This window comes from Prescottella equi (genome assembly GCF_020171745.1).
Taxonomy (GTDB): domain Bacteria; phylum Actinomycetota; class Actinomycetes; order Mycobacteriales; family Mycobacteriaceae; genus Prescottella; species Prescottella equi_A.
Map to the genome: position 1 here is coordinate 285,891 of NZ_JAIVAH010000018.1, position 55,691 is coordinate 341,581.

59 protein-coding genes and 1 tRNA gene (2 of these 60 cut by a window edge) are annotated in these 55,691 nt (G+C 67.9%); 19 read left to right on the forward strand and 41 right to left on the reverse strand.

The genetic code is table 11. The annotated features are described in order from the left end of the window. Window positions 1-203: the 5' portion of an MMPL family transporter gene (locus LCL87_RS16180; protein ID WP_225021363.1), read on the reverse strand. 2,146 nt of this gene lie to the left of the window's left edge; 203 of the gene's 2,349 nt are visible here — the first part of the coding sequence; its start codon is at window positions 201-203; its stop codon lies off the left edge, out of view. A 28-nt stretch (window positions 204-231) separates the two neighbouring features. Beyond that, the gene (locus LCL87_RS16185) at window positions 232-831 is read right to left on the reverse strand and encodes a TetR/AcrR family transcriptional regulator (protein WP_225021365.1); all 600 of its coding nucleotides are present in this window, start codon (window positions 829-831) and stop codon (window positions 232-234) included. A gap of 162 nt (window positions 832-993) precedes the next feature. On the opposite strand from LCL87_RS16185, the gene LCL87_RS16190 reads away from it, so the two are divergent. Beyond that, complete coding sequence (locus LCL87_RS16190; protein ID WP_225021367.1) at window positions 994-1,758, forward strand: class I SAM-dependent methyltransferase; 765 nt, start codon at window positions 994-996, stop codon at window positions 1,756-1,758. On the opposite strand, the gene LCL87_RS16195 is transcribed toward LCL87_RS16190, so the two are convergent. Continuing rightward, on the reverse strand, window positions 1,755-2,210 hold the full coding sequence (locus tag LCL87_RS16195; RefSeq protein ID WP_225021588.1) for an RrF2 family transcriptional regulator: 456 nt from the start codon (window positions 2,208-2,210) through the stop codon (window positions 1,755-1,757). The genes LCL87_RS16190 and LCL87_RS16195 overlap by 4 nt on opposite strands. Before the next feature lie 124 nt (window positions 2,211-2,334). On the opposite strand from LCL87_RS16195, the gene LCL87_RS16200 reads away from it, so the two are divergent. Further along, window positions 2,335-3,297, forward strand: coding sequence for a sterol desaturase family protein (locus LCL87_RS16200; RefSeq protein ID WP_225021369.1), 963 nt, complete (start codon window positions 2,335-2,337; stop codon window positions 3,295-3,297). On the opposite strand, the gene LCL87_RS16205 is transcribed toward LCL87_RS16200, so the two are convergent. Genes LCL87_RS16205 through LCL87_RS16225 form a run of 5 tightly spaced genes read right to left on the reverse strand, consistent with a single transcriptional unit; the run spans window position 3,229 to window position 7,346 of the window. After that, window positions 3,229-3,912 (reverse strand): YceI family protein, encoded by a 684-nt coding sequence (locus LCL87_RS16205; RefSeq protein ID WP_225021371.1) that lies wholly within the window; start codon window positions 3,910-3,912, stop codon window positions 3,229-3,231. The genes LCL87_RS16200 and LCL87_RS16205 overlap by 69 nt on opposite strands. A 38-nt stretch (window positions 3,913-3,950) precedes the next feature. Next, entirely contained in the window at window positions 3,951-4,442 is a 492-nt protein-coding gene (locus LCL87_RS16210; RefSeq protein ID WP_225021373.1) for a hypothetical protein, read from the reverse strand. A gap of 16 nt (window positions 4,443-4,458) precedes the next feature. Then, a complete protein-coding gene (locus tag LCL87_RS16215; RefSeq protein ID WP_225021376.1) occupies window positions 4,459-5,520 on the reverse strand; it encodes a DNA polymerase III subunit beta family protein in 1,062 nt (353 codons plus the stop codon). Window positions 5,521-5,553: 33 nt separating this feature from the next. Beyond that, entirely contained in the window at window positions 5,554-6,891 is a 1,338-nt protein-coding gene (locus LCL87_RS16220; protein ID WP_225021590.1) for an MFS transporter, read from the reverse strand. Continuing rightward, the gene (locus LCL87_RS16225; protein ID WP_225021378.1) at window positions 6,888-7,346 is read right to left on the reverse strand and encodes a MarR family transcriptional regulator; all 459 of its coding nucleotides are present in this window, start codon (window positions 7,344-7,346) and stop codon (window positions 6,888-6,890) included. Before LCL87_RS16225 ends, LCL87_RS16220 begins: the two co-directional genes overlap by 4 nt. A 219-nt stretch (window positions 7,347-7,565) precedes the next feature. On the opposite strand from LCL87_RS16225, the gene LCL87_RS16230 reads away from it, so the two are divergent. Beyond that, window positions 7,566-9,173: an ABC transporter substrate-binding protein gene (locus tag LCL87_RS16230; protein ID WP_225021381.1), complete on the forward strand. Its 1,608-nt coding sequence runs from the start codon at window positions 7,566-7,568 to the stop codon at window positions 9,171-9,173. Window positions 9,174-9,289: 116 nt separating this feature from the next. On the opposite strand, the gene LCL87_RS16235 is transcribed toward LCL87_RS16230, so the two are convergent. The 7 genes from LCL87_RS16235 to LCL87_RS16265 all read right to left on the reverse strand — a co-directional run bounded on the left by LCL87_RS16235 (window position 9,290) and on the right by LCL87_RS16265 (window position 15,787). Then, complete coding sequence (locus LCL87_RS16235) at window positions 9,290-10,135, reverse strand: mycofactocin-coupled SDR family oxidoreductase (RefSeq protein WP_225021383.1); 846 nt, start codon at window positions 10,133-10,135, stop codon at window positions 9,290-9,292. A gap of 59 nt (window positions 10,136-10,194) precedes the next feature. After that, complete coding sequence (locus LCL87_RS16240; protein WP_225021385.1) at window positions 10,195-11,019, reverse strand: IclR family transcriptional regulator domain-containing protein; 825 nt, start codon at window positions 11,017-11,019, stop codon at window positions 10,195-10,197. Window positions 11,020-11,131: 112 nt separating this feature from the next. Then, a complete protein-coding gene (locus LCL87_RS16245) occupies window positions 11,132-11,494 on the reverse strand; it encodes a nuclear transport factor 2 family protein (RefSeq protein WP_225021387.1) in 363 nt (120 codons plus the stop codon). 68 nt (window positions 11,495-11,562) lie between these two features. Beyond that, window positions 11,563-13,464 (reverse strand): sulfate adenylyltransferase subunit CysN, encoded by a 1,902-nt coding sequence (gene cysN, locus LCL87_RS16250; RefSeq protein ID WP_225021389.1) that lies wholly within the window; start codon window positions 13,462-13,464, stop codon window positions 11,563-11,565. Continuing rightward, window positions 13,464-14,384, reverse strand: a complete 921-nt coding sequence (gene cysD / locus LCL87_RS16255; protein ID WP_225021391.1) for a sulfate adenylyltransferase subunit CysD — start codon at window positions 14,382-14,384, stop codon at window positions 13,464-13,466. Before cysD ends, cysN begins: the two co-directional genes overlap by 1 nt. Continuing rightward, window positions 14,381-15,163 (reverse strand): 3'(2'),5'-bisphosphate nucleotidase CysQ, encoded by a 783-nt coding sequence (locus LCL87_RS16260; protein ID WP_225021393.1) that lies wholly within the window; start codon window positions 15,161-15,163, stop codon window positions 14,381-14,383. Before LCL87_RS16260 ends, cysD begins: the two co-directional genes overlap by 4 nt. A 12-nt stretch (window positions 15,164-15,175) precedes the next feature. Next, window positions 15,176-15,787: a TetR/AcrR family transcriptional regulator gene (locus LCL87_RS16265; protein WP_221283062.1), complete on the reverse strand. Its 612-nt coding sequence runs from the start codon at window positions 15,785-15,787 to the stop codon at window positions 15,176-15,178. A gap of 77 nt (window positions 15,788-15,864) precedes the next feature. Here LCL87_RS16265 and LCL87_RS16270 point away from each other — a divergent pair, with 77 nt between their 5' ends. Genes LCL87_RS16270 through LCL87_RS16285 form a run of 4 tightly spaced genes read left to right on the forward strand, consistent with a single transcriptional unit; the run spans window position 15,865 to window position 20,409 of the window. Continuing rightward, window positions 15,865-16,632: an SDR family NAD(P)-dependent oxidoreductase gene (locus tag LCL87_RS16270; protein ID WP_221283061.1), complete on the forward strand. Its 768-nt coding sequence runs from the start codon at window positions 15,865-15,867 to the stop codon at window positions 16,630-16,632. A 5-nt stretch (window positions 16,633-16,637) separates the two neighbouring features. After that, complete coding sequence (locus LCL87_RS16275) at window positions 16,638-17,906, forward strand: sulfotransferase family protein (protein WP_225021395.1); 1,269 nt, start codon at window positions 16,638-16,640, stop codon at window positions 17,904-17,906. Then, window positions 17,903-19,204 carry an alkyl sulfatase dimerization domain-containing protein gene (locus tag LCL87_RS16280; protein WP_225021396.1) on the forward strand — a complete coding sequence of 434 codons (1,302 nt, stop codon included), beginning with the start codon at window positions 17,903-17,905 and terminating at the stop codon, window positions 19,202-19,204. The genes LCL87_RS16275 and LCL87_RS16280 overlap by 4 nt, the downstream gene beginning before the upstream one ends. Window positions 19,205-19,224: 20 nt before the next feature. Then, on the forward strand, window positions 19,225-20,409 hold the full coding sequence (locus tag LCL87_RS16285) for an NADH:flavin oxidoreductase (protein WP_225021398.1): 1,185 nt from the start codon (window positions 19,225-19,227) through the stop codon (window positions 20,407-20,409). A 131-nt stretch (window positions 20,410-20,540) separates the two neighbouring features. On the opposite strand, the gene LCL87_RS16290 is transcribed toward LCL87_RS16285, so the two are convergent. From LCL87_RS16290 to LCL87_RS16305, 4 genes are all read right to left on the reverse strand, one after another. Continuing rightward, window positions 20,541-20,732 (reverse strand): hypothetical protein, encoded by a 192-nt coding sequence (locus LCL87_RS16290; protein WP_225021400.1) that lies wholly within the window; start codon window positions 20,730-20,732, stop codon window positions 20,541-20,543. A 391-nt stretch (window positions 20,733-21,123) separates the two neighbouring features. Then, window positions 21,124-21,954, reverse strand: a complete 831-nt coding sequence (locus LCL87_RS16295) for a hypothetical protein (RefSeq protein WP_225021401.1) — start codon at window positions 21,952-21,954, stop codon at window positions 21,124-21,126. A 3-nt stretch (window positions 21,955-21,957) separates the two neighbouring features. Beyond that, a complete protein-coding gene (locus LCL87_RS16300; RefSeq protein WP_225021403.1) occupies window positions 21,958-22,293 on the reverse strand; it encodes a histone-like nucleoid-structuring protein Lsr2 in 336 nt (111 codons plus the stop codon). A 75-nt stretch (window positions 22,294-22,368) separates the two neighbouring features. Further along, the gene (locus LCL87_RS16305) at window positions 22,369-23,139 is read right to left on the reverse strand and encodes a nuclease-related domain-containing protein (protein ID WP_225021405.1); all 771 of its coding nucleotides are present in this window, start codon (window positions 23,137-23,139) and stop codon (window positions 22,369-22,371) included. Window positions 23,140-23,486: 347 nt separating this feature from the next. Between LCL87_RS16305 and LCL87_RS16310 the strand changes: the two genes are divergently transcribed. Next, entirely contained in the window at window positions 23,487-24,023 is a 537-nt protein-coding gene (locus tag LCL87_RS16310) for a GtrA family protein (protein ID WP_225021407.1), read from the forward strand. 17 nt (window positions 24,024-24,040) lie between these two features. Here the strand turns inward: LCL87_RS16310 and LCL87_RS16315 are convergent, their stop codons facing one another. The 3 genes from LCL87_RS16315 to LCL87_RS16325 form a co-directional block, all read right to left on the reverse strand. Further along, a complete protein-coding gene (locus tag LCL87_RS16315; protein WP_225021409.1) occupies window positions 24,041-24,628 on the reverse strand; it encodes a hypothetical protein in 588 nt (195 codons plus the stop codon). Window positions 24,629-24,683: 55 nt separating this feature from the next. After that, entirely contained in the window at window positions 24,684-25,355 is a 672-nt protein-coding gene (locus LCL87_RS16320; RefSeq protein ID WP_225021411.1) for an HAD family hydrolase, read from the reverse strand. 105 nt (window positions 25,356-25,460) lie between these two features. Next, window positions 25,461-25,631 carry a hypothetical protein gene (locus LCL87_RS16325; protein ID WP_225021413.1) on the reverse strand — a complete coding sequence of 57 codons (171 nt, stop codon included), beginning with the start codon at window positions 25,629-25,631 and terminating at the stop codon, window positions 25,461-25,463. A 51-nt stretch (window positions 25,632-25,682) separates the two neighbouring features. Here LCL87_RS16325 and LCL87_RS16330 point away from each other — a divergent pair, with 51 nt between their 5' ends. Beyond that, the gene (locus LCL87_RS16330; RefSeq protein WP_225021415.1) at window positions 25,683-26,180 is read left to right on the forward strand and encodes a DinB family protein; all 498 of its coding nucleotides are present in this window, start codon (window positions 25,683-25,685) and stop codon (window positions 26,178-26,180) included. A 22-nt stretch (window positions 26,181-26,202) separates the two neighbouring features. Here the strand turns inward: LCL87_RS16330 and LCL87_RS16335 are convergent, their stop codons facing one another. The 8 genes from LCL87_RS16335 to LCL87_RS16370 form a co-directional block, all read right to left on the reverse strand. Then, window positions 26,203-26,619: a heme-binding protein gene (locus tag LCL87_RS16335; RefSeq protein WP_225021417.1), complete on the reverse strand. Its 417-nt coding sequence runs from the start codon at window positions 26,617-26,619 to the stop codon at window positions 26,203-26,205. A gap of 99 nt (window positions 26,620-26,718) precedes the next feature. Continuing rightward, a complete protein-coding gene (locus LCL87_RS16340; protein ID WP_225021419.1) occupies window positions 26,719-28,503 on the reverse strand; it encodes a flavin-containing monooxygenase in 1,785 nt (594 codons plus the stop codon). Between the two features lie 16 nt (window positions 28,504-28,519). Continuing rightward, window positions 28,520-29,362, reverse strand: coding sequence for a mycofactocin-coupled SDR family oxidoreductase (locus LCL87_RS16345; RefSeq protein ID WP_225021421.1), 843 nt, complete (start codon window positions 29,360-29,362; stop codon window positions 28,520-28,522). A 490-nt stretch (window positions 29,363-29,852) separates the two neighbouring features. Next, the gene (locus LCL87_RS16350) at window positions 29,853-30,164 is read right to left on the reverse strand and encodes a DNA gyrase subunit A family protein (RefSeq protein ID WP_225021423.1); all 312 of its coding nucleotides are present in this window, start codon (window positions 30,162-30,164) and stop codon (window positions 29,853-29,855) included. A gap of 85 nt (window positions 30,165-30,249) precedes the next feature. Further along, window positions 30,250-30,340, reverse strand: a tRNA-Ser gene (locus LCL87_RS16355). 51 nt (window positions 30,341-30,391) lie between these two features. Then, the gene (locus tag LCL87_RS16360) at window positions 30,392-30,589 is read right to left on the reverse strand and encodes a CsbD family protein (protein WP_225021425.1); all 198 of its coding nucleotides are present in this window, start codon (window positions 30,587-30,589) and stop codon (window positions 30,392-30,394) included. Between the two features lie 146 nt (window positions 30,590-30,735). After that, on the reverse strand, window positions 30,736-31,194 hold the full coding sequence (locus LCL87_RS16365) for a nucleoside deaminase (protein WP_225021426.1): 459 nt from the start codon (window positions 31,192-31,194) through the stop codon (window positions 30,736-30,738). A gap of 19 nt (window positions 31,195-31,213) precedes the next feature. Continuing rightward, window positions 31,214-31,753 carry a tRNA adenosine deaminase-associated protein gene (locus LCL87_RS16370; RefSeq protein ID WP_225021428.1) on the reverse strand — a complete coding sequence of 180 codons (540 nt, stop codon included), beginning with the start codon at window positions 31,751-31,753 and terminating at the stop codon, window positions 31,214-31,216. A gap of 49 nt (window positions 31,754-31,802) precedes the next feature. Between LCL87_RS16370 and LCL87_RS16375 the strand changes: the two genes are divergently transcribed. Both LCL87_RS16375 and LCL87_RS16380 read left to right on the forward strand, forming a co-directional pair. Beyond that, window positions 31,803-32,768, forward strand: a complete 966-nt coding sequence (locus tag LCL87_RS16375) for a prephenate dehydrogenase (RefSeq protein WP_225021430.1) — start codon at window positions 31,803-31,805, stop codon at window positions 32,766-32,768. Further along, window positions 32,765-34,111 carry an amidase gene (locus LCL87_RS16380; protein ID WP_225021438.1) on the forward strand — a complete coding sequence of 449 codons (1,347 nt, stop codon included), beginning with the start codon at window positions 32,765-32,767 and terminating at the stop codon, window positions 34,109-34,111. The genes LCL87_RS16375 and LCL87_RS16380 overlap by 4 nt, the downstream gene beginning before the upstream one ends. Before the next feature lie 159 nt (window positions 34,112-34,270). On the opposite strand, the gene LCL87_RS16385 is transcribed toward LCL87_RS16380, so the two are convergent. Together LCL87_RS16385 and LCL87_RS16390 are read right to left on the reverse strand one after the other, a co-directional pair. Continuing rightward, window positions 34,271-34,855 (reverse strand): putative glycolipid-binding domain-containing protein, encoded by a 585-nt coding sequence (locus LCL87_RS16385; protein ID WP_225021440.1) that lies wholly within the window; start codon window positions 34,853-34,855, stop codon window positions 34,271-34,273. A 68-nt stretch (window positions 34,856-34,923) separates the two neighbouring features. After that, window positions 34,924-35,979 (reverse strand): hypothetical protein, encoded by a 1,056-nt coding sequence (locus LCL87_RS16390; protein WP_225021442.1) that lies wholly within the window; start codon window positions 35,977-35,979, stop codon window positions 34,924-34,926. Window positions 35,980-36,144: 165 nt separating this feature from the next. Here LCL87_RS16390 and LCL87_RS16395 point away from each other — a divergent pair, with 165 nt between their 5' ends. Next, window positions 36,145-38,625 (forward strand): ATP-dependent Clp protease ATP-binding subunit, encoded by a 2,481-nt coding sequence (locus tag LCL87_RS16395; protein WP_225021443.1) that lies wholly within the window; start codon window positions 36,145-36,147, stop codon window positions 38,623-38,625. Between the two features lie 187 nt (window positions 38,626-38,812). Here the strand turns inward: LCL87_RS16395 and LCL87_RS16400 are convergent, their stop codons facing one another. The 3 genes from LCL87_RS16400 to LCL87_RS16410 all read right to left on the reverse strand — a co-directional run bounded on the left by LCL87_RS16400 (window position 38,813) and on the right by LCL87_RS16410 (window position 42,341). After that, entirely contained in the window at window positions 38,813-40,444 is a 1,632-nt protein-coding gene (locus LCL87_RS16400) for a long-chain-fatty-acid--CoA ligase (RefSeq protein ID WP_225021445.1), read from the reverse strand. 296 nt (window positions 40,445-40,740) lie between these two features. Beyond that, window positions 40,741-41,502 (reverse strand): crotonase/enoyl-CoA hydratase family protein, encoded by a 762-nt coding sequence (locus tag LCL87_RS16405; protein WP_225021447.1) that lies wholly within the window; start codon window positions 41,500-41,502, stop codon window positions 40,741-40,743. A 41-nt stretch (window positions 41,503-41,543) separates the two neighbouring features. Further along, complete coding sequence (locus LCL87_RS16410) at window positions 41,544-42,341, reverse strand: IclR family transcriptional regulator (RefSeq protein ID WP_225021449.1); 798 nt, start codon at window positions 42,339-42,341, stop codon at window positions 41,544-41,546. Window positions 42,342-42,874: 533 nt separating this feature from the next. Between LCL87_RS16410 and LCL87_RS16415 the strand changes: the two genes are divergently transcribed. Then, window positions 42,875-43,957, forward strand: a complete 1,083-nt coding sequence (locus LCL87_RS16415; protein ID WP_225021451.1) for an Lrp/AsnC family transcriptional regulator — start codon at window positions 42,875-42,877, stop codon at window positions 43,955-43,957. A gap of 148 nt (window positions 43,958-44,105) precedes the next feature. Here LCL87_RS16415 and LCL87_RS16420 read toward each other — a convergent pair whose 3' ends face one another. Then, window positions 44,106-45,716, reverse strand: a complete 1,611-nt coding sequence (locus LCL87_RS16420; RefSeq protein ID WP_225021453.1) for an ABC transporter substrate-binding protein — start codon at window positions 45,714-45,716, stop codon at window positions 44,106-44,108. A gap of 880 nt (window positions 45,717-46,596) precedes the next feature. On the opposite strand from LCL87_RS16420, the gene LCL87_RS16425 reads away from it, so the two are divergent. The 3 genes from LCL87_RS16425 to LCL87_RS16435 are packed head-to-tail and all read left to right on the forward strand — an operon-like array spanning window position 46,597 to window position 49,078. Then, window positions 46,597-47,760, forward strand: coding sequence for a DNA cytosine methyltransferase (locus LCL87_RS16425; RefSeq protein WP_225021455.1), 1,164 nt, complete (start codon window positions 46,597-46,599; stop codon window positions 47,758-47,760). A 22-nt stretch (window positions 47,761-47,782) separates the two neighbouring features. Next, window positions 47,783-48,187, forward strand: coding sequence for a very short patch repair endonuclease (locus LCL87_RS16430; RefSeq protein ID WP_225021457.1), 405 nt, complete (start codon window positions 47,783-47,785; stop codon window positions 48,185-48,187). 60 nt (window positions 48,188-48,247) lie between these two features. Continuing rightward, complete coding sequence (locus LCL87_RS16435) at window positions 48,248-49,078, forward strand: NAD-dependent epimerase/dehydratase family protein (RefSeq protein WP_225021459.1); 831 nt, start codon at window positions 48,248-48,250, stop codon at window positions 49,076-49,078. A gap of 24 nt (window positions 49,079-49,102) precedes the next feature. Here LCL87_RS16435 and LCL87_RS16440 read toward each other — a convergent pair whose 3' ends face one another. From LCL87_RS16440 to LCL87_RS16460, 5 genes are all read right to left on the reverse strand, one after another. Then, on the reverse strand, window positions 49,103-49,768 hold the full coding sequence (locus LCL87_RS16440) for a response regulator transcription factor (protein WP_225021460.1): 666 nt from the start codon (window positions 49,766-49,768) through the stop codon (window positions 49,103-49,105). Continuing rightward, a complete protein-coding gene (locus LCL87_RS16445) occupies window positions 49,765-50,970 on the reverse strand; it encodes a histidine kinase (protein WP_225021462.1) in 1,206 nt (401 codons plus the stop codon). Before LCL87_RS16445 ends, LCL87_RS16440 begins: the two co-directional genes overlap by 4 nt. After that, complete coding sequence (locus tag LCL87_RS16450; RefSeq protein ID WP_225021465.1) at window positions 50,967-51,842, reverse strand: type II CAAX endopeptidase family protein; 876 nt, start codon at window positions 51,840-51,842, stop codon at window positions 50,967-50,969. Before LCL87_RS16450 ends, LCL87_RS16445 begins: the two co-directional genes overlap by 4 nt. Before the next feature lie 69 nt (window positions 51,843-51,911). Next, window positions 51,912-52,736: an aldose epimerase family protein gene (locus tag LCL87_RS16455; RefSeq protein ID WP_225021466.1), complete on the reverse strand. Its 825-nt coding sequence runs from the start codon at window positions 52,734-52,736 to the stop codon at window positions 51,912-51,914. Between the two features lie 20 nt (window positions 52,737-52,756). Beyond that, window positions 52,757-53,212: an Rv1443c family protein gene (locus tag LCL87_RS16460; protein ID WP_225021469.1), complete on the reverse strand. Its 456-nt coding sequence runs from the start codon at window positions 53,210-53,212 to the stop codon at window positions 52,757-52,759. 116 nt (window positions 53,213-53,328) lie between these two features. Between LCL87_RS16460 and LCL87_RS16465 the strand changes: the two genes are divergently transcribed. The 3 genes in view from LCL87_RS16465 to LCL87_RS16475 are tightly spaced (at most 5 nt apart) and all read left to right on the forward strand, a layout consistent with a single transcriptional unit that may run on beyond the window. Beyond that, window positions 53,329-54,138: a methyltransferase domain-containing protein gene (locus LCL87_RS16465; protein ID WP_225021470.1), complete on the forward strand. Its 810-nt coding sequence runs from the start codon at window positions 53,329-53,331 to the stop codon at window positions 54,136-54,138. Further along, window positions 54,135-54,896 carry a class I SAM-dependent methyltransferase gene (locus LCL87_RS16470; protein ID WP_225021472.1) on the forward strand — a complete coding sequence of 254 codons (762 nt, stop codon included), beginning with the start codon at window positions 54,135-54,137 and terminating at the stop codon, window positions 54,894-54,896. The genes LCL87_RS16465 and LCL87_RS16470 overlap by 4 nt, the downstream gene beginning before the upstream one ends. Before the next feature lie 5 nt (window positions 54,897-54,901). Then, a protein-coding gene (locus LCL87_RS16475; protein ID WP_225021474.1) for a mycobacterial-type methylenetetrahydrofolate reductase crosses the window boundary here: on the forward strand, window positions 54,902-55,691 show its 5' portion. 104 nt of this gene lie beyond the right edge of the window; the window shows 790 of its 894 coding nt (coding positions 1-790); it begins with the start codon at window positions 54,902-54,904; its stop codon lies beyond the right edge, outside the window.

Here is a 55,691-nt window from a genome sequence, read left to right on the forward strand (position 1 = left end):
TTGGCCGACGCGGGGAACCGCTCGGCCATCAGATCCTGCGCCTTCTGCGCGGGCGTACCGGGAATCGAGAACGAGTCGTTCGTCGGACCGGACAGGGTGGCAGCGCCGACCCCCATCAGGACGAGGATGGCCAGCCAGATGGACAGGACCGTGCCTTTTCGCCGGTAGGCGAATCGGCCGATCCGATAGAGATAGGTGGCCATGACGGCTCCTTCGTGATCGGGTGCGGGTCTAGCTGGTGGGCACGGCGAGGCCGGACCGCAGGTGGTCGAACGCCTCGTGGACGAGTTGCTCGGGGGCGTCGGCCGACGAGCGACCGCTCATCCACAGGTCGAGAGATGCCTTGACCGCGGCGCCCACCACCATCTGCAGCAGGCTCGGGTACAGGCCGGAGGCGCCGGTGCGTTCGGCGATGACCTCGTCGAGCATCGGGGTCAGCCGCACGTGCATCTCCATCTTCTTGGCCAGAAGCGTGGGACTCGAGTCGACGAGATCGGCGAGGGCCTGCATCTTCTCGAGCTCGTGGTCGGATTCGAGGAGTGCCCTCCGCACGATGTGCTCGAGCGAATCGAGGATCGGCTCGTCGACGGGACGCTCACGCAACCAGCCCGCCCACTCGAGTACCTCGGCCTCGAGGTGATGGAGGACGGCCTCCTCCTTGCAGGAGAAGTAGTTGTGGAACGTGCGGACGGAGACGCCCGCCTCGGACGCGATCATGTCCGCGGTGACGAGTTCGATGCCCCGCTCCATCGCGAGGCGTGCGGCGGCCTCGCTGAGCGCGATGCGCGTCGCCGCCTTCTTCCGGTCCCGGAGGCCGAGTTCTTCTCCCACTCCATCGAAGGTACCGAAATTGCAGACCTCTGCAATGTTGCAGCCAAGTGCACCTTTGTGGGCTTCGGCACACTTTTCCAATGCGCGTGATCGGGGTCACTCGAGACCCGTTCGCGGCCTACGCTGATCGCACACCCGGCGGACCACCGAACGGCGGCGACCATGCCCGATTGGGACGGCGAACAGTACGCGCAGACCAGCGATCTCCAGCGTGCGATGGCGACGCGCGCGATCGCCGGACTCGACCTGAAACCCGACGACCGCCTGCTCGACGTCGGCTGCGGCGACGGCTTCGTCACCCGACTGCTCGCCGAACGACTCCCCGACGGCCGCGCGGTGGGCGTCGACGCGTCCCCGCGGATGATCGCGAAGGCCGGGACGGGTACGTCGAACGTGCAGTTCGTCCTCGCCGACGCCCGCGACCTGCCGTTCCGCGCCGAGTTCGACGTCGTGGTGTCGTTCAACGCGCTGCACTGGGTGGTCGAGCAGCAGCGCGCGCTCGGCTCGATCGCCGCCGCGGCCCGACCGGACGCCCGCGCCCTGATCCAGGTGGTGTGCGCCGGCGACCGCCCCAGCCTCGAGACCGTCGCGATGGAGGTCGCCGGTTCGCCCCGCTGGGTGGACCGGTTCGCCGGATTCGCGCCGCCGTTCGTCCACGTCGACCCCGACGGCTACCCCGACCTCGCGGCGGCCGCGGGACTGCGCGTCACCAACCTGTCGGTGCAGGACGTCACGTGGGACTTCGGCACGCACGACGCGTTCGCCGCGTGGTGCAGCAACGGCGCCGACGCGTGGACGTCGCGACTGGCCCCCGAGGACCGGCCACACTTTCTCGAGGACTGGGTGCGCGCGTACGAGGAGGTCTCCGGCCGGGCCGGGCTGTTCCTGTTCACCCAGATGCGCGCCGACCTGCGAGTACATCCCTAACGCCGGCGCCAGGCCTCCGGGTCGGCGGTGAGGTCGTCGACGAACGCCGGCAGCGCGCCGGCCGCGACGTCGGCGATCGTGACGCCCTCGAGCACCGCACGCAGGTTGACGCGGACCGCGATCCACACCTGCTGCAGCGACTCGGCGGCGCCGTCGTACGTGACGTCCTCGGGCCGCTCGCCGCGCACCGACGCGAGCGGGCCCTCGACGGTACGGATGACGTCGGCGATCGTGATGTCGGCGGCGGAACCGGTGAGCCGGTAGCCGCCGTCGGGGCCGCGCCGGCTGTCGACCAGGCCGCCGCGGCGCAGATCCGCGAGTACGGCCTCGAGGAATTTCGGGGCGATCGACTGCGACGCGGACAGCGCGTCGGCCTTCACCAGGGCCGGGGCCGCGGACGCGAGGTCGACGAGGGCACGCACCGCGCAGTCCACCCTCGCCGAGATGTGCACCCCGCCCCCGATCCGATTCGACGCCGACTCGCCCCAGACGTTACCCACCGCCGTCGAGCTAGTGACCCAGGTCACCCCGCGGAGTAGATTCCCGGTCAGGTGCGCGCGACAGCTCGGAGGCAACATGTGGGAGACCCTCACCACGGCGTGGGGATCGCTGCTCGAACCGCTCGGGGATCCGGTCACCCTCGCGATTCCGGCGTTCGTCGTGTTCCTCGGGCTCGAGTGGTTCGCGGCCCGCAAGCTCGAGGAGACCGAGATCCGCGACGGCCGGGCCCACCCGCCGACGGCCGGTTACGAGTTCCGGGACGCGCGGGCGTCGATCTCGATGGGCCTGGTGTCGATCGCGACCACCGCGTTCTGGAAATTCCTGGCGCTGATCGGTTACTCCGCGATCTGGGTGTACCTCGCGCCGTGGCACCTGCCGGCGAACGCCTGGTACACGTGGGTGCTCCTGCTTGTCGGCATCGACCTGCTCTACTACACGTATCACCGCATGGCGCACCGGATCCGGCTGATCTGGGCGACCCATCAGGCGCACCACTCGAGCGAGTACTTCAACTTCGCGACCGCGCTGCGCCAGAAGTGGAACAACAGCGGCGAGATCCTCATGTGGATTCCGTTGCCGCTGATCGGCATTCCACCGTGGATGATCTTCGTGGGATTCTCGGTGAGCCTGGTGTACCAGTTCTTCGTGCACACCGAGCGGGTCGACAAGCTGCCCCGGCCGGTCGAGTTCGTGTTCAACACCCCGTCGCACCACCGCGTGCACCACGGCTGCGATCCCGAGTACCTCGACCGCAACTATGCCGGCATCCTGATCGTCTGGGACCGGATGTTCGGGACCTTCCGGGCCGAGCAGCAGCGCCCCACCTACGGGCTGACGAAACCGGTGGGCACCTACGACATCTGGAAACTGCAGACCCACGAGTATGCCGCGATCGGACGCGACGTCCGCGCCGCGCAGTCGTGGCGTGACCGCCTCGGCTACGTGTTCGGGCCGCCCGGGTGGGCGCCGTCAGGCGCGGGCCAGGCTCACCAGGAAGTCGACCGTGCCGTTGCCGTCGACCGTCACGAATCCCAGTGACGGCGGCGTTATTCCGTAGTCCGACCAGGTGACCGGGACGGCGCCGGACGCGATCAGCGTGTCACCGGAGTGCAGCACCTTGACGTCCACGGTCACCGGCCGGGTCTGGTCCTTGAGCGTCAGCGTCCCGTCCGCCTTCACCGTGGCGGCGGTGCCGTCGGTGGGCAGCGATGCGAGATCGACCGGCGCCGTGAGCGTGAACTTCGCGTTCGGGAAGGTCTCGGCGTCCATCACGTTGCCGCGGAACTGACCGTCCCGGCGCGCATTGTCGGTGGCGATGCCGGCGACCTGCACGACGATCTCGGCGGCGGTGAGCTTCTGGCCGGCGATGCTGACGTTGCCGTTCACCTGGTCGGTGGTGCCGACGACGGTGACACGGGCGCCGTTGAGGATCTCGGACACGGTGTACCCGGCGGCGGTCGCGTTGGCGCCCTCCCCCGGCCCGACGGCCCACTCGCCGTCCACCGAGCCGGTCGCGGCCTGTGCACCCTCGGTCGACACCGAGGCGGCCGGGGCGTCGTCCTCGGCGATGAACTGACCGTAGATCCAGGGGCCCGCGAGGACACCAAGGAGAACCACGACGACCGCCCCACCGATGATCCACCACTTCTTCACCGGCACAGACTATGAGCGGAGCGGTGGATACGCCACAGTTACGATCCCGGCGCCGATGCCCGACGCGCCGTCGATTCGTTGCGGACGTCCTCGCCGACCTCGGCGAGCGCCGTCCGGATCATCGCCCCGTACCCGTCGTCGCCGAGCGCATCGAGGTACTCGGCGGCGGCGTCGAGATGAGAACGCGCGGCATCGAACGAGCCGAGCCGACGGAGGTTGTCGGCGAGGTTGAGGTGCAGCGACGGGTAGAAGCCGCGGACCGCCAGGCTCGCGTGGTGTTCCTGGACGCGGTCGTTCGTGAGGTTGTCCGCGGCGTCGAGCGCCCGGACGTCCCACATCAGCGCCTGCGCCGGGTCGTCGTACAGGTCGGCCAGGTAGTGCGCGAGCGTGCACCGGTGAAACGGGTCGCCGCTCAGGGTGATCTCGGCCCACAGGTCCAGCAGCGCGGCCCGGGCCGCGTCGGTGTCGCCGTCGCGGCCGAGAGTCACCCCGCGGGTGATCGCGTCCATCGTCTGGTCGGTTGTCGTCATGAATAGTCCTGTCTCTCTAGGCGTCCGACGCGGTCGGCATCGCGAGGGTGGTGAGGTCGCCGTCGGTCGCGGAGCGGATGACCACGGGCATGTCCGGGGCGGAGATGTCGAGCATGAGGTCGGGTCCGACGGCCGTCACGAGCGCCGACCGCAGATTGTCGCGGCGGAAGAACAGTTCGACGCCCGGACCGGTGACGCGGGCGTCGAGGCGCCGGTTCGGGCCGGCCGGCGAACCGACCGAGATTTCGTGCGGGGCGACCACGCACCGGATCGTCTCGGTGGGCGCACCCTCGACGGCGCCGAGCAAGGCATCGTGCTGGGCGACCACCCGGGTGCGGGTCGGCGGCAGCGCGGCCAGCATCGCCGCGTAGTCCGGGAAGGTGCCCGGCAGCACGGTGCACCGCTTCTCGTCACCGCTTGTCGAGAGGACGACGGTGTCGTCCCGTCGATCGAGTGCGAGATCGTCGGATCCGGCGAACCACGGGACGAGCGCGGCAAGTTCACCCGCCGGAAGCACCGCGGACCACGGGGGCTGGTTTCCCGCCACTGCGAGGCTGCGCGTCGACAGGCGATAGCGGTCGGTCGCGGTCACGGTGACGGCGTCACCGCCCAACTCGATGAGTATCCCGGCCAGGATCGGGAACTCGGGATCCTCCGACACCGCGGGCAGCACCCGTTCGATCGCGTCGGCGAACAACCGTCCCGACAGCGCGACGCGCGGGACTCGCTGCCCGAGCGCGAGGGCCGCCTTCACCGCCTCGGCCTCGGCGGCGGCGTCCGCGGCCCGCTGCTGCAGGACCTGCACGTGCGCGTCGAGCAGTCGGGCGGCCTCGTCCGGGCCCGCGGAGAGGACCCGCTTCACCACGTCCAACGGCACGTCGATCGCCCGCAGTCGGCGGATCGTCGACGCCCGCTCGCGCTGCCCGGCGGCGTAGTACCGATACCCGGTTGCCGGGTCGATGCGCGCCGGTGCGAGTAGGCCGCTGTCGTCGTAGAACCGCAGCGCGCTCGGCGTCAGGCCGGTGGCGCGCGCGAAGGCGCCGATCGTGACCAGGTCGTCGAATCCGGAGGCGTTCACCCCGCCATCATGAAGTTTCGACCAGGTGGAAGGTCAAGCCGCGCGGCGACGCGCCTCCGCGTCCGCCCCCGTCACAGTCGGGTCCTCGGAGATCGCCGGATTCTCGACGGTGTTCTCCTCGGGGTCCTCGGTGATCGGCTCGGTCTGGGCGGCCACCTCCTTGCCGCGGCCGATCACGATCCACGCGACCAGCGCGACGACCAGGCAGGTGATCGCGCCGAGCAGCAGTCCGGCACGCCCGCCCCACTGCTGGCTGACCCAGCCGGCGATGGGGCCGCCGATCGCGGTGGACCCCATGAACGCCGTGGACCACAGCGCCATGACGCGTCCGCGCATCTGCGGGTCGGCCTCGAGTTGCAGGGTGCTGTTGGTGGTCGAGTTGAACGCGATGCTCACCGCACCGACCAGGGCCAGCGCGACCAGTTCGAGCGCGAGGGTGGGCGCGGCCGCCGCCGCGACCAGCGTGAAACCGAAAGCCGCCGCGGCCGCGATCAGCACTCGGGTGCCGGTGCGGCCCCACGTGGCGACGAGCAGTCCGCCGCACACCGAGCCGACGCCCATCGCGGCCGTCATGAAGCCGTACGCCTCGGAGCCGGCACCGAAGGTCTGGTCGGCGACGATCGGCAGCACCACCTGGAACTCGAACGCGAGGCAGCCGATGAACGCCATCATCAGCAGCGGCACCGCGAGGTTCCGGTTGCCACGCACGTAGCGCAGGCCCTCGCGCAACTGGCCACGCGCCCGTTCCGCCGGTGCGGATCGGTGCAGCGCCGAAGTATCCAGCCGCAGTAGCGAGCTGACCACCGCGACGAAGCTGGCGGCGTTGAGCAGGAAGCACACGCCGAGGCCACCGGCGGCGATGGTCACACCGGCCACCGCGGGCCCGACTATGCGGGAGACGCTGACGAGCGTCGAATTGAGACTGACCGCGTTGCGCAGATCCTGCGGCCCGACCATCTCGAGCAGGAACGATTGCCGCGCAGGGTTTTCGAAGCACTGATTCAACCCGAGCAGCAGCGCCAGCACATAGACGTGCCAGAGCTCCACGGTGCCGGTGATCGTGAGGACGCCGAGCAGCAGCGCCTGCACACCCATGAGCGACTGCAGCCCGATCATCAAGCGACGCTTGTCTGTTCGGTCGGCAATGACGCCGCCGTACGGGCCGAGCAGCAGAATCGGCAGGGTCTGCAGCGCCACGACGACACCGATCGCGGTGCCGGATCCGGTGAGTTCGAGGACCAGCCAGGACTGCGCGACGGTCTGCATCCAGGTGCCGACGAGCGAGACGCCCTGCCCGCCGATGAAGAGCCGGAAGTTGCGGTTGGCCAGCGCGGCGAAGGTCTGGCGCCCGAGTTTCGCGGCCGCCGTCATGAGCGGGCCGCGGCCCGGGCCTGACACATCCGTTCGCCGAGGGCCTCGAGGGCGGGCAGAGCGTCGAGCAGGTCCTGGGTCTCAGTCTCGGGGAGTTGGCCGAGGTAGTCGGCGAACAGCAGGGTGCGCTTGTCACGCAACTCGGTGTGCAGGGCGATCCCCTCCGGGGTCGCGGACACCACGATCGCGCGTCCGTCGTCGGGATCCGCGGAGCGCATCAGCAGGCCCGCTGCCTCCATCTTGCCGATCATCCGCGAGAGCATCGTCGGGTTGAGGGTCTCGATCTCGGCCATCTCGCTGGCCCGGATCGGCCCCCGCCGCACCGCGGTCGTGAGGATCGAGAACTGCGTCTTGGTCAGTTCACCGCCCGACGTCTGGCGATCGACCTGCCGCGAGATGCGGCCGAGCGCGACCCGCAACCGGGACACCTCGTCGTCGTCGAACAGGCTCGTCACAGCCACCTCCTATTTACTTGCTTATCGGCAAGCATACACCTAGGGGTCAAATCCTCACCCCCGAGACCACGCGACCCGACTTCGGAAGCGCTCCTATCACCGCCCCTCAGGGGAGGAAAACACGTTCCCGATCATCGGGAGGCCGAAGGACGGCCAATGATGCACATCACATGCTGTTGCCCGAATGTCCTAGGCCACAATCCCATTCGGAGGTAATTGATGGGTCGCAATACCCACCCCACACGGCAAGCCCTTGTCGCCGTCTGCGCGTTCAGCGTCACCGTGCTGCTCACTTCGTGCGCCGGCAGCCACGCGGACGCCGACTCGGCCGCTTCGGAATCTTCACTCGAGATCGGGATGGTGAATACACAGAAGGAAGTCGGCGCACCGGCCAGAGGAGGAACACTCACCTTCAGCGGATACTCGCCGACAACAACACTCGACCCGGCGAGAACTCAGGTCGCAGGATCCGCTGGAGGTAGCGAACTCGCAGCGATCTATGACGTCCTCGTACGCTACGACCCGGTCGCCCAGTCTTTCGAGCCACAACTGGCGCAGTCGCTCGAGCCGAGTTCCGACAGCAAGACCTGGACGTTGACCCTGCGACGTGACGTGACCTTCAGCGACGGCACACCTTTCGATTCGAAGTCAGTGGTGGCCAGCATCGCGCGCTACGTTTCCAACAAGGGGCCACAGTCCGCCCTGTGGACGTCCAAGGTTGCGTCGATGGACACTCCCGATACGGAAACCGTCGTGTTCAACCTCACGGAACCGTGGACGGGAATTGAGTCCATGCTCTCCGGCGGGCCTGGCATGATCGTTGCCCCCACGGCCCAGCAGGGAGACAAGTTCACTCCGGTCGGAGCGGGAGCCTTCACGCTCGAGAAGTTCGCCCCGAACGATGAACTGGTGTTGACAGCTCGTCCCGACTACCACGGCGGCCCGCCGAACATCGACAAGTTGCGGATGATCAGCATTGTCGGTGCTCAGGCGACTGCTGAAGCGCTCGAGACGGGCGGTGTGGACGTGGCATACATGCGCACGCTGGCGCCGATTCTCGAGCTGATCGCAGGCGGATACCCGGGATTCGTCGACATCCCCTCACTCGGCTATCTCGCAAATGTGAACATGGCTCCCGGACGCCCGGGAGCAGATCTCCGTGTACGAAAGGCCATCGCGTACGCAGTCGATCCGGACACTCTGAACCAACGCGTCAACGATGGCCGGGGATTGCCCGGGCAGACGATCTTCCAGGACACCTCCCGTTGGGAGAATGACGTGCCGCCTGTCGGCGTCGACCCCGCGAAGGCCAAGGAACTGTTGGGTCAGGCGAAAGCCGATGGGTACGACGGCAAGCTCACCTATCTCGCATATCAAGAACCGTCCTCGCAGGCCACGGCACTCGCGGTTCAAGCGATGCTCAACGCGGTCGGGTTCGATGTGAACATCGAGTCGGTCAACAATGTCGGCGATCAGATCAAGCGCATGTATGTCGATCGAGACTTCGACATGGCTTCGGGCTCACTGTCGCTCTCCGAGGCCGATCCGTTCGAGCGATTGGCCATCAACACCAGTTCCGGGGCCCCGAGCAACATCACGGGCTACTCCGATGCCCAGATGGACACGCTTCTGGACCAGTTGGGTGTCGCGATCACCGACGAGGACAAGAAGTCGGTGCTGGCCCGCATCCAGCAACGCGCCAACGAAACCCTGCCGTGGCAGGTGTGGGGAAACACGCCGACCTTCGATGTCTGGAATCAGAACGTTCACGGGCTGAAGGTGACCATCGACGGCATTCTGCTGTTCGACGAGTCGTGGAAGAACTGATACTCCCGACAAACTCGGACTTCGGCGAGCCTCCGGCCCGAGGTCCGAGTCCCGGTGGAGCACTCACCTCAGCAGCGGCGGAGTGCTTCACCGGGAGAACCTGCGCTGATGCCCCGTCACGCGGTGACGCGTGCGGCCGTTCCTGCATCGACCGGCAGAACGACACCGCTGATATGGGCGCTCGATTCATCGGCGAGGAACAGCACGGCCCGAGTGATCTCGGAAGCTTCGAGCCAGGGAACCGGCATTGCGTGCACCGACTGGAAGACCGGCGCCACGTCGTCGACCGTCGGCGCGTCGAGATCGGGGCGCATGTGGCGGTACAGCGCGCTGTTGTGAACCATCGGGGTCGAGATATTACCCGGGGCAACCGCATTGACGGTGACACCGAACTGCGCGAGATCGAGGGCAGCGCTCTTCGTCAGCCCGATCACGCCCCACTTGGATGCGGAATAGGCGATGGTGTTGGTGCATCCGCCCCGGCCGAGGTTCGACGCGGTGGTGATGATGCGACCATAGCCGCGTTCGGCCATTCCGCGCGAGACAGCGGCAATCGTGTGGAAGACGCCCGTGAGGTTCGAGGAGATCGTCTCGTTCCACACTTCCGACGTTGCCGACTGGACAGATGCCATCACGGATACGCCGGCGTTGGCCACGGCAATGTCGATCTTCCCGAACTCCTTCTCCGCTCGGGCCACCAGCGAGTCCATCGCGGCACGATTCGCCGTGTCGGCGACGACCGAGATGCAGCGTCGACCGGCAGCCTCGACCAATCGAACAGTCTCGGCCAAGTCATATTTCGTCGCCAACGGGTAAGTCACGACATCACTGCCGCCGAACTCGTTCAAGCGGTCAACGAGCACCACGTCCGCACCCTGTTCCGCGAACGCAATCGCGTGAGAGCGGCCCTGTCCCCGGGCCGCACCGGTAACCAGGGCGACCTTTCCTTCGAAGCTGTTCACAACTCTCCTCCAAATCCGTGCCCACGGCACATCCGATCTGCTCATTGCAGTACAAGGAATTACGTCACGAGCACGGGCCGGTCACTAGTACGACGTTTCGCTTCTCGATCGGCGATCACCTTCGAGATCTGGTAGGCGGTTTCGGCTACACGGGGAACGAAGCGGTCAATGGAGGTCGCGCCGGTTTGCTCCCACACGGAGACTGCCGCTATCGGCCTGCACCGCTGGCTTCGGATCGCGAAGGCGACACTGTCCAGTCCGGGGCCACGTCGGAGCCGTTCGATCGAGGACCCGTGCCCACGCCGGATCCGGGCGAGCTCCCGGTGCAGGACAGCGATGCTCCACCCAGCAGCCCACTCCGCACCAGTTCCCTCCAGGAGTCCGTCGACGTGTTCCGGGCTCAAACACGCGAGCATCGCTCTACCACTGGACGTCCTGTGCGCGGGCCATCGGAACCTCGCCGTCGCAGGGTGGGCGGGGATCGAGCGTCCTCCGACACGGTCGAGGAAGACCTCTTCCCCACGGTCCAGCGTCGTGAGGAGGACCATCGCGCCGGTCTGCAGGTGCAGCTTGAGTAGGGCATCCCCCGCAGCAGCTCGAATTTCCCCATCGATTCGGTCCTGACCGCCCAGAGCTCGGGGGCCGAGAAAATATCCGTGTTCGGCGCGGTCGAGCCATCGCATTCGAACGAGTTGATCGAGGATCCGGTGTGTAGTCGAGCGCGGCAACTGAGTCCTGTGGGTGATCTCCTGCAGGTTCAGCTGTAGCCAGTGCCGCTGATCGAAGGCGTCGAGGATAATTGTCATCCGCTCGACCATCGAGAGTCGGGAATCAGATCGTCCGGTCGAATACTGTTCATTCTCAGTATAATTGGTAGCCGTCATCGTGATCTCCAGCAGGGAACCGGCCCGAGACCGGTTGATGCGCGCGAGCTTCGGTGGCCCCGCCACGGGTGCGGGGCCACCGAAGCTTTCTGGCATAGGACATTTCGGCAGATCAGCCGATGAGCGCCTTGATGTCCGGCACGGCGGTGATCGAGACGATCTTGCACTCGTCGTCGAACTCGAACAGGTCGGTGGAGCCGAAGTCCTTCAGTCCTTCGCGCTCGACACGCATCATCATCGCGGCGAACTTGCCGACGACGGTGACCGGCGTCAGCAGGCTGACGGTGAACGGCGTGTTCTCGGACTCGGCGAAGAACGCCCGGATCTCGTCGTGGCCCCGGTTGGTCCGGACGCCGACAGGTTCGTGCTGGACCGCATCCGCGGCGAACAGTTCCATCAGGCCGTCTGTGTCGTGAGCGGCAAGCAACCTGACATACGTCTCGACCGCGGTGCGGACTTCGTCACGGTTGGGCATGGGTACTCCTTCTTGTTGGGTGTGAAACTTGGATGGCCGGAGAGAATCCCGGCGGACGGGACACGCGGTCAGGCGATGATGGCCCTGCGGCGGAGATGATCGATGATCTGCACGCTCGCCTCCTCGGGCGAGGTGGCGGTGGTGTCGATACGCAGCTCGGGATCCTCCGGAGCTTCGTACGGCGAATCGACGCCGGTGAAGTTGGCGAGTTCCCCGCGCCGGGCCTTCCGGTAGAGCCCCTTGGGATCTCGTTCCTCGGCGACCTCGATCGGGGTGTCGACGAACACCTCACAGAAGCGGTCCTCGCCGACCAGCTCCCGCGCCGCGTCCCGCTCCGCCCGGAACGGAGAGATGAACGACGCCAACACGATCAGCCCAGCGTCGGCCATCAACCGGGCCACCTCGGTGACCCGCCGAATGTTCTCGACGCGATCGGCCTCGGTGAAGCCGAGATCACGGTTGAGGCCGTGCCGCACGTTGTCACCGTCGAGGAGATAGGTGTGGCAGCCCAGTGCGTGCAGTCGGCATTCGAGTTCGTTGGCGATGGTGGACTTGCCGGAGCCGGACAGGCCGGTGAACCACAACACCTGCGGGAGGTGACCGTTCAGCGTCGCCCGAGCCGTGCCGTCGACATCGACGGCCTGCCAGTGGATGTTGTCCGATCGGCGCAGCGAGTGCCCGATCATGCCGGCACCGACGGTGGTGTTGGTGAGCCGGTCGATCAGGATGAAGCCGCCGGTATCCCGGTTGTCCACGTAGGGGTCGAACGGCACCGGCCGGTCGAAACTGATGTTGCAGACACCGATCTCGTTGAGCGCGAGGGTGTTCGTGGCGGTCTTCTCGAGTGTGTTCACGTTGATCTTGTACTTCGGCCGGGTGATCCGCGCCTGCACCGTCATGGCCCCGATCTGGCACAGGTACGGACGCTCGGGCAGCATCTCGTGCTCACCCATCCACACCACGTGCGCTTCGAACTGGTCCGCGACGCCGGGCAGGGCGTCGGCGACAGCGAGCACGTCGCCGCGACTGATGTCGATCTCGTCGGTGAGGGTGACGGTGACGGACTGGCCGGCGACGGACTCGTCGAGGTCCCCGTTCATCGTGACGATCCGGTCGACGGTGGATTCCTTGCCGCTGGGCAGCACACGAACACGGTCCCCGGGGCGCACGGCGCCGCTCACGATCTGACCTGAGAAGCCACGGAAGTCGAGGTCCGGACGGTTGACCCACTGCACCGGCATCCGGAACGGACGGGTCCGGAGGTCGTCGTCGATCTCTACGGTCTCGAGATGCTCGATCAGAGACGGACCCTGGTACCAGTCGGTGTTCGCACTGCGTTCGGTGAGGTTGTCACCCAAGTAGGCGGACAACGGGATCGCGACGACGTCGGTGAGACCGATCTCGGCCGCGAACGCGGAGTAGTCGGCGAAGATCTCCTCGAAGACCTCCTGCGAGTAGTCGACGAGATCGAGCTTGTTCACCGCGAGGACCACGTGTCGGATACCGAGCAGCGAGACGAGGTAGGAGTGTCGGCGGGTCTGGGTGAGGACTCCTTTGCGGGCGTCGATCAGGATCACCGCGAGGTCGGCGGTCGAGGCGCCGGTGACCATGTTGCGCGTGTACTGCTCGTGTCCGGGGGTGTCGGCGACGACGAACTTGCGCCGCTCGGTGGTGAAGTAACGGTAGGCGACGTCGATCGTGATGCCCTGCTCCCGCTCGGCCGCCAATCCGTCCACCAGCAAGGCGAAGTCGAGGCCGTCACCCTGGGTGCCGACCTTGCGAGAATCGGCCTCGAGCGAGGACAACTGGTCCTCGAACACCAGCTTCGATTCGTACAGCAGTCGGCCGATCAGCGTGCTCTTGCCGTCGTCGACGCTGCCGCACGTGATGAAGCGCAGCATGGACTTGTTCGCGTGCCGCTCGAGGTACTGCTCGATGTCGTCGGCGATCAGCTCCGAAGGCTGAGTCATCAGAAGTAACCCTCCTGCTTCTTCTTCTCCATCGAGGCGCTGCTGTCGTGGTCGATCACGCGTCCCTGACGCTCCGACGTGGTGGTCAGCAACATTTCCTGGATGACGTCGGTCAAAGTTTCTGCGGTGGACTCCACGGCGCCGGTGAGCGGGTAGCAGCCGAGCGTGCGGAATCGCACGCTCTTGAGCTCGGGAATCTCGCCTGGCCGCAACGGCATTCGGTCGTCGTCGACCATGATCAGGGTGCCGTCCCGCTCGACCACCGGACGCTCGGCCGCGAAGTACAGCGGGACGATCGGGATGTTCTCCTGCCGGATGTACTCCCACACGTCCAGTTCGGTCCAGTTCGACAACGGGAACACCCGCAGCGTCTCGCCGGGCGAGCGCCGGACGTTGTACATGCGCCACAGTTCGGGGCGCTGCCGCTTGGGATCCCAGCGGTGCTCCGCCGAGCGGATCGAGAAGACACGCTCCTTGGCGCGGGACTTCTCCTCGTCACGGCGGGCGCCACCGAACGCGGTATCGAACTTGTGGAGGTCGAGGGCCTGCTTGAGACCTTCGGTCTTCCACATGTCGGTGTGCGTCGACGATCCGTGCGTGAACGGGTTGATCCCCTTCTCCACACACTCCGGATTCTGGTGGACGAGGAGATCGAAATCACCTGCGGCAGCGGACTCGTCACGCAGCTTGTACATCTCCCGGAACTTCCACGTCGTGTCCACGTGCAGCAGCGGGAACGGCAGCTTGGACGGGTAGAACGCCTTGCGGGCAAGGTGCAGCATCACCGCACTGTCCTTACCGACCGAGTACAGCATCACGGGGTTCTCGCTCCCCGCGACGGCCTCGCGCATGATGTGGATACTCTCGGCCTCGAGCCGCTCCAGATGGGTCAGGGTCTTGTCGATCGAGGGGCTTCTCATCGCCGAAGTGCCTCCAGGGCCTTACCAGCCAGCTCGGGCCGGCAGATCAGTAGGTCGGGCAGCCAGGGGTTTTCCTGGTTGTAGATCAGATCGGAACCGTCGATCCGCGAAACATGCAGTCCCGCAGCGCGAGCAACAGCAGCGGGTGCAGCGGAGTCCCACTCGTACTGCCCCCCGGTGTGCGCGTACACGTCCGCATCACCACGCACCACCGCCATCGCCTTCGCGCCGGCAGAGCCCATCTCGATCAACTCGGCACCCAACGCGGACGCCATCGCCATCACCGGCTCGGGACGTCGAGTGCGGCTGACGACGACGCGCGGCGCGGGCGGAATCGGTTGCGCGAGGCTGTCGAAGTGCGCATCACTCGAATAGGTGACACCGAGCGCCGGCATCGCCACAGCACCGGCGGTCAGCTCACCGCCCTCGACAAGCGCGACATGCACAGCCCAGTCATCGCGACCCGGCTCACCGAACTCGCGGGTCCCGTCGAGCGGATCGACGATCCATACCCTGTCGGCCGACAGACGGGCATGATCGTCGGCGCCCTCCTCGGACAGCACGGCATCTTCGGGAAACCACTCGGCCAGCAGCGCGGCAAGAAGCTCGTGGCTCATCCGATCGCCCGACTTCCGCAGCTCGGCAGGATCTGTTCCTGCGGCAGCGTTCTCACGAAGAGCGAGAAGCCGGCGGCCCGCCTCCGTCGCCAACTCCGCGGCAACGACGGCACTGCTGCCCGAACCCGCCCGGGGGCGGACGGGGTTGTCTGCTCTGTTCATTCATAGCTCCAGTCATTCGGTGATGGCCCTCGCCATGGAGTCTGCGGAGTACGCGATCAACGCGTCCGATTCGAGGTCTCGAGCCCAGTTGTTGACGAGCGTGTCGGCCAGGCCCATCAAGCCGGACCAGACGAAGGGGATGAGTGCAGGGTCGTCACGAAGGCTTCGCCCTTCGGCTTCGGCCGCATCCAGCAGCGCGCTGCGCAGTTCGGCGAACTGGCGATCGGTCGATTTACGCAGTGCGTGAACCGATTCCCGCTCACCCGCCTCACCGTCGACGTCGCGCCAGGTCGCCACGAGGTGCCCTACCCGCGCCCACTGTCGGGTCGATGCGGGCACTATCCCGGCGATGAGCGTCGCAACGCCCTCGTCACGAGGCAACGTGGCGATGAACTCGGCCAACTCCACCTGGCTCTCGTGGAGCAGTGCGATGAAGATGTCCTGCTTGTCGACGAAGTACTGGTAGATCAACCCGGTGCTGATGCGGGCCCGTTTGGCGACCGCGCGGTTCGTGAGGGCGCCGTAGCCGCCTTCGTCGAGTAGTTCAGCCGCGGCGTCCAAGACTCCGCGACGTCGTGCCTGGGCGTCTCCGTAGACCGAATTGCCGCCGTTCGTTGCTCTCATGGAGTCACTGTAGACACAGATTGACCAATGATCAATACGTATTGACCAATGGTCAATCTGTGTCTACAGTCACAGCCATGACGATCCCTGATGCGAACAGTGTTGTGACATATAACTTCTCAGGATCACAGGTTTTGGTCACCGGTGGTTCCAACGGGCTGGGCCTGGCGATCGCACGGAGCTTCGTGGCAGCCGGCGCGAAGGTCACGATCACTGGTACCCGACGTGGCGCCGGCGACTACGACCACGATCTGAGCGACTTCGACTACCGGCAGTGCGTCATGACCGATCGGGAGCAGATCGCCGACGTCGCGGCCGGGCTTTCCGCGCTGGATGTCCTGGTGAACAACGCGGGGCAGACCCTCACCCAGAAGGGCGAATGGAATCCGGAGGTCTTCGAGGAATCGCTCTCGGTGAACCTCGTGAGCGGCTTTCGCATGTCCACCGCGTGCCTGCCGTTCCTGACTGCCAGCGAACTCGACGGCGGCGGAGCCATCGTGAACGTCGCCTCCATGGCCAGCTTCTTCGCGGTCGGCGTGGTGCCCGGCTACGGCGCGTCGAAAGCCGGCATCGTGCAGATGACCAAGACGATGGGCGCCCAATGGGCATCCGAGAACGTGCGGGTCAACGCGATCGCCCCAGGTCTCACCGCCACGAACATGACGTCCGGCCTGCAGCAGCGCCCCGAGCACAGCAAGCCTTCCCTCGATCGCACCCCGATGGGCCGGTGGGCCGATCCCGCGATCGATGTCGCCCCGGTGGCGTTGTTCCTGGCCAGTCCGGCCGCCCGCTTCGTCACCGGTCAGACCCTGCCGGTCGACGGCGGCTACTCGATCCAGGGCTGATCTCGGTGACCACTATCGCCGGTGGGCGGATCCGGATCACCGACCTGCGCAACCCGGTCCTGACCGACTCCCAACGCGAGACCTGGGCGTATGCCGAAGCGAATCCGGTGGAGCTCAGCGTTGACGCCGTCCTTGCGTCCGCCGCCGAGCAGGCCGGACTCGACGACTTCGGACCCGACGACTTCCACGAGCGTCTCGCCCTGCAGCTCGACGAGATCGACACCGATCCCAACCGTTCCCCGGTCTCGCGGATGGTGACGTTCGCAGGCAGCGTCCGGTACGCCGCCAACCGGCTGCGGGTGCTCGATCTATTGAAGCGACACCCTGAGATCCACGACATCGAGATCGAATCGCCGATCGTCGTGGTCGGCCTGCCACGTTCGGGCACAACGCATCTGGTGAATCTACTGGCTGCGGACAGCCGCTTTCGGTCACTGCCGCTGTGGGAGAGCCAGGAGCCGGTGCCGTTCGCGGGTGACGCGGTGGGCCCGGACGGAATCGACCCCCGCATCGTGCGCTCCCAGCGCAGGTGGGAGCAGATGCAGGCCAAGAGCCCGCTCGTCGCCGCAATGCACCCGATGAACCCGGAGCATATCCACGAGGAACTCGAGCTCGAGTGCCTGGACTTCTCCAGCTACAACTTCGAGTGGGGATCGTCGATGGCGCCGCGGTGGCGGGAGTACTACCTGTCGCACGACCAGCGCCCGCACTACGCCTTCATGGCGACGATGCTGAAGGTCCTGCAGTGGCAACGGGGACCGAGCCGATGGATCCTCAAGTGCCCGCAGCATCTCGAGCAGCTGGGTCCGCTGATGGACACCTTCCCCGACGCGACGGTGGTGATGACCCACCGCGATCCGGTGTCGGTGGTGCAGTCCGCGGCGACGATGGTCGGATACGGTGCCCGCTCGAACTTCCTCGTACCGGATATCGACGCCGTGTGCGACTACTGGACCGACCGCGTCGGTCGGCTCCTCGACGCGGGGACCCGCGACCTCGCACTGATACCCGCGGAGCGTCGAATCGACGTGTATTTCGACAAGTTCATGGCCGACGACGTCGGCACCGTCGAACGCATCTACACGCACACCGGAATCGAATTCACCGACGAAGCCCGTGCGGCCGTCGACGATCACATTGCGCATCATCCGCGCGGCGCGAACGGTCAGGTCGTCTACGACCTGCGCGCCGACTTCGGTCGCGAGCCGGCCGAACTACGAACCAGATTCGCCGACTACTTCGAGAAGTTTCCCGTGAAAGTGGAGGTCCAGTGAGCCCCCTGTCCGCCGCCCAGATCGACGAGTTCATCAAGAGCCGCCCCGGCAAGATCCTGCTCGACCACGTCTACACCGACGAGGCGGTCCGCCTGGGGGACTTCATCTACATGTCACCCGGCTCGAGTGCCGCCTACATGCTGGTCACAGCGGCAGGACGAGTGATCGTCAACACCGGGCTCGGCTACGAGGCGCCGCACCACCGCAAGCTGTTCGACGACGTCTACCCGGGGCCCACCCGCTACATCATCACGACCCAGGGACATACCGACCATGTCGGCGGCGTCGCGGCGTTCCGTGAGCCCGGCGCGATCTACGTCGCCAATGCGCTCAACCCGGCGGTGCAACACGACGACGAACGTGTGATCACGCGGATGCGCCAGTGGGCGCCTGTGTGGTTCGGCCGCGACGCCGGGACTGTCCGCGGCTTCATCGAGGCCCGCCCCGACGTGTCGCCCGCACAGGACATTCCCACCCCCGATCTGATGTTCGACGAGCGTCTCGAGTTCAACGTCGGTGGGCTGCAGATAGAACTGCACTCCGGCGTCGGCGAGACGGTGGACGGCGCCATGGTCTGGCTCCCCCAGCACCGCATCGCCCTGATCAGCAACCTGCTCGGGCCGCTGTTCGGGCACTTCCCGAACCTCAACACCATTCGGGGTCAGCGCTACCGATTCGTCGAACCGTACCTAGCAACGATCACCAAGCTGCGCGACCTGCGCCCCGCCACCCTGATCACCGGGCGCGGCGAGCCGATCGAAGGCGAGGACCTCATCGACGCGGTCCTCGAGCGGATGCACGACGCCGTGTCCTACATCCACCAGACGACGCTTGACGGCATCAACGCGGGCAAGGACGTCGAGACTCTCGTGCGCGAGGTGACCTTGCCCGACCATCTGTACGTCGGGCAAGGCTACGGCCAGGTCAAGTGGGGCGTGAAGACGATCTGGGAGACCTATCTGGGCTGGTTCCACCACAAGGCGACCTCCGAACTTCACGCCGTTCCGCGCGCGCAGACACTGGCCGACCTGGTCGGGCTCGCCGGCGGAGACGCCGTCCTCGAGCTCGGACGAATGCGCCTGGAAGAGGGCCGAGCCGAGGAGGCGACCGCCCTCGCCGAGTCGGTACTGGCCCACGCGCCAGGCAACTCGGCGGCGACGACACTCCTTCTCGACTGCCACCGAGAGCTTCTCGCCGATCCGGTCACCGCCGAGAACTTCTGGGAATCGGGATGGCTCACACATCGCATCAGCCTGCTCGAACAGCAACTCGGATCGCCGGCAGCGGTGGCCGGATGACCAATCGACGAGGGAGTTCCATGAGCACCGAAACGGAGACCGTTGTACCCGATGCGTTCGCCCCGGCACGCCTCGGGCCAGTGACGCTGCGTAACCGCATCATCAAGTCCGCGACGTTCGAAGGACGAACCCCAAAGGGTCTGGTCACCGACGAGTTGATCGACTTTCATCGCCAATTTGCCACGGGCGGAGTCGGAATGACGACGGTGGCGTACTGCGCTGTCGCTCCCGAGGGCCGCACCTCGCCGGGCCAGATCCTGTGGACCGACGAAGCCATGCCGGGCTTGCGCCGCCTCACCGACGCCATGCACGCCGAGGGTACGGCGGTGTCCGCGCAGATCGGCCACGCCGGTGCGGTGGCGCCGCCGAAGGCACTCGGGAGCACCTCCCTGGCACCTAGCCGCCACTTCCATCTGACCACACTGAGTTTCGCGCAGGCGGCAACGGCAGCGGACATCGCGCGGATCAGACAGGCACACGTCGATGCCGCACTCAAGGCAGCCGAGGCCGGCTTCGACGCCATCGAAATGCACTTCGGCCACGGCTATCTGATCAGCTCGTTCCTGAGTAAGCGGCTCAACCACCGCACGGACGAGTACGGCGGCAGCCTCGAGAACCGGGCCCGGTTCGCCCGGGAGACGGCCGTCGCGGTCCGCGCCGCTGTGGGCGACCGGATCGCAATCATGGCGAAGGTCAGCATGGACGACGGTGCGCCCGGTGGTTTCTGGCTCGCCGAAGCGATCGAGCTGGTCAAATGGCTCGAGCAGGACGGGTCCGTGGATGCAGTCGTCCTCACCGCCGGCAGTTCGCTCGAGAACCCGCTCTACACGTTCCGCGGGGATGCGCCACTGCGGGAGTTCGGGGCATTGATGAAGCAGCCGCAAAAGCTCGGAATCAAGCTGGTGGGCAAGCACTTCCTGCGGACCTATCCGTACCAGGACACGTATCTGCTCGACTATGCGCGCCAGGTTCGTGCGGCGGTCGATCTGCCGCTGGTGCTGCTCGGAGGGGTCACCGGCAAGGAGTCGATCGAACGGGCGATGACCGAGGGCTTCGAGTTCGTCGAGATGGGGCGTGCGCTGCTGAGCGATCCCGACCTCGTCAACACCATTCAGTCCAGGGGCGACGGGCAGTCGTTGTGTATCCACTGCAACAAATGCATCACCACCATCTACGGCGGGGCGCGCTGCGTTCTGCGTCCGTGAACGCTGCCCCTCGGCGGCTCGGTGGCTCGGCGCGCACACCGGCGCCGAGGCTGGCACTACGTCACTCACGGCGGTGGCCGCCCAGGGGACTCCGGAGCGGCCACCGCCGTCGACGCAGAGCCTCGAACGGTTCAGGAACCGAAGCCGAGCGATCCGGTCGATGGCGTGACGGGCTCCGGCAGCGCCGGAAGGACGTCCTGGTGGTGACCCTGGAAGATCTGCTGGATCGGCTCGAACGCATGCTGCCAACCACCGCTCGGCGCAAAGTTCTGGACGAAGTTCTGCCCGTGCTCGGTAGCGGTGAGGAAGAGGTCGTTCCACATGATGTTCTCCTGATTCTTCGATCTGATCCGGCGCGACACCTTCACGTAATTCGTTGTGCCGCACACGAATAACGCTACCGATGCGATCGCGGATTTCAACGAATCCAGGCACGCTCACAGCATCTCCGAATCCGGCCCCCAGGTTCCGACGCCGACCGCCGGCTCCCCCGTCCGAATCTGCTCACCGCCCATGACCCGCGCTGCGCGCCCGGCCACGGGCCGGAACGACCGCCCCGTCGGCCCTCCTGCGTTGCCAGCTTCGGCGGGCAGCCCGGCGGGCGATGCCAGCTCGTTGGCAGCAGCACGCCAGCGCACTGCCACCCGGATCGACGAAAGTGCCCCTCCGGACCGAGGCCGGGAGGGGCACTGTTCGCAGTTCGAAAAGTCAGGCTCAGGTCAGCTTGACGGCCTTACCGATCGGCAGGACGCGCTGCTGGTTGTCCACCCACTCGCGCATCACGACCATCTCCTCGCGGCGCTGCACCGAGTCCCACGTGGCCATCTCGATGTTGCCGACGAGGTTCTGGCTCTCCTTCACCACGCGCTCGCGCTTGGCCTGGACCACCCGGTCGCGATAGCGCTTGACCGAGATCCGCAGGTCCTGGATGGCGTCGATCTCGCTCTTGATGACCTCGAGCGGCCGGGACACGTCCTCATCGAGCTCCGCCGGGTCCTCGATCCCCGCGGTCACCAGACGCTGCTTGAACAGGTGGATGCGGTAGACGTCGTTGTGGACCTTGCGGGCCACGTCGTCGAGCTTCTCGGGCGTGATCCGGATCGGCCCCACATCGGCGCCGGCCCAGGCGAGGAACGCCTTGAACAGCGCCACCTCGGTCGCGAGGTACACGAGCAGGGCGACCTCGGTGAGGACCTTCGGGTCGTCGGGGTGCGGCCGACTCTTGACGCTGAGCAGCTCGCCCTTGACGAGCACCTCGTGCTTGGGGAACACCCGGTGCAGCAGATCCAGGTAGACCCCGGGGCTCACCTTCTTGGCGCGGATCCGCGTGATCCCCTGCTCGTAGCGGGCGGTCCACTCGCCGCCGTCGTTCGGGATGTCGTACAGGAACACCCGGATCGGGTCCCCGTGCGAATAGTCCGACGCCTGATCGGCTCCGCCGTCGGCTTCCTCCGCAACAGCGGGCTCGGACGGGGGCTCGATCTCCTGCGGATCGGGCGGCGCGGCGGCAGAGTTCGCCGCCTCGTTGTCACTGACGGTGGTCATCGGTCAGTGCGCGGCCGCGAACGCCTCGGCGATCTCACGCGAGATGCGCCCGCGGGTCGAGACGGCGAAACCGTTGCGGGACGCCCACTCGCGGATCTCCTGGGTGCTCGCACCGTCGGTCGCAGGGGTGGCTGCGGCGCGCGGCTTCTGGCGACCGCCCACCTTGGAAGCGTGCCGGATGTAGTAGTCCAACTTGCGATGGAACTCGGTGGCGTTCTTGTCGTTGAGGTCGATGGTGTACTCGACGCCGTTGACCGCGAAGCCGATCGTTTCGCCGCCGGTGTCGATGGGCTCACCATCAAGATCATCGATGAGCTCGACAATTACCTTCTGTGCCACGTGTTACTCCCGAGGTTCACCAACCAAGCTGCATCGGAAGCCTACGGGACAACCCCACACACAATCCGACGCGGATCACGGTTGCCACGTCGTGGACCGCCGCGCGGCTTCGTAGACGGCCTCGACGGCCGCGGGCGGGTGGACATCCTCCCGCCGCAGGAGCCAGCGCGCGAAGTGCATCCGCTGCACGACGTGGACCCCGTCCGGCGGGCTCTTCACGGTGACGGCCCGGGCATTCACCGTGACGATCACCGGTACGGCGGGGACGTCGAACCCACACGCCGCGGTGAGCAGTCTCGCCGCCCGCGCCGCCTCATGACGACTGTTCCGGATGTACGGCTGTTTCGTGCCGTTCACCAGGAACGCGTTGCCGGCCACCCAGATGTTCGCGCGCGGATGGTGCTTGGCGTTGACGGTGAACACGCCGCCGGGGCCCACCACGAGGTGGTCGATGTCGCTGCCGCGGGCGCCGACGGGAATCGCGTGGAGCACGCGCCACCGCGGGTCCTTGCGCACCACCTTGGCGAGTCGGGCGGCGACCGCCTCCTCGCCGTCGGCGCCGATCCGCCACGCCCGTTCCTCGGTGCGGACCCCCAGCAGCCGGGCGAAGAACGTCTTCACCGGCGCCGCGTCACCCGCGGCCTCGGCGCGGGCCCGGGCAGCCGCACCCGGCCGCAGCTCGGCGAGGTCGTGGACGGGATCCGCAGGTTTGGGCTCCGACACGAATTCGCCCACCGGCACCTCTCCGTGGCGCTCCTCCCGCCACGCGGTCGCCGCGGCCGACACCGTGGCCTCACGCTCCGGCGTCCGCGCGTGGGCCCGACCGGCGTCGAGATCCCACCACACGGCCCGGTGCCCGGAATTGTCGATCTCGGGGGCCGTCGGATGGAGCGATGTTCCCCGCCGCGTAACCGGACCGAAAGGTCGTTAGGGTGAAACCACCCATTCGGTTCATTATCGAGGACAACAGGGAGTTTCGAATGATCAGCATCAACGATCTCTTCGCCGTCGTGCTCAACCTGGGGCTTTCGATCGGTTCCGCCGGATTCGAACTGAACACGTCCGTTCAGAACCCGGTGGACTGACGCCCCGATCCCGACTGTGCCCCCGGCGAAACCGTCCGGGGGCACGGTCTTCTTCGGCGAGGTGGCGATCTGCACTTCCACCACTCGAGCGGTCGGTAACCTGTCCAGGTGTTTCTGACCCGGATAGTCGCTGATCGGATCCCGGCCCGCCTGTTGTCGGTGTTCGTGCGCAACGCGGAACTGGTGAAGTTCCTGACGGTGGGGTCGATCGCGTTCGTCGCGACGTCGGTGCTGTTCTTCGGGCTGAAGTGGACCATCCTCGAGGGCAAGCCGGTCACCGCCAACGTCGTGGCCGTGCTGATCGCGACCGTGCTCTCCTACGTTCTCAACCGGGAATGGGCCTTCACCGCCCGCGGCGGTCGGGAGCGACGACACGAAGCCGCTCTGTTCTTCGTGGTCGCGAGTGTCGGACTGGCGATCAACCAGTTGCCACTGGCGGTGTCCCGGTATGCCTTCGGCTTCGAGACACCGCACGTGTCGCACATGACGGAGAACATCGCCGACTTCGTCAGTGCCACCATCATCGGAACCCTCCTCGCGACCGTGTTCCGTTGGTGGGCCATGCGCAAGTTCGTGTTTCCGGCCGCGATTGTTCCGCAACAGGTGGACGTCGAAGCAGCACAATCGGACCCGGCCGACCTCTGAACCGCAGGTCGGGATGATCAGCCTCCGCCGCCGGCCTCGGTGGCGTGAATCCCCATACCGTATTCGTGGCGCAGTCCGCCGCGCGCCATCAATTCGGCCGCGTGCGGTAGCACCGGACGCGGACCGATGGTGTCGACGGCCAACCGCCGGATTGCACGGTTGAGCCTGCTCGAGGCTTTCGTCACGGCCGACCAGTCCCAGTCCGCGGGGTCGCCCAGTTCCGGATACGTTGCGGCCCAGGCACCGGCACGCTTGACCGTGTTGTGGTTGGTGCGACTCCGACGCAACTCACCTCGCCACGGACCGCCATAGTCGAGCTGGATGAGCCCCCAGCCTTCGCAGGTGTACCGGAAATCCGCGGCATCACTGCCGTCCGGTTCCAGATCGATCCGGCTCGCCAGCGGCTCCGGACCTGATCCCGAAACGAGCAGCATGAGAGATCGCCCCTGTCGACAGTCGGGGACGTCTGCGGCGGCCGAGAATTCCCTCAGGTCCGCGCCGGGCTCGGAATCGGCCTCGAAGACGCGGAACAGTCCTGTCTCGAAGACCGCCCCCACCACTGCCCGCCAGTCGCCGTCAGCTGCATAGAAGTCCAGATTCGGCACCGGCCCACTATGCCACCGAAATCGGCGTTCCCGACCGGCGCTCGCCGCAAGCCCGTCAGAGCAGATCGGCCAGCGGACTGCGACCGAGTTCGTGGCGCAGCGCGTCGACGTCGTCGCAGCAGTGGTCGGCGCCCGCCTCGGCGAGTTCCCCGCGTGAGATCCCACCGCTGAGGACCCCGACGGTGGGCAGTCCCACAGCCCGGCATGCACGCATGTCCCAGACGCTGTCGCCCACGAAAACCGCCCTGCGCGCATCGGTTCCGGCACGTTCCAGCGCGATCTGCACGATCGTGGGGTCGGGTTTCGCGGTCTCGACGTCCTCGCCGCTCGTGACCGCGTACAGCACGGATTCGCTGTCGAGCAGTCGACGGAGGATGGCCAACTCGTCGGCGGGCGCGGACGTCGCCAACACCACTCGCAGGCCGCTTTCGTGCAGTTGCGCGAGGATCTCCCGTGCACCGGGCAGCAGCCGCAACTGATCCGCGGCGTTCTTGTAGAAACGCGAGTGCCCTTCGTCGACACGATCGGCGGTGTCATCGTCGATCCCGGGACACACGCCGCGGATCAGACTCGAGCCGTCCATTCCGATGGCGCGGTGGATCCGCCACGTGGGCACGGTCAGGCCCGCGTCGGTGAACGCGCGGTGCCACGCGTCAGCATGCAGGTAATTCGAGTCGACGAGCGTGCCGTCGATGTCGAACAGCACCGCTGCGGGAAATTCGGACATCTCGACCCACGCCCCTCACGTCCATCGTGTGCGCCGCGCGCGTTCTCTCAGGCTAACGGGACCGGGCCGACCCTGCGCGGCTGCTGCCGTGTCCGGCACGCCACCTCAGACGGAGTGGACGTGCGCCCGCACGCCGTGCACGCCGAACAGGATGAGGAGCTCGACCGCACCGCCGTCGGCGCTGTCGGGGCCCGACCGTGCCGAGTACGTCCTCCGCTGCGGGGTCCATCCGATCAGGTCGCCTTGCCAGAACCGCAAGTTCGCGTGCCGAATCACCGGGTGCACGGCAAGACTGGGGCGTCCGAGTCAACGACGAAGGAGACCACCATGCCGACCTCACGCGTCGTGCGCCGCGCCGACACCCCACCTCCGCGCGCCGGGAACAGCGAGTCCGAGACCCTGCGCGCCTTCCTCGACTATCTCCGGGCTTCCCTGGTCGCCAAGGTCGAGGACGCACCCGAACCACAGGTCCGGACCGCCGGGGTGCCGTCGGGCACGAACCTGCTGGGTCTGCTGAACCATCTGACTTGCGTCGAGCGTTCGCTCTTCCTCGGCGAGCGAGTCACCAACTGGAAGGCGACCTTTCACGCGCCGAAGTCGGCCACGGTGGCCGACGTGGCCGCCCGTTACCGCGACGCCGTCCGGGAGTCGAACACTGTGCTGGACGAATGCACCGATCTCGGTGCGCCGGTCCCGCGCCCGCGGGACAACGATCGCGCACCGAGTGTCCGCTGGGCCCTGACCCACATGATCGAGGAGACCGGCCGGCACGCCGGTCACGCCGACATCCTCCGCGAGCTGATCGACGGTGCGACCGGACGCTGAGAACCGGGATCCGGCAGCGCGATCAGTCGGCGGCCAGCCCCGCCTTCGCGTAGGCGACGTCCTCGTCCGGCTGGGCGCCGCTGACGCCGATCCCGCCCACGACCTCGCCGTCGACGACGACGGGCAGCCCGCCGGGCAGCGTCGTCAGGGACTGCGCGGCCTGGCCGTCGATCAGCTCGACGAGCGCGGGGTGCGCGTCGGCGAGTCCCGAGTAGGCGGTGGTGGGGATGCCGATCAGCGCGGAGGTGGCGGCCTTGGCGCGCGCCACCCCGGCGGTGAACCACGCGGCACCGTCGTCGCGGACCACCAGCAGGTCGTGACCACGCGTGTCCACGACGGCGACGCTCACCCGGTTGCCGCCCTGGCGGGCCGCCGCGATCGCCGTGTCCGCCACACGCCGTGCCGTCGCCAGATCCAGGGGTACCTGCTTGCCTGCCATCGAACGTCCTCCCACTTTCGGTCTCGTCGACCCTCGATCAAACACGACTCCCGCCGAACCCCATTCCCGCGGGGAGGGATTCGACGGGAGCCGGTGCCGTCAGTCCAGCGCGGGCAGTTCCGGCAGTTCGACGCCGGCCAGGTCGGCCTGGATCTGCAGCGCCAGGTACTTGCTGTAGTTGCGGACCAGCATGAAGTTGCCGCCGTGGATCCAGAACCGGTCGTGGCCGGAACGTCGCCACACCGAACGCAGCTCGCCCTCGTCGTCGAGACCCCACACGGGCCCGCAGGCGTCGGCGACCGCATCGCCGAGCACCCGCCGCGCGGTGTCCAGGACGCCGCGGAAACCGGTGGCGCACACGATCGTGTCGGCCGGGACGCGGGTGCCGTCGGCCATCACCAGCCCGTCCGCGTCCAGGTGATCGATCGTCCCGGAGACCAACCCGATCCGGCCGTCCACGATCATCGGCGAGGCACCCACGTCGATGTAGTAGCCGCCGTTGCGGGTGAGGAACAGCATCATCACGCCGGTCCCGTCCGGGCCGAGGTCGTGCGTGAAGCCGCGGGCGGTGAGCCCGTCCAACAGTTCACGATCGTGCTCGGCGATCATGCCCACACCCATCCGCAGCCCGGCCACGAACTGCGGATCCAGCCGGGCGGTGGCGGCGTCGAGCAGATCCGCGACCTCGGTCGAAGTCTCCTCTCCGTAGCGCAGCCGGCCCCGATCCGACAGCGCCTGCCCGCTGACCACGTGCGTGGGGCCGCGCTGGATCAGCGTGACCTGCGCCCCGGATTCGTGGAGATCCTGGGCGATGTCGTGGCCGCTGTTGCCGGTGCCGATCACCACGGTGCGGGTGCCGCGTCGCGCGGGCTCGGTCCGGTACCCGCTCGAGTGCAGCAGTTCCCCGGCGAAGTCGTCGGCGCCCGTGAACGTGGGCATCACCGGTTCGGTGCCGCTGAGCCCGGTCGCCAGCACCAGATGCTGCGGGTGCAGCGTGCGTCGGGTTCCGTCGCGGTCCACGACGACGGTCCACCGCCGCGTGTCCGGGTCGAACGTGGACTCGACGATCTCCGTGCGATTCCAGACGTCGAGTTCCATTGCTCGGGAGTAGATCTCGAGCCAGTCCCCCATCTTGTCCTTGGGTGTGAACACCGGCCAGTTCGACGGGAACGGAAGCAGCGGCAGGTGGTTGGACCAGACGGCGTCGTGCAGCACCAGCGAGTCGTATCGTCCGCGCCAGTTGTCGCCGACCCGATCGGCCCGGTCGACCAGCAGGGTCCGGACGCCGAGCACGCCCAACTGCGCGGCCAGCGCGAGGCCCGAGTGCCCGGCGCCGATCACGAGGACGTCGGGATCGCCGTCGTGGCAGTCGAGTTCGCGGTCGCGGCGCGCCGACCAGTACTCGATGCGATCCGCCGGCATCTCGGTGCCCTCCGGGCGACGGGGTCCGACGGCCGGTTCGCGTCCGGCCAGCGAGTCGAGGGTGGTGAGCAGGTTTCGGGCCCGCCAGGTGCCGTCGTCGCAGACGAGCCGGGCGACGCCGCGCACGTGTCCGAGCCGGGTGTCGAAGCGGAACAGCAGTTGGATCGAGCCTGCGCCGGCAAGGCCTGGCAGCAGGACCGGCGGGGCGGCCGGATCCAGCCGCTCGTCGCGCACCTGTTGGGTGCGAGCGACGTCGAGCACCGCGCCGATCCGGTCGACGCCGTGCAGGCTGCGCAGGTCGCCACTGAAGGCCAGCAGGTCACGCCACCACAGATCGGCGTGCAGGCTCACCTCGCGGCCGACGCCGACGCGGAGCAGGTCCGCGAATCCGGTCAGCCACTGCTGCGCTACCGCGGCGACCGCGTCGGCGTCGAGCGAGGGGGATTCCAGTTGTGTCGTCATGGGGCTTCCTTCTCGTTCAGCGGGTGGTGAACCCGGCGTCGACCTTGAGTTCGGTGCCGGTGACGTACCGCGCCTCCTCGGACGCGAGGAACAACACGGCGTGGGAGACGTCCACCGGTTCCACCCACGGGACGGGGATCGCGTTGGCGCCCGCGAACAACGGGGCCACCTGCTCCTTGGTCGGGTGTTCGACGCCCGGGAGGAACAGCCCGAAGCAGCGGTCGTTGATGATCATGTCGGTGTCCGTCGCGCCGGGGTGGACGGTGTTGACCCGGATCCGATGCCCGCCGAGTTCGCCGACGAGGGTGCGCATCAGTCCGACGACGGCGTGCTTGCTGGCCCCGTAGGCGGCAGTCTTGGGTGACCCCTTGATGCCAGCGGTGGAACTGGTGATGACGATCGATCCGCCGTCACCCTGCTCGATCAGGTGCGGGATGGCGGCCTTGCACGTGTGCCAGACGCCCTTGAGGTTGATGTCGAGGACGTCGTCCCACTCGGCCTCGGTGATCCGGTGCGCGGGTTCCCCGCTGATGAAGATGCCGGCGTTGGCCACCACGACGTCGATGCGTCCGAGTTCCGCGACACCGCGGTCGACGACCGCGCGCACGGCGTCGAAGTCGCGGACGTCGGCCTTCTCGGCGACGATCCGGCGCCCGAGCGCCTCGACCCCGCGCACCATCTCCGCGAGATCCTCGGCGGTGGCGGGCGGATACAACGGGGTGACGGTGTCGATGCCGTCCGCGATGTCGAGGGCGATGATGTCGGCGCCCTCCTCCGCCAGCCGGAGCGCGTGACTGCGCCCCTGACCGCGCGCCGCGCCGGTGACGAACGCGACCTTCCCAGCTACCCGTCCTGACATGACACTCCTCCCGCGAAACCGGCAATTCGGTCCGGAAAGTAACGCCGATCACATTCGGTGCCGTGAAGCACTCCCAGCCACCGAGACTATTTCGTGGCCTGGATCACATCCGGCCACGAAGGGTGAAGTTGACGCGATCGGCCGATATGTCAAGACGCCCGAATCACCCGGTCCTTCACCGCGTCTCGGCACGACAACCGGCGGTCGCGCCCGCTAGCTTCATCTCGCAACCTGCCGCGGTTTCGAATGGTCATCCGTTCGAACTCGACATTCCTTGCAGTCCAAACACATTCGTCCAAGGGGTAAACATGGGTTCTCTCTCCGCGCTCGACCTGTTCAGCTTCGCGTTCGGCAGCTTCGCCGACTTCGTCGTCACCGAGGAGGGTTCGCTGAGCAAGCTCGACCTGTTCGCGGCCCTGAGCTGACCAATGCGACGGGCTCCCGACCATCACCTCCGATGGTCGGGAGCCTCGTCGTCTCCGCGGAACGATCAGGGGCCGTGATGTTCAGGTGGACCCTGCGCGAGTTCCCGGCGCAACTGGGACACCTCGTCGACGATCATCCGCCGATCGTCGGCGGTGACACGGCGGAACTGCATGGCCATCACCGCGGACGCCTGAATTTGCGACCAGCCGTACTTCTCGCTCAACGCGGCACGCGCGGCGTCCGCGTTCTCCGCCTGCATCAGCGTGGCCAGCACGTCCAGCGGATCGGCCACGGCCTCCGCACACGCCGAGATGAGATCCAGCCTCTCCCGCACGAGCCGCTCCCACTTCTGCGCCCACGGTTCGGCGTCGTCCATGACTCCCCCTTGCATCCGGATTCTCGAGTGTCGCACCTCCGGAGACAAAAGAAGCCTCCCATCTGCAAGCAGATGGGAGGCTCTTTGGCGGTGGCGGAGGGATTTGAACCCTCGGTACGGGGTTACCGTACACAGCATTTCGAGTGCTGCACCTTCGGCCGCTCGGACACGCCACCGCCGAGAACTGTACCGGAGTCAGCGTTCAGCAAGAAATCGGCTGGTCAGGGCTACTTTCCGGTGAGTTTGTCCTTGATCGTGGAGGCGGCGTCCTTGACCTTTTCGCCCGCATCCTTGACCGCGGATTCGACCTGGTCGCCCTTGCCTTCGTTCTTCAGGTCCTCGTCGTCGGTCGCCTTGCCGGCGGCCTCCTTGGCCTTGCCGCCGAGGTCTTGCGCCTTGTTCTGAGCCTTGTCTGCGATTCCCACGAGTCACCTCCGTGAATCAGTGAATGAACCCTGCGGTCCCGGTGCCACACGAGCACCTACCTCCACGACACCACGATCCGCGCGATCCTGCCGGGGAACTCCGGGCTGCGCGGCCCACACAGACGGCATCGACCCTGGTCAGGTCGTCAGCGCTGCTCCTGAAAGAAACTTTCGAGAATGGCTGCACACTCGTGCTCGAGCACCCCGCCGCGCACCTCCGGGCGGTGCGTGAGGCGGCGGTCGCGGACCACGTCCCACAGCGAACCGACCGCGCCGGTCTTGGGCTCCCACGCCCCGAACACCACCCGCTTGACGCGGGCGAGCACCAGCGCGCCCGCGCACATCGTGCACGGTTCCAGCGTCACCGCGAGCGTCGCGCCCTCGAGCCGCCAGCCGTCGCCGTGCACGCGGGCCGCCGCGCGCAGGGCCAGGATCTCGGCGTGCGCGGTCGGGTCGGCCGCGGCCTCACGGGCATTCGCGGCACGCGCCAGTTCGACGCCGTCCGCGTCGAACACGACCGCGCCCACGGGTACGTCGGCGTCCGATGCCGCGGCCGCCGCGGAGAGCGCGGCGCGGATCATCCGCTCGTCGTCCTGCAGGGTCACGCGTCGCTACCCGGCGGCGTCAGCGGGGAAGCTTGTCGAGCGTCGCCGACAGCTCGGACTCGAAACCGCAGCGCTGCGCGATCATCGCCAGCTGCTCGTCCGGGTACAGATCGGTCTCGGCGAGGATCACCCCGAGCACGGCGTCGGGCAGGCCCAGGTCGGACAGCAGACCGAGGTCGCCCTCCTCCCACGGCTCGACGTCGTCGAGCTCGTCCGGGTCGATGTCCGGGATCTCGACGTTGAGGGAATCGAGCACGTCGGCGGCGATGTCGTAGTCGATGGCCGCGGTCGCGTCGGAGATGAGCAGACGGGTGCCAGCCGGCGCGGGGCGGACGATGACGAAGAACTCCTCGTCGACGTCGAGCAGACCGAACACGGCACCCGAGCTGCGGAGCTCGAGCAGTTCCTTCTCCGCGACCCGCAGACTGGTGAGCGCGCCACCGGTCAGAGCGGTGCACGTCCAGCGGCCTTCCTCACGGACGACGGCGATGCCGAAGCCGTCCAGATCCTCCATCGACCCTGCGGAGGCGCTGTTGTCGTTCGCGCGCTGTGCACCCATGCGCGCAACGGTAGCCCGCGCGGTGCCAGTAACAGAAGTCCAGCGACGAATGTGCCAACCTGATGTGGTGTCTGATGCCGTCTCCGCGCCCCCCGTCTGCATTCTCGGCCTGGGTTTGATCGGTGGATCGCTGCTCCGCGCAGCGGTCGCCGCGGGCCGCGCCGGCTGGGGTTGGAACCGGTCCGCGCCCGCCGTCGACGCCGCCCGCGCCGACGGTTTCGACGCCGACACCGACCTTGTCGCGGTGCTGCGCCGGGCACAGGCCGCGCACGCGCTGATCGTGGTCGCGGTGCCGATGCCGGCCGTCGACGCGACGCTCGCGGCCGTCGCCGAGCACGCGCCCGACTGCCCGATCACCGACGTCGTCAGCGTCAAGGCCGAGGTGGCCGCGGCCGTCGCCCGGCACGGACTGCAGGACCGGTTCGTGGGCGGGCATCCGATGGCCGGGACCAGCGAGTCCGGGTGGGAGGCCGGCGGCGCCGAACTGTTCCGCGACGCGGTGTGGGTGGTGAGTGCCGACGACGGCGTCGACCCGCAGGTGTGGTCGCAGGTGGCGCGGCTGGCGCTGGACTGCGGGTCGGTGGTGGTGCCCGCCGAGTCCGTCGAGCACGACGCCGCCGCCGCCCGTATCTCGCACCTGCCACACGTGCTGGCCGAGGCGCTCGCGCTGTCCGGCGCGGCCGGCGGCGATCTGGCGCTGGGGCTGGCGGCCGGATCGTTCCGGGACGGCACCCGGGTGGCCGGCAGCGCGCCGGGCCTGGTGCGGGCGATGTGCGAGGGCAACCGGGACGCGCTGCTCACCGCGCTGGACGAGACCCTGGACGTGCTGACCCGGGCCCGCGCCGAACTGGCCGAGCAGGGCACCCTCGCCGGGCTCGTCGAACCTGGTTTCGAGGCCCGACGCCGCTACGAGGACCGCGAGCGGTGGACCATCACCGGCATCGAACCCGGGTCCGAGAACTGGCTCGAGCGGATGCGCGACGCCGGACGCCGCGGCGGGGTGCTGCGGCCGTGAGCACGCCGACGCTGCGGGACGTCGCCCAGTTGCTCGCCAAGAAGGAGATGACCGCAGTCGAGCACGTCCGCGCGACGCTCGACGCGCTCGACGGACTGCTCGGCACGCCGTGGGAGAACCTGGTCGCCGCCCGGAACGACACCGCCGCGCTCGAGGCCGCCGCCCGCGCGGACGCCGAGATGGCCGACGGGAACTGGATCGGACCGCTGCACGGGATCGCGGTGGCGGTGAAGGACAACATCGACGTGGCCGGGATGCCGACGCGCTGCGGCAGCGCGGTACTCGCCGACGCCCCGCCCGCCGCGGCCGACGCCCGGATCGTCGCCCGGCTGCGGGAGGCCGGCGCGATCGTCGTGGCCAAGGCGCACCTGCACGAGTTCGCGTACGGCCCGACCGGCGCGGTCAACGCGTCCGGCCCGGCCGCGCACCCGCACCACCCGAACCTGATTCCCGGCGGATCGTCGTCGGGGTCGGCGGCGCTGGTCGCGAAGGGCATCGTCCCGCTCGCGCTCGGCACCGACACCGGTTGCAGCACAAGAACTCCCGCGTCGTTGTGCGGCGTCGTCGGGATGAAGCCCAGCTTCGGGACACTGTCGACGTCGGGAGCGTTCCCGCTGTCGACGACGTTCGACCACATCGGGCTGCTGGCCGCCGACGTGCTGGACGTCTCGCTCGCGTGGGGTGCGCTCCCCGGCATCGCGCACGTCCGCACCCCGGTCGCGGGGCTGCGGGTGGGCCGGCTGCGCGGCGACAACTGGGACGTCGCCGATCCGGCGATCGCGGCCGCCGTCGATGCGGCCTGCCGGGCGCTGTCCGACGCGGGCGCCGAGGTGCTCGATGTCGAACTCCCCGAGACCGAGCAGTTCCTCGCGGCGTACCCGATCATCACCGGTTCGGAGGCGTACGAGACGCACCGGCAGTGGTTCGAGCACGCACCCGAGCGGTATCAACCGGCCACCGCCGCGCTGCTGGACGCCCAGAAGGATCGCCCCGCCGTCGAATATCTGCACGCCGCCCGCACCGTCGAACGCCTTCGCCGCCAAGCGCTTTCCCGGCTGCGCGGCGACCTGGGGCTGGACGCGCTGATCACCGCGACCACTCCCCTGCGCGCGGTCACCCAGGATCAGGCGCGCTCGTCGGATGCTGCGGTGGCCCGAACCCCGCTGCTGCGCATGTGCATCCCGTTCAACGCGCTCGGTATCCCGGCGATCTCGGTGCCGGCCCCGGGCGTGGAAGGCGATCCAATCGGCATCCAGGTGATCGGCCTGCCGAGCACCGCGGGCGGGCACGGGTCGCATCCGGCGGAGTCCGCGGCGCTGGCCTGCGCGCTGGCCGTGGGCTGAGGGTCCGGGTCGACCGGCCGCCACATCACACCCCTTTTGCCGGCGTCACACACCCGTTCGACCTCGAAAAGGTGTGCGATCCCGGCAATTAGGGTGTGATGCCGCCGCAGAGGGCACGAACGGACGCCGACCCGTTCCGGGAACTCGAGGAGTGACCCGTCAGATCCGTTCGGCCAGTCCCGGGTAATCGAGCACGAAGCCGTCCTCGTCGACCTTGATGGACGACGACGACACCGGCGAGAGCACGTGGATGCCGTCCGCGCCGCTGCTGTAGGTCAGGGACGCCTCCTGCACCGCGAGGTCGGGCAGGTTGACGTACACGACAGGCACCTGCATGTCCTCGGACTCGTGCTGCAGGCCGAAGCGGCGGATCGGCAGGGTGTTGAAGAACGGGCTCAGCACGACGTCGACGTCCTTGGCGCCGGCGAACCCGGACCGCAGGTGCGTGGTGCCGGTCTCGACCATCCAGACGCCCTCCTCGTCGCGGCTGATCGACATGTGCCGCTCCCCCGTGGCGAGAGCGGTGTGCAGCGACAGCCGGCGGGTGACGCCGTTCTCGTCGGTGACCAGGTCGTAGGACGCGCTGAACGCGGGATGTTCGGGGCACGCACCGCCGACGATGCGGCCCGTCGCCTTGATCCGGTTTCCGCTCACCTGTACCCGCACGGACTCCATTCGGGGCGCGGCGTGGGCACGCCACGTCAGAACGGCAGGCCAGCGCGTCGCGGTGCTCGGATTGCTCACGGTCTCTACGTTAGGCGACGAAGGCCGTCCAGGCGTGGACGGCGGGTGAGATTGGTTCGCCCGCGTCGTCATTCGGACAATTCGACCTGTTCGCGTTCGAGCACCGAGATGCGGCGCGAGAACACCACCAGCGCGCTCAGTCCGACCGCGACGTTGATGAGCGCACCGAACTCCTCGGCGACGAAGTTGAAGACCTCGGTCAGCAGGATCGTCACGAGCGCCGCGATCCGGAGCATCCGCACCGGCCAAATCCGCCCGCCGCGCAGTCTGGCGATCGCGACCCAGCACAGCACGAACGCGACAGCCGATCCACACATCTGGCCCATCGTGGTGATGTCGGTGCCGGTGCCACCCTCGAGATCCTCGGCGAGCGTGACGATCGCGTTGACCACGCCGGCGGTGGAGAACAGGGCGAGGGCGACCGCCGCGACCCACACCGCGCGGGGGCCGTCGAACACGCGCGACAGGTGCACACGCAGCCAGGTGCCGACGACGTCGAGGCGTCCGGTCCGGCGCGGCGCGCACCGCGACAGCAGGTCCTCGACGCCGGCGATCGTCCCGGGGTCGACGCCCGCCGCGGCGGCCCGGCGCAACTGCCGGCGCGCCCTCGCGAGGCGCTGCGGGGTGAGGCCGTGGACCAGTCCGTCGGCGGCGGCGCCGACGGCGTTGGCGAGGTCTTCCGCAGTGGTCTGTGTCCGGGCGTCGTGGATCCACCGATTGACCAGCAGCAGCGCCACCACGACGACGTACATGATCGCGACCGACGGTTGGAAGAAGTAGTCGTTGGTCTTGGTGACGAACTTGCCGACCTCGTCGAGGAACAGGCCGAAACCGATGCCGCCGGCCACCACCGCGACCATCCGCGGCAGGGCGCCGAGGAACGAGAACACCACCACGAGCGCGATGACCATGGCGAGCCCGCCCCACAGCGCGTGCGCGATGTGCAGCGTCGCGCCGCCGATCTGCGGGTACCCCGTCGCGTGCAGATACGCCCGCGTCACGAGGATCGTCAGGATCCCGATGACGACGAACGCCTCGACCAGCGCCCCGGCCTGCGCGTCACGGAGCAGTCGCGGATTTCGGATCCTGGACGCTCGTTCGGCAGGCGTGTCGACTGTCGCCATGCGGCACAAACCCTTTCGATCGTCGTCGACGGCGGCGCCGGCGACTGGGTACGAAGACTCTTTACATTCCCCCACGGTGGCCGCAAGGTTGAAGGTGAGTCCACCCGAGAGAGTGCGGACGAGTCCGAACCAGATAGCTGTGTGCAGAGATTTGGAGGATAGGACATGACCGAAGGTTGGGGACGTATGGACAGCCCCTTCGACGACATTTTCGCGAGGTTCTTCGGGTCGGGACTGTCGTCCCAGCCCCCGGTGCAACGCGTCGATCTGGGAAGGCTGCTCAACGACGACGCCCGCCGACTGATCGCCACCGCCCGCGACGCGGCGAGCGAGTGGGGGAACAGCGAGATCACCCCGGAGCACCTGCTGTACGCGGCAGCGCAGAACGATCCGACGCGCGGCGTGCTCAGCAACATCAATCTGGATCCGGACGAGTTGGCCTCGAAGATGGCCGCGCACCTGGACAAGCACGGCACCCCCAAGACGACACCGGGCGCCCCGAGCCTGAGTCCGGCCGCGAAGCTGGCGTTGCGGACCGCGCAGCAGCAGGCCAGCGAGTCGGGCCTCAGCTACATCGGCCCCGAGCACATCCTCATCGGCATCGCCGCGAACTCGGAGAGCCCCGCCGGCAAGGCCCTGCTCGGCGCCACCATCGAGGGCGAGAAGTCGTCGGCGCCGCCGAGTTCCACGCCGACGCTCGACGAGTACGGCCGCGACCTCACCGCCGAGGCGCGCGCCGGCAACGTCGACCCGGTGGTGGGCCGCGCCAACGAGGTGGAGCAGACCATCGAGATCCTGTCCCGCCGCCGCAAGAACAATCCGGTCCTCATCGGCGATCCGGGTGTCGGCAAGACCGCGATCGTGGAGGGTCTCGCGCAGCGCATCGTCAACGGCGACGTGCCGTCGACGCTCACCGACCGGCGGGTCGTCGCGCTCGACGTCGGATCGCTGGTCGCGGGCACCAAGTACCGCGGCGAGTTCGAGGAGCGACTGACGAAGATCCTCGACGAGGTCAAGGCGCACTCCGACGAACTGGTGCTGTTCATCGACGAGTTGCACACCATCGTCGGTGCCGGGGCCGGCGGCGAGGGCGCGATGGACGCCGGCAACCTGCTCAAGCCGGCCCTGGCCCGCGGCGAACTGCACGCGATCGGCGCCACCACGATCGACGAGTACCGCAAGCACATCGAGAAGGACGCCGCGCTCGAACGGCGCTTCCAGCCCGTGCTGATCGCGGAGCCGTCGGTGGACGACACCATCGAGATCCTGCGCGGCCTCGTCGACAGCTACGAGGCGCACCACCAGGTGCACTACACCGACGAGGCGCTCGTCGCGGCCGCCGAACTGTCCGACCGGTACATCACCGACCGGTTCATGCCGGACAAGGCGATCGACCTCGTCGACCAGGCCGGGGCGCGCGTGCGGCTGCGGACCCGCACCCCCGACCGCGACACCCGCGCCGCGGAGGAGGAGATCGCCCGACTCAAGCGCGAGAAGGATTCCGCCGTCGGGCAGGAGGACTACGAGCGCGCCAACGCCATCAAGCGGCAGATCACCGAGGCGGAGGAACGCCTCGGCGAGGCGGCGGAGGAGAGCACCCCGGAGGTGACCGTCGAGGACATCGCGCACGTCGTGTCGCGACAGACCGGAATCCCGGTGGCGGACTTGACGTCCGAGGAACGCGAGCGGCTCATGAAGCTCGAGGACGTCCTGCACTCCCGGGTGATCGGGCAGGACGAGGCGGTCACCGCCGTGGCCGAGGCGGTGCGCCGCTCCCGGGCCGGTCTGTCCGACCCGAACCGCCCCATCGGCTCGTTCCTGTTCCTCGGGCCCACCGGTGTCGGCAAGACCGAGACCGCGAAGGCGTTGGCGGAGGCCGTGTTCGGCGACGAGAACCGGATGATCCGGTTCGACATGAGCGAGTTCCAGGAGAAGCACACCGTCTCCCGTCTCGTCGGCGCTCCGCCCGGGTACGTCGGCTACGAGGAGGCCGGTCAGCTCACCGACAAGGTGCGCCGCCAGCCGTACTCGGTGGTGCTGTTCGACGAGGTCGAGAAGGCGCACCCGGACGTGTTCAACGTGCTGCTGCAACTGCTCGACGACGGCCGGGTCACCGACGCGCAGGGCCGCACCGTCGACTTCAAGAACACCATCGTGATCCTCACCAGCAACATCGGCTCCGACCTGATCCTCGGGGCGAAGGGCGAGGACGTCGAGGACCTGGTGCCGACGCTGATGGAGCGGCTGCGGTCGCACTTCCGGCCCGAGTTCCTCAACCGGATCGACGAGACCATCGTCTTCCACCGGCTCGACCAGACGGAGCTGCGGCAGATCATCGAGCTCATCCTCGACGGCACCCGCCGACAGCTGCACGCGCAGAACGTCGAGCTCGACATCACCGAGGAGGCCGTCGACTGGCTGGCCGACAAGGGCTACGAGCCGGAGTTCGGCGCGCGGCCGCTGCGCCGGACCATTCAGAAGGAGCTCGACAACCGGCTCGCCGGGCTGCTGCTGTCCGGCGAACTCGAACCCGAGGACATCGTCCGGGTGTCCGCGAACGGCGGGCTCGAACTCGGCGTCGTGCATCCCGGCAAGGGTGAGGGCTCGTTGCCGACCGAACCGGAGAAGGCGTCGTCGGACACCTGATCTCCCGCTCGTGCACGGGCGCTCGGCCGGATCATCCGGCCGAGCGCCTCGCTACGCGCCGGGAACCCGTACGCCCGAAGCGCTGTGGCAAGCTCCCGCTCCCTGCACGGATTCCGGCATCTGCGCCAACTCGGGTACCTGACTCTCCCATCCGTCGCAGTCGACGCGTCCCGGGCGCTATCGGTCGTCAGATGCCGGCCTTCTGTCGTTCCAGAGTGGTCGCGAGCTCCGGTGTGAGCAGCCGGAACTCGTCGTCGCCGCGCTCACGCAGCCACACCGGGTCGCCGCAGTGCCAGCGTTCGGCGCTGAGCGTGCGCGTCACGACCTTGAACGTGGCGGTCCGCGGGAACTCCGAGCACACGCGCACCAGCGTCGGCCGTTGCTTCGGGCCGAGATCGGGCTGCTCGTCGAGGAATCGCGCGAACGTCGACGGGTCGAAGTCCTCGATGTCGCCGGTCGGGATGACGGCCGCCATCACCCGGTCACCGACCTCGCGGTCCGGGACTCCGTAAACCGACACCTGCGCGAAGCCGGGGTAGCGCAGCAGGATGCGTTCGATCGGTGCGGCACCGAGGTTCTCGCCGTCCACCCGCAGCCAGCCGGAGCTGCGGCCCGCGAAGTACACGAAGCCATCGGTGTCGCGGTATGCCTGGTCGCCGCTCCAGTACATGCCGTCCCGGAGCCGCTCCGCGTCGGCCGTCGGGTTCTTGTAGTACCCCGCGAACGCGCCGGCACCCGCAACGTTGACCATCTCTCCGGTTGCCGCCTCGGCGTTGAGGATTCGACCCTGTGCATCGAACTCCGCAGGAGGACAGACTGTCCCGGTGTCCGGATCGCGGATCTCGACGTTCACAGGAAGCAGACCCAGGGCACCGGTCGGCGCGTCGGGATGCGCGGAGATGGACACTCCGCCCTCCGTCGAACCGAACCCGTCGACCACGCGGGTGCCGAAGCGGCGAGAGAACTCGCGGGTGACCGGCGCCGATCCCTCGTTGCCGTACATGACGCGCAGCGTGTTGTCGGCGTCGTCGGGCTGCTCCGGAGTGGCCAGGATGAACGACAAGGGCTTGCCCACGTAGTTGGAATAGGTGACGCCGAAGCGGCGCACATCGGGCAGGAAGCCCGACGCAGAGAACTTGCGTCGCAGTGCGATCCGGCACCGTCCGTGCAGCGCCACCGCCCACGCCGCCATCATTGCGTTCGAGTGGAACATCGGCATTGCCATGTACACGACATCGTCCGTGGTGAGGCCGTACCGATCGGCCAACATGACGCCGGGTTCGGTGAACTTGCGGTGCGTGCATCGCACAGCCTTCGGGTCGCCGCTGGTGCCGGACGTGAATATGAGCATCAACAGGTCGTCGAGGGCGGCGGCGGGAGCGATCGCAGCGCTCCCCCGGTGGGGCGCCAGCAGTTCGGCCCACGCGGGGGAATCGACATTGACGACGCGCACACCTCCGAGGTCGAGCCCGTCGAGCAGATGCGCCTGGGTGTTTTCGGTGAAGACGATCTGGCAGTCGGCCAGCGCGATGTCCCGGGCGAGCGCGGCGCCGCGCCGGGTGGTGTTGAGGCCGGCGAGCACGCTGCCTGAGAATGCGGCCGCTCCCAGGAGCGACGAGAACTCCGGAATGTTTTCGAACAGTACGCCGAAGTGCCGGGGACGTCCTGCATCGAGAAGCTCATCGAGCAACGAGGCACGGTCGTACATTCCGCGAACATGGTCCGTCCATGAAATGTACGAGTCCTCGAACCGGATACCGTGCGTGTCGACGTCGCGCAACCAGTGGAGCTGGTCCGCGACTGTGGGGGTCACTGTCATATCCCCCATCGTGACGGGTGTGATGTCGGCCATGTCTTCCTGTCTCGTTCTGTGGATTGCTTGTCCGCGTGCGGTTTACGTCGACGTTGCGACCAGCTGCGCTCCCAGTCGCCGCCGTGGCCCGGCACCGTCCGCTGGTCGGCCGCCGTGGAATCCGGGTGACGTTGCGCCCCTGCCAGACTCGCGTCGTCACCTGGCTGCGCAGTCGATCGCCAACGGGGTGCCACTCCTGTGACTCGGTCCCGGGCGAAGCGCCGCAACTCGGTGGAGTGGGCGCCAGATGATGTCAGCCGGCGTCAACGGCCTTTCCACACCGGTGCGCGCTTCTCCGCGAAGGCGGTGGCACCCTCGCGCGCGTCCTCGGAGACGAACACCGGCGCGATCACCTCGAGCTGACGCGCGAAGGCCTCGTCGTCGGTCCACTTCCCCGAACGCACGATCACTTCCTTCGTCTTGGCCACGGCGAGAGGGCCGTTCGCGGTGATGCGGGCGGCGAGGTCGAGCGCGCCCGCGAGCGCACCGCCCGGCTCGGTCAGGGTGTTGACGAACCCGTACGCGGCGGCTTCCTGCGCGGTGAACGGGTCGCCGGTCAGCGCGTACTCCATCGCCTTCTGGTAGGGAATCCGCCGCGGCAGGCGCAGCAGCCCGCCCGCTCCCGCCGCCAGCCCCCGTTTGACCTCGGGGATCCCGAACTTTGCCTCGCGCGACGCGACGACCAGGTCCGTGGCGAGGACGAGTTCGGTGCCGCCGGCGAGCGCGTATCCCTCGACCGCCGCGATCGTCGGCTTCCGCGGTGGCGCCTCCGTGAATCCCAGCCCCTTGCCGGGCACCGCCATGTTCTCGCCCGCCATGAATGCTTTGAGATCCATTCCCGCGCAGAAGTTCCCGCCGGCCCCGGTGAGGATCGCGAGCGAGAGCCCGTCGTCCTCGTCCAGCTCGTCGACGGCCGCGGCCAGGCCACGGCTCACCGCACCGTTGATCGCGTTGCGCGCCTCCGGGCGGTTGATCGTGATCACCAGGACCCGGTCACGCCGTTCGAGGAGAACCTCATCCGACATTGATACTTCCTTTCGTCGTGGAGCAGCACAGAGGACCTCGCCTAGCCCAAGTACCTAGCGCGTCGGGTGTACTCGATTCCTGGGTACAGGTTTCGTTTGATCTCTAGCGCTGCGGCCATCACCGGATGGGCGAAGCGGCGAAGGGTTGCACCTTCCAGGGAGCCGCTGAGGGACAGCGCGGCGATGGGGCCTGCGGGACTGCAGATGGCTGCGCCGAGGCAGAAGACACCGGGAGCTGTCTCTTCTTGATCGAATGCCAGCCCGCCGCGATGTCGGATCCGATTCAGTTCCAGATGCAGCATATGGATCGAGTCAATGGTATTTGCCGACACTCGGCGAAGGTGCTGACCGAAGATGGCCTCGACCTGTTCGGGAGCGAGGCACGAGAGGACGGCTTTGCCTGCTGCTGTGGAGTGGGCAGGCTTACGGCCCCCGACTCGCGTCGGAACGGTATTAGCTATTGGTCCGCCGATTTTGTCGAGGTAGATCATCTCATGACCGTCCAAAATGGACAGATGCGCGACCATCCTGGTTTGCATGTGTAGTTCGTGCAGCGGGGAGGCGGCGGCGGCCCGAATTCCGAGCCGGCTGTCATTGAGGTCGGCTTCCAGGAGCCGTCGACCCAGCTTGTAGCCCTCTGCCGTATGGTCGAGCCAGTTGAGCTTGGCCATCGCGACCAGAATGCGATGCGCTGTTGATCGTGGCAGACGCGACCTGCGTGCAACCTCATCCAGTGCGATCCGGTCTGAGTACGAATCAAATGTGTCGAGTATCAAACTTATTCGTTCAACCATCGACGACGGTAGATCTCGGGCAGGCATTTCCGAGACGATGGTCATGATAGCTCCTAGAAAATGCGGGAATCGCACCGCGATCCCGATTGGGAGCTCCCTCGGTGGCTCCCAGCAAAGCGTGGGTGTTCGGCGGAAACCGCATGGCCGGGTTGTCTACACCCAGATCCAGTGCGATGGGGAGGGGCGATTGACCTCCCCGCGAGGATCCTCAGACGCCCATAAGTTGAACCAGGTCGCCTTGCAGTTCACGGGCTTCGTCGAGTATCGGCACGAGAGGCTCCTCCGGTTGTGCTGGCGCCGGAGACCCGGCTTAGTGCATCCTCGCGACATCAACTCGCGCAACCGCGAATCTGAAGGAATTTGCCAACGGGGAGTCCTGCGCTCAGGAAAACGTCAAAGTCGCAGACGGCTTGGCGGCGATGCGGGTGTCGGGTGTCCGGCGCAGTGAGGGCGATCTCCACGCCAACCTCATCCAGGCCTGGCCTCGACCCCGCTGCGGCTGCTGCCGGGTACCTGCCTGTCCAGGTGGCTCGTACCCGCGCATGGTGTCCACGGCTTGTGAAATGCAGAATGGGGACGTGCACGTAGAGAAGCATTCGGTGAGTGGTGGGGGAGGCAGAAGCGATGTCGATGAGCTCGACCTCGCGCTGATCAACGTCTTACAACTCGATCCGCGGGCTCCGTGGTCGACAGTCGGCAAGGCCCTGAGCGTCGATCCGGTCACGGTCGCCCGCCGTTGGTCACGCCTGGTGGACGAGGGCCTGGCCTGGGTCACGGCGCACGCCTCTGGTCTCCAGCTGGCTGCCTTCATCGAGATCGACTGTGAGCCAGGACAAGTGCGTTCGGTAGCTACCACGCTGTCAGCGTGGCCGCACGTGATGTCAGTCGACTGCATCAGCGGTAGTCATGACCTCCTCGTGGCGATTGGGGTCTCCTCTCCGACCGCGTTGTCACGGCTTCTCGTTGACGCGGTTGGCCCATTGGCAGGCGTGCGAGCGACACGTACCCACCTGGCGACACGGTTCTTCGCAATGGGAGGCGACTGGCAGGTGCGCGCGTTGGACGCTGATCAGCGTGCGCAGTTGGGATCGGGACTTGCATTACCGAGCCGCTCGCCGCGCTCGTTGAGTGAATCCGAGCGGGAACTGATCCGCATACTCTGCGCAGACGGGAGGACCTCTCTCACAGAGCTTGCCGAGGAAGTCGGATACAGCGTGAGTACCGTCCGCCGTCGTCTCGCGGCTCTACGGGTCAACCGGTCGGTCGTGTTCCGCTGCGAGGTGGCGCAACCACTCTCCGGGTGGCCGGTCTCGGCGTGGCTGTGGGCTTCTGTTCCCACTACAGAGTTGGAATCGGTCTCACGAAAGCTCATTGCGTTGCCGGAAACCCGCACATGCGTTGCGCTGACCGGTAGCTCGGTCAATCTTCTGCACTCTGTCTGGGTGCGGTCGGTCGAGGACGTTCAGAGGATCGAGCAACAACTCGCCGAACGGATTCCGACGATGAGGATCCTGGATCGATCGATAGCTCTGGGATTCTTCAAACGCGCGTGCAGACTGCTTGATGAATCGGGACGAAGCAGAGGATCTGTTCCGGTGGATGTCTGGTCCGATCCGGTCGCTGCAGCTCGAACCTCAGATCGGTCCAGGCTTACCACTTAGGCGGTGCGGCAGCGTGGACCACGAAGGTCTCCCGTCGGTCGGTGGGTGTCTCGGCGACTTCCACTTCACGACAGGAGACCCTCGCTGTTCAACGACCAGCTATCGCGTGTCGTCGCAATCTCTCGCCCAACCTGCCTGGGCAGTACGTCTAGGACGCTGAATCGGAAGCGAGCCAGGCATTTCCGAACAGCATGATGCCATCGGCGCTGGGGGTGATCCCGTGCGCGTTCGCGCGCCACGGGATGAAGTACTTGCCGGCGCTGATGACCATCATCGGTGCGGTGTCGTTCACGACGGTCTGGATGTCCTCGAGAACGTTGCGACGCTCGTCATCGGTCGGCGCGGTCTGCAGCTTGCCGAGCAACTCGTCCATCTTCGGGTTCTTGTAGCCGAGAGCGTTCGACGTCGACTCGCTGTCGAAGTTGCCGAACATGCGCACGAACGGGGACTCGTCGAGAACATTGAACGCCGACTCGCCCAGATCGAAATCGTGCTGGACGTACAGCGACTTGACCAGATCATTGACGCTCGCCTTGGGAGCGATGTCGACGGTGAAACCGACCGCCTGCAGCATGGCCTGGGCGGCGAGGGAGCGGCGTTGTGCGCCAGGCTCATTCAGATTGACGTATGTCAGCTTGCCGTCGTAGCCGTCGGCCTTCGCCTCGGCGAGGTACTTCTTCGCGGCCTCCGGGTCGTAGCCGGTTCCGGCGACGCTGCCGTGCCACTGCGACCAGTCCTGGAACATGTCGCTGCCCGGCATTCCGTAGCCTGCCTCGACACGCTGGTTGAAGATGTTCGGGTCCTGTGCCGCAACGATAGCCTTACGCACGCGCTCGTCGGACGCTGCCCGACCCTCACGCTGGTTCAGGAGTTGGAGGCTACCCATGCTGGCGGTGTAGACGTAGCCGACGTCGCCGGCCGCGAGCGCGGTGTGAACCACCTCGGCATTGCGTAGGTAGGCCGCCTGGACGCCCCCGGTGTGCAGCGCGTCGAGCTTACCCTGTTCGCTGACGATCGCGGGGAAACGGAGCTTGGCCAGGTGCGGCTCACCGTCCCAGTAGTCCGGGCGTGCAGCGAGAACCAACTCGTCCTGCGACGCGAACTTCTCGACCTCGAACGGGCCGGCACCGATCGGGGTGAACGTACCCGTGGCCATCGAGGACGGGGCCACGATCATGCCCGGCCCGGTCGTGAACATGATCGGGAACTCGTTCCACGGCTGCTTCAGGGTGAAGACCACCGTCGACGGGTCCGGGGACTGGGTGTCCGCGACCGTCGCCTTCCACACCTGCGAGTGCGTCGCCTTCTTGTCGAGGTAGTGGCCGATGCTCCACCGCACCGCCGCCGCATCCACCGCAGTGCCGTCGCTGAACGTCGCACCCGGACGCAGCTTCAGGGTCCAGACGGTGTTGTCGCCGTTAGCCTCCAACGACTGCGCCAGTTGCGGCTCGTATTCCTTGGTCTCGGGGTCGTAGCGCATCAACAGGTCGTAGATCGCGGCCATCTCGCTGCCGCCGGTGGCGCCGCCGTCCTGACGATCGGCCGGGTCGAGACTGCTCACACCGTTGTACGTCGCGAAGGACAGCGTCCCGCCGGACGTCGGGTCACCCCCGTCGGCCTGGTTGCCGACCAGACCGGTCGTGACGTCCGACGCGTCGGTCGTCGATCCCGAACCTCCCGCGCAGCCTGCCATCAGCATCGTCGCGGCGGCCATCGTGGTGAACATGGCGCAAACCCGCACCAGTGACGATCGCTTCATTTCAATCTCTTCCTTGCCGGCATTCATGTGCATCGATACGGCCGTCTCCACGGCCGACCGAACTGATCGGAATGGCGGCTGCCTGCGCACAACCGCTCGAACTGCGGACTATCTGGACGCCACTCGAACTCCGCCGACGCGGTGGTGGTGTGGTGGTGGTCTTTACGCTCAGGTAGCGGGGATCGTGGCAGTGGTTTCCTCAGACACGGGGTCGATCGCAGCCCCCTCGACGGCGCCGCGGCGCGGCTATGTGAGTTCGGAAATCTGTGTGCTCCAACGGCGAGAGTTCTCGAGCGGATTGGTGTCGCAGAGCGGGCTCGCACCGTGTGGTCGAGTTGGTTCGATGGCACGCACACTCAGACGTTCCTGCCTGTTGCCGATTCCCGCGCACCGGACGGCGGGCTGAGTCATGATGCCCATGACATGCGTCACAGTTCCGCCATTTGCTGGAAGCATCTACAGAGAGCCGAAATTTGCAGGATTCTGGCTATCGGCCGACCACCGATGGTGAACGGTGACGTCAATGCACCGCGAATGCTGCCGCACTTTCAGCCAACTCGAAGTGCGTAGCGCTGTGTGTGCCGGGGTTCCACCGAGTAGGAGAACGCGGCGTCGCCGCAAGCCACTCATCCACTTGCCGAGCGAATCGGGGCATCGTCCCGTATCCACCCCCGGCGCTGCTGCCCTGGCGCGGTCGGCGGCACTGCGCTCCTCAACGCTCCCTCAACCGGGTCAGCCCTGTCGGCAAGAGCGCCGGAACGGGGCGATCGGCGACCCGTCTCCGTCGGGTGCGGGTCGGCGACGGTTCGCAGAGTGTGACGCGGCCACCCCGGAGGACTCGAGTAACGTGCTCCTGTATCTGTGCGTGAGGAAGGGTGCCGTGACGTCGACGGGGAACATGGTTGGGCTGTTCGCCGGCATCGGCGGGGTGGAGTTGGGCCTGCGCAGCCACGGCTGGGAAACCGAGCTGCTGTGCGAGATCGACCCCGGCGCCCAGCAGGTTCTGCGTACCCGGTTCGCGGGCGTCGAACTGCACGGTGACGTCACCCGGCTGCGCTCGCTGCCGCAGGGCACCGAGCTGGTCGCCGCGGGTTTCCCGTGCCAGGACCTGTCCCAGGCGGGGAAGACGGCGGGCATCACCGGCGCCCGCTCCGGCCTGGTCGACGAGGTGTTCCGTCTGGTCAAGCGCAAGAAGGGCCCGCGCTGGCTGCTGATCGAGAACGTCCCGTTCATGCTCAACCTCAGCCGCGGCGCCGCGATGCGGCACATCACCGACGCACTCGAGGACCTCGGCTACACCTGGGCGTACCGGGTGGTGGACGCGCGCGCGTTCGGCCTGCCGCAGCGCCGTCAGCGGGTGCTGATGCTGGCGTCGCGCACCGACGACCCCCGCGAGGTGTTGTTCAGCCAGGACGCGGGCGTCCCCGACGAGGGCGACCCGTCGCAGTACCCGTGCGGCTTCTACTGGACCGAGGGCATCCGCGGGCTCGGCTGGGCCGTCAACGCGGTGCCCACGCTCAAGGGTGGGTCGACGGTGGGGATCGCGTCGCCGCCGGCGGTGCGGCTGCCGTCCGGCGAGATCGTCACGCCCGGCCTGATCGACGCCGAACGCCTGCAGGGCTTCGACCCCGACTGGACCGCCCCCGCCACCGAGCTCAAGGGCATCCGCCACGGGCACCGCTGGCGCCTGGTCGGCAACGCGGTGAGCGTGCGGATGGCCGAGTGGGTAGGCGGGCGCCTGGTCGACCGGATCGAATACAGCCCCGACCACGAGACGCCGCTGAAGCCGGGCGACGCCTGGCCCAGCGCCGCGTGGGGACACAACCGGCAGGCGTTCCGGGTGCACGAGTCGCATTGGCCGGTGCAGGAGCCGTACGAGGACCTGAGCGGTTTCCTCGAGCACTCACAGCTGCTGTCCGCACGCGCCACCGCCGGCTTCCTCAAGCGGGCCCGCACGGGCAGCCTGCGGTTCGTGCCCGGCTTCCTCGACGACATCGAGAGCCACCTCGACCGGATGGGCGGGTACCCGGAGGCGGTTGCCTGATCCCGGTGCGAGGATGGTGTCGATGCCCTCGACGGATCCCCTGACCAGCGCCCGGATGCGGGCGCAGCGACGACGCGACACCGCGCCGGAGGTGGCCCTGCGCCGCGAACTGCACCGCCGCGGCGCCCGGTTCTTCGTCGACCGGGCACCGCTGCGCGGGCTGCGCCGGCGCGCCGATCTGGTGTTCCCCCGCAAGCGCGTCGCGGTGTACGTCGACGGCTGCTTCTGGCACAGCTGCCCGCAGCACGCGACCTCCCCGAAGAACAACGCGCAGTGGTGGGCGGACAAGTTGGCCGCCAACGTCGTTCGCGACCGCGACACCGACGCCCGGCTCGCGGCCGCCGGCTGGCAGGTGGTGCGGATCTGGGAGCACGAGGATCCGGCGGAAGCGGCGGATCGGGTGCAGGCCGCGCTGCGGATCGCGTGATCGGTCTCGAATCGGCCGCGAAACCGGCGGCGGCGCCGAGAGTTTCCTAGGCTCGTCGACATGAGGATCCTCGTCGCCGGCGCCGGGGGCGTCGTCGGACTGCCGCTGACCCGGGAACTGATCGCGCAGGGCCACGAGGTGGTCGGCACCTCCCGCAATCCGGACTCCCGTCCCGAACTGCGCGACGCGGGCGCCGCCGTGGTCCGGATGGACGCCTTCGACCTGGCGTCGGTGGAACACGCGGTCGCCGAGGCCCGGCCCGACGCGGTGATCCACCAGCTCACCGACCTGTCCGCCGTCGACCTCGAGGCCAACGCGGAACTGCGCATCGTCGGCACCCGCAACCTCGTCGACGCGATGCGCCGGTACGGCGTGCAGCGACTGGTCACCCAGAGCATCGCGTGGTTGTACGCCGACGGCGACGGCCTGGCCGACGAGACCGTGCCGCTGATGGCGGCCACCGGACCGAGCGCCCGCACCGTCGAGGGCGTGGCCGCGATGGAACACACGTCGACGGAGATCCCGAACCACGTGATCCTGCGCTACGGCAAGCTGTACGGCCCCGGCACGTGGTACTCCCCCGACGGCGACTTCGGCCGCGCCGCCCGGGACGGGGTGTTCACCGGCAACGGAATCGAGAGTTTCCTGCACATCGCGGACACCGTCGCACCGACCGTCGCCGCACTCGACTGGCCCACCGGCATCGTCAACGTCGTCGACGACGAACCGGCCGGACCGGACGAATGGCTGCCGGTTTTCTGCCGCTGGGTGGGCGGACAGGAACCCGTCGGACTCAGTCCCGGAACGGGCCGGGGTGCGTCGAATGCCAAGGCGCGCAAGCTCGGGTGGGTGCCGCAGTATCCGACGTGGCGGACGGGGATGTCGGGCTGACGCGTCTGCCGCAGCGGCCCACTGTCATCCGAGGGATCGCAGATAGACGAGCGTGGCCTGCACGCGGCGGTCGCCGTCCTCCAGCGGCAGCTTCGAGAAGATGGACCCGATGTGCTTGCGCACCGCAGCCTCGGACACCGTCAACCGTTGCGCGATGCCGGCGTTGGTGTACCCCTCGGCGACGAGTGCGAGCACCTCCCGCTCGCGCGGAGTCAGGGCCGCGAGCGGGCCCCGGCTCCTGGTCGCCTTGACGAGTGCCCGCACGACGTCCGGATCGATGATCGTCTCTCCGCGCGCTACCCGTGCCACCGCGTCGAGGAACTGGCGGACGTGTCCGACCCGCTCCTTCAGGAGGTAGCCGACACCACCCTCGGCGGTGTCGTCGAGCAGCTCGTCCAGATACGCCACCGAGACGTACTGCGACAGCACGACAATGGGCAGCGTCGGCTCCCGTTTCCGGATCGCGGCCGCCGCCCGTAGCCCGTCGTCCGTGTTGGTGGGCGGCATGCGGACATCGGTGACGACGAGGTCCGGCCGGTACGCCTCCCACGCGTGCAGCAGTGTCGGCGCATCGCCCACGGCGGCGCACACGTCGTGTCCGGCGGAGGCGAGCACGCTCTCCACTCCCGCCCTGAGCAGCGGGCTGTCCTCGGCGAGCACGATGCGCAGTGTCCGTTCCGTCGCTGTCACACCGGGCACTCCATTCGGATCGTCGTCGGCCCCCCGACCGGGCTCGTCACGGTGAGGATTCCGTCGAGGGCACCGAGGCGACCACGCAGCCTGTCGAGCCCGCGCCCGACCGAAAGCTGCGCGCCACCCACGCCGTCGTCGGCGACAGTCAACAGCCACATACCGCCGGCGCGATCTCCGCGCACCGTGACGTGCTGCGCCTGCGCGTGCCGCACCGCGTTCGTCAGGGCCTCCGACACGAGCACGTACGACATGTGCTCGACGGGCGCGGGCAACCGCCGACCGGACAACCCGTCGAGTCGGACATCGACGTCCAGCGGGACGTCCGCGACCAGATCCGCGAGCGCAGGCGCGAGCCCGCGTTCGATCAGCGCCCGCGGGGAGTACCCGAGCAGCACGGCACGCAGCTCCGCGAGCGTCTCGTCCACCTGGCGGTGCGCGTCGGCGGCGAGCCGGCCCGCGGGTCCGTCCGCGTCGGCGGCCTCCGCCAATCCGAGACTCATCGACAGCGCGACCAACCGGTGCTGGACCCGGTCGTGCAGTTCCGATTCGAGCAGCGCCCGCTCGGACCCCTCGGCGTCGAGCAGCGCGGAACGGGTCGTCTCCAGTCGGGCCGCCTCGAGACGCCACGGGTCGGCATCGACACCGAGGAGCAGCCGGGCCAGCTGCGACTCGAAGGCCGCCCAACCGCCGACGACAACAGCCAGGAGCACCAGGACCACCAGGCCGGATGCCGCCAGAACCCAAGCACCCGAGCTGGTTTCGACGGTCCACACCCCGAGATCGAAGTAGTCGTCGCGAATGACGAGCGGCGCGGCGAGGAGCATCCCGACGATGGTGACGGCGAATACGGCCAGGAGGGCGGCGACCCCGCCGGACACCGCCGCGCCCAGAATGTATGCGACGTGCCGGACCGTGGGCAGCCGCTGCTCGTCCGCGGATGTCCGCACCTCCGCCTCCGCGCGTTCCGCGATCGACGGATCGATCAGCCTCAGCCGCGCGCAGTGCGCTCGCAGCATCGGCTCCCACAGCGCCGTCCGCAGTCGACGCGTGAGCCCCAGCAACACGACCGGCACGATGCCGATCACGGTGGCGCACGAGAGGATGCCGGCCACGACCAGGCACGCGAGCGACCTCCACGGCCACCGGGTGCCGAGGTATCGCGGGCCGGTACGCAGGGCTGCGGCCACACTGCCGGTCACAGCGCCGCCCCCACCTTCTGCTTCCGACGCTCACGCATGATCGACGTCCCCACGATGCAGACGACGACGGGAACGTAGGCAGCGCACATGAGGAGCGTAACGGCACTCGCGTGACCACCCGAGCCCACGAAACGCTCGAGACCGACGGCCACCACGAGATTGCTGCCGCCGTGCAGGATGGCGGACGGCCACACCGATCCGCTGCGACTCCACAGCCAACCGATCACGAACTCGAGCAGCACCGACAGCGGGAGCCACAACAACATCGCGATCACCGCGTCGGTCGCGGTACCGCCGGCACCGAAGTACCCCACCCACGGCAGCGGCCAGTGCCACACGCCCCAGATCAGTCCGGTCGCGAATGTCGTCGCGACGGGCCTGCCCGGCACCAGCCGGTCGCGCAGGTAAGCGGTCCAGCCGAATTCCTCTCCCCAGAAGATCGGCGCAGCCACCACGGGCACCACCAGTGCGACCGCCACGAACACCAGATCGTCCCGCCCGAACTGCCACTCGGCGACGTCCCACACTCCGGTTGCCGCCGCGAGCATCGATGCTGTCACGAGAATGCCGATAGGCAGGAGCGCGGCGATCGAATAGGACGACCACCCCGTGGACAGCCGCAGCCTCAGCCCTGCGTCGGCGAACCCCTCGCGAGTGATCCAGCGGCGGGTGACGATCGCGGCAAGCGCGGGTACGAACGCCGCGGTGAGCAGTTGGACGATCGGATCGTCGAGCGAGTATCCGGCCGCCCACACGATCGCCCACGGAACCCAGGATGCGCCGAAGGCGAGAACGAGGAACCAGCCGACTCCGCGCCTGCGCTCGGCATCGTCGCGGACGGTGGGAGTCGGGACTGACGGTGCAGTTGTCATACCTCCACTTCACGGGGGCGAGCCGCGAAACGCGCTAGCCCACGCGACCGTTTCGGGGTGGCGTGCGCGCTACCCCGAGTCGGCCGCCGGCCGCTCCTGGAGACGCGTCCACGTCCACCGACAGGTGGCGGCCAGCGGAGATTCCGGTGTCACGAGTCGCGGCATCGAGTTGACCCCGTTGGGTGGTCCCGATTGCGGCTCGACGCAGACGGCGTCGGCTTCCATGTCGTAGACCACCACCCACTGTTCGGCGCTGCTGACCTCCAACCGGAGCAGATTGGGCCACGTGAGCACCACACGCACGCCGTCGACCATCCCGAAGCAGTCGTCCCACGGTCCCGGCCGCGGGGCGATCCGTTCACCCGACGGCAGGTAGTCCGGTCCGCGCAGTTCCTGCCAGTCGGGCGCGAAATCGATTCGGACGGGCTCGGTGCCGCTGCGCGCGACGCGTTTGAACCACGGATGCCACCCGACTTGGGCGGGAAAGGAATCCGCAGCGGACGTCACCTCCATGGACAGCTCCAGGAAGTCCTCGGTCAGGCGGAACGACTGGGTCCCCCGCCCGGCGAACGGCCACGGCGGGGCCAGTTCCTGGCACAATGTCGCCCGCGTGCCCGACACGTCGGCGACGTCCCACGCACGATCCCGCACCGTGCCGTGAATGGCGTGCGGAGCCGCGTTGAGCGGGAACTGATGCGTCACCGATCCGACGGACAACTGCCCGTTACGGATTCGCCCGCACCAGGGTGCCATCGGGAAGGATCCGTGCCGTTCGCCCGGCTCGAGCAGTTCGGTTCCGGCGACGACGAGCCTGGTGATGGTGCCGCCGTGCTGCGGCGAGATCTCGACTCGGGCATCGCCGGCCTGCAGCGTCAGGTTGTCGTTCTCGTTCATCTCGATCTCAGCCTCGACAGTCAGGACTCGTAGTGTCGCGCAAGCCGACGGTGTCGGTGCTCGAAGAAGGCTCGCACGATCGCAGTGACCACGGGCGTCAGGACCGCGAGCCTCGGCTCGAACGTGAGCCGGTCGTGCACGGCGGCGCGGCCGTCGCCGACGGGTATCACGGTTCGCTCGTGTTCCCAGCGCCGCATGCTCAGCATCGTCGACTTCTCGTGAAACCGTTGTCCCGGTTCGAGTTCCGCAATAGTGAGCGCGTCGTAGTCGAATGGGACGATTCCGAACAGACGCAGCCACGCCCGGCCCAGAGGGACACCGACCGGGACGGTGTCGATGGTCACCGGACCGAGCCGGCGCGGGATGCTCATCGTCATCCAGGGCCGCATCTCGTCGTTGATGCCGTCCGGGGTCACCACCCGCGCCCACACCCGGTGCGCCGGTGCATCGACGACCGACTTCCTCTCGATGATCATGTTCCCCATGATGCGGGAGACCGCCGTATCGCACCGCGTTTCTCGGTACCATCGGTAACGGACTGGCCGCCCGCGCGACGCCGGGGCGGCCCCCGTCGCCCAGGGAGATGATCCGCGTGGATCGATCGTCGGAACCGAAGCCGATCTCGACGCGTGCGACCGTCCCGAGACTCGAAGAACTGCTGCGGCCGGACGTGAAGTGGACGCCGTCGGCCGAGGGCTATCTGGACACGCTGCCCGGCGAGAGGGTGCCCCCGCCGGGTCGCGCGCAGGCGGCGTGGCAGACGGCCCTGGGCGCGGCGATGTACCAGCGGGCGCACCGGGTGCTGTCGTCGGTGCTCGCCCCCGGCACCGCCACCGTCGCCGACCAACTCCGCCTGCAACCCGGGCAGACCGTGGTGGACGTGGGATGCGGCCCGGGCAACGTCACCACGGGCCTGGCCGACGCGGTGGGACCGCACGGGCTCGCCGTCGGACTCGACCTGTCCGGTCCGATGCTCGCGAGGGCGGCCCGCCAGGCCCGGCCCAACATGGGGCTGCTACGGGCCGACGCGACCCGCCTGCCGCTGCGCGACCACTGCGCCGACGCGGCCTGCGCGACGCTGGTGGTCATGCTCGTTCCCGAGCCCGTCGACGCCCTCGCGGAGATGATCCGGATCGTGGTGCCGGGCGGCCCGCTGCTGCTGATGGTCCCGGCCCGGCCCGAGGGGCCCGCCGCCGCCCTCGCGGGTCCGCTCACCGATCGGATCGGGCGTTTCGGCGGCGCCCGGATGTTCACCCCGGACGAGTTCGCAATCCTGCTCGAGCAACTGGGGTGCGAGCGCATCCACACCCGGCAGCAGTGCAACACGCTCACCGTGCGCGCCCGCACCCCGGCCGCTCCGCGGGATCGGAAGACGGCCAAGCCGGAAAGGAACAGTTCATGAATGCCGATGTCCCCCAAACGCCTCCCCCGCCCAGCCCGAACGACTTCGACGCGCTGTACCGCGGCGACTTCGACGCGCTCGACACCGGCCGGGAGCAGACCTCTCCCGGGTTCACGTTCGACCGGGTGCCGTGGGACATCGGCGAGGCCCAGCCGGTGGTGCGGGCCCTCGAGTCGAGCGGCCAGTTCGCCCGCGAGGTGCTCGACATCGGTTGCGGGCCAGGCGAGAACGCGCTGTTTCTCGCCTCCCGCGGCTACCGGGTGTTGGGGCTGGACGCGGCACCGGCCGCGATCGAGATCGCCCGCGAACGCGCCCGGCAACGCGGGATGGAGCGCGGGGTCGAGTTCGAGGTGGCCGACGCGACCGACCTGTCCGACTACGCCGGCCGTTTCGTGTCGGTCATCGACAGCGCCCTCTACCACTGCTTCCCCGAGGACCAGCGCCATCGCTACGTGGCGTCGTTGTTCGGGGCGTGCCGACCGCAGGCGCGTCTGCACGTGGTGTGCTTCTCGGATCGGGTGCCCGAGGCGTTCCCCGGGCCGTACCGCATCACCGAAGACAATCTCCGCGACACCCTCACCGCGGCGGGATGGACCGTGCGCGGCATCGAATCCACCACCTACACCACCGCATTCACCCGAGACGAGATGACCGCGCAGCCGGATTCCCCGGTCGCGGCCGCCGCCGCGGACATGGAGGTCGACGACCGCGGGCGCCTGCGCGTGCCGGCGTGGCTGGCGACGGCCGAACGCCCTTGAACGCCTTGAACGCCTTGAACACGGTGGCGCTGGAGCTCGCGCCACCGGAGCGGACCGCAGCGGCCGACGATGTGGCACGGGCGGTGGGCGAACGTTGTCGCCGGCACGGACTGCTGGACCGCCTCGGGCATGTGCTGCTTCCCGGCATCGTCGCGGAGGAGGAACGCCCGGTGCCACTGACCCCCCGACTGGACGTCCTGGACTTCTGGAAGGCGTTGCGGCCGGTGGCCGGATCCGTGTCCGGGCTGTGCACCCAGGTCACCGTCTTCGAGACCGAAGCCGCCCTGGCCGAACGGGTTCGGAACCTGAGCGACGCCGGGATGGACGGCATCATCTTCGTCGGCAAGCCGCACGGACTGCCCACTGCCGACGCCCCGGGACCCACACCACAGCAGGCGCTGATCCAGTTCCGGGACGAGACCGCACACCGAGGAGTGGTGCTGATCCCCACGCGCCATGGCGAACTCGACCGGTTCGCCGCCAAGTGCGCGCACGGTGCGACGTTCGCACTCACCCAGTTGCTGTACTCCGAGCGGATCGTGGCGTTCCTGCGCGCCTTCGCCGCCCGTACCGAGCACCGCCCGGAGATCCTGCTGTCGTTCGGTTTCGTCCCCGGCGTCGAGACCCGGGTGGGACTGATCGACTGGCTCCTGCACGACGACGGCAACGACGAGGTCGCACGGGAACAGGCGTTCGTCGCGCGCCTCGCTGCGAGTCCACCCGAGCCGCGCCGGGACGCTCTCGTCGACCTCTACAGACGGGTACTCGACGGCGTCGGCGACCTCGGGTTCCCGC

Coding starts and splice junctions, on each gene's coding strand:
- LCL87_RS16450 (WP_225021465.1), bottom strand. CDS start 51,842: ATGACAACTGCACCGTCAGTCCCGACTCCCACCGTCCGCGACGATGCC.
- LCL87_RS16375 (WP_225021430.1), top strand. CDS start 31,803: ATGTGCCAACCTGATGTGGTGTCTGATGCCGTCTCCGCGCCCCCCGTC.
- LCL87_RS16395 (WP_225021443.1), top strand. CDS start 36,145: ATGACCGAAGGTTGGGGACGTATGGACAGCCCCTTCGACGACATTTTC.
- LCL87_RS16470 (WP_225021472.1), top strand. CDS start 54,135: ATGAATGCCGATGTCCCCCAAACGCCTCCCCCGCCCAGCCCGAACGAC.
- LCL87_RS16295 (WP_225021401.1), bottom strand. CDS start 21,954: ATGACCACCGTCAGTGACAACGAGGCGGCGAACTCTGCCGCCGCGCCG.
- LCL87_RS16390 (WP_225021442.1), bottom strand. CDS start 35,979: ATGGCGACAGTCGACACGCCTGCCGAACGAGCGTCCAGGATCCGAAAT.
- LCL87_RS16200 (WP_225021369.1), top strand. CDS start 2,335: ATGTGGGAGACCCTCACCACGGCGTGGGGATCGCTGCTCGAACCGCTC.
- LCL87_RS16345 (WP_225021421.1), bottom strand. CDS start 29,362: ATGTCAGGACGGGTAGCTGGGAAGGTCGCGTTCGTCACCGGCGCGGCG.
- LCL87_RS16430 (WP_225021457.1), top strand. CDS start 47,783: ATGCCCTCGACGGATCCCCTGACCAGCGCCCGGATGCGGGCGCAGCGA.
- LCL87_RS16410 (WP_225021449.1), bottom strand. CDS start 42,341: ATGACCATCGTCTCGGAAATGCCTGCCCGAGATCTACCGTCGTCGATG.
- LCL87_RS16270 (WP_221283061.1), top strand. CDS start 15,865: ATGACGATCCCTGATGCGAACAGTGTTGTGACATATAACTTCTCAGGA.
- LCL87_RS16265 (WP_221283062.1), bottom strand. CDS start 15,787: ATGAGAGCAACGAACGGCGGCAATTCGGTCTACGGAGACGCCCAGGCA.
- LCL87_RS16330 (WP_225021415.1), top strand. CDS start 25,683: ATGCCGACCTCACGCGTCGTGCGCCGCGCCGACACCCCACCTCCGCGC.
- LCL87_RS16420 (WP_225021453.1), bottom strand. CDS start 45,716: ATGAAGCGATCGTCACTGGTGCGGGTTTGCGCCATGTTCACCACGATG.
- LCL87_RS16460 (WP_225021469.1), bottom strand. CDS start 53,212: ATGATCATCGAGAGGAAGTCGGTCGTCGATGCACCGGCGCACCGGGTG.
- LCL87_RS16455 (WP_225021466.1), bottom strand. CDS start 52,736: ATGAACGAGAACGACAACCTGACGCTGCAGGCCGGCGATGCCCGAGTC.
- LCL87_RS16220 (WP_225021590.1), bottom strand. CDS start 6,891: ATGACGGCGGCCGCGAAACTCGGGCGCCAGACCTTCGCCGCGCTGGCC.
- cysN (WP_225021389.1), bottom strand. CDS start 13,464: ATGACTCAGCCTTCGGAGCTGATCGCCGACGACATCGAGCAGTACCTC.
- LCL87_RS16400 (WP_225021445.1), bottom strand. CDS start 40,444: ATGACAGTGACCCCCACAGTCGCGGACCAGCTCCACTGGTTGCGCGAC.
- LCL87_RS16435 (WP_225021459.1), top strand. CDS start 48,248: ATGAGGATCCTCGTCGCCGGCGCCGGGGGCGTCGTCGGACTGCCGCTG.
- LCL87_RS16290 (WP_225021400.1), bottom strand. CDS start 20,732: ATGTGGAACGACCTCTTCCTCACCGCTACCGAGCACGGGCAGAACTTC.
- LCL87_RS16190 (WP_225021367.1), top strand. CDS start 994: ATGCCCGATTGGGACGGCGAACAGTACGCGCAGACCAGCGATCTCCAG.
- cysD (WP_225021391.1), bottom strand. CDS start 14,384: ATGAGAAGCCCCTCGATCGACAAGACCCTGACCCATCTGGAGCGGCTC.
- LCL87_RS16285 (WP_225021398.1), top strand. CDS start 19,225: ATGAGCACCGAAACGGAGACCGTTGTACCCGATGCGTTCGCCCCGGCA.
- LCL87_RS16405 (WP_225021447.1), bottom strand. CDS start 41,502: ATGTCGGATGAGGTTCTCCTCGAACGGCGTGACCGGGTCCTGGTGATC.
- LCL87_RS16210 (WP_225021373.1), bottom strand. CDS start 4,442: ATGACGACAACCGACCAGACGATGGACGCGATCACCCGCGGGGTGACT.
- LCL87_RS16335 (WP_225021417.1), bottom strand. CDS start 26,619: ATGGCAGGCAAGCAGGTACCCCTGGATCTGGCGACGGCACGGCGTGTG.
- LCL87_RS16340 (WP_225021419.1), bottom strand. CDS start 28,503: ATGACGACACAACTGGAATCCCCCTCGCTCGACGCCGACGCGGTCGCC.
- LCL87_RS16260 (WP_225021393.1), bottom strand. CDS start 15,163: ATGAACAGAGCAGACAACCCCGTCCGCCCCCGGGCGGGTTCGGGCAGC.
- LCL87_RS16320 (WP_225021411.1), bottom strand. CDS start 25,355: ATGTCCGAATTTCCCGCAGCGGTGCTGTTCGACATCGACGGCACGCTC.
- LCL87_RS16350 (WP_225021423.1), bottom strand. CDS start 30,164: ATGGACGACGCCGAACCGTGGGCGCAGAAGTGGGAGCGGCTCGTGCGG.
- LCL87_RS16245 (WP_225021387.1), bottom strand. CDS start 11,494: ATGCCCAACCGTGACGAAGTCCGCACCGCGGTCGAGACGTATGTCAGG.
- LCL87_RS16370 (WP_225021428.1), bottom strand. CDS start 31,753: ATGGGTGCACAGCGCGCGAACGACAACAGCGCCTCCGCAGGGTCGATG.
- LCL87_RS16230 (WP_225021381.1), top strand. CDS start 7,566: ATGGGTCGCAATACCCACCCCACACGGCAAGCCCTTGTCGCCGTCTGC.
- LCL87_RS16240 (WP_225021385.1), bottom strand. CDS start 11,019: ATGACGGCTACCAATTATACTGAGAATGAACAGTATTCGACCGGACGA.